A 57671-nucleotide genomic window follows, 5' to 3' on the forward strand; every position below is an offset into this window, starting at 1 on the left:
ACCAGTTCTTAATTATTTTTGGTGACAGATTGAAGGTATAAGTTCTACGATTATTTTACCTCGATTTTAACTTACACACTTTTCGGGATACTCCCGAATTATATGTCAATACAGCTTCATTTCACCTTTCTATATTTTCACAAATTCCACTCTTCTGTTTTTGGCTTTTCCTTCTGCCGAATTGTTTGACGTTATAGGATTGCTTTCCCCTTTTCCTCCTGTTTGTATACGTAAGCCGCTAATAGTATAATTTTCGGTGATGTATAATTTCACCGCCTTTGCCCGCTTTTGCGAAAGTGTCAGGTTATCGCCCTCACTGCCATCACTGTCCGTATGACCTATAATTTTTATTATTAATGATGGATTCGTCACCATCGCTTCTCCAATTTGTTGGATTACAGGGTATGATGAGGGTTTTATTACATCACTATTTACATCAAATAAAATAGCATTGGTACTGGCTTTGCCTTTTTCCATGAGATCTTTTACCAACAAGCTGCGCGCATCTACATCTGCAGCCGCAATACGTATATTGCTTACATACATCGGTATTTCCGAAGCCGGCACTACGTAATTATTATTCAAGAAAAAATTATGGTACATATCGCTGGTAATCGCCCTCGGCAAATCAATGAGCTTGCTTCCATCCAAATAAAGCCGGATACGGGTTTTGTTGAGTGCTATTGCCACATGCAATACTTTGTTGGCATAACGGGTTAAAGGGAAATCGCTTTTATTGCCGATTATATCATTTTTCAGGCCATACTCTAATGTCTGCCCATCGCTTTCTGCATACCTGTTTAGGTTGATGAAAAAACGGTTGCTATAAAATAAATCTTGTTTCAATATGTCCTTTACCGGTGTTATTCCAAACTGAATAAATGGTGTGGATTGCTGTCCGTTAGCTTTTAAAAACAGGTCAAATTCGATAGTAAGGTTTTCGGGCAATGCCTTTTTCATCACTGGATTTACTATCGAATTATGCACTACACCCAGCCATTTTCCTTCTAAGCCTTTAATAGTTACCACCTCGCCACTTCCGTTGGTGTTCCATTGTACCGGAAAGTCACCCAAAGCATCTTGCGAAAAGTCATCAGCAAAAATGACGGAATTGCCGGGTACAAAATCTGATTTCGAATTTACTTTTCCTGGTGTTTGTGAAGCCTCTTTTTTTGTATTGTCATCGCTTTTATTTTTTTTCTTTTTAAAAAGACCATCAATACCTTCCTCTATCTTATCCAAACCCTTGTCAATACCCTGGTCTACCCGATTATTTACCCGGTTTTCGGCTGCTTGTCTGGTCCTTTTTGCAGGGTCAATCACTTGTGCGTTGGATATAATGGCCACAGTTGCCATCATAATTAGTAATACGAATTTTCGGTTCATTTTATAATAGTTTTACTTTTTATAGAAAGTTTGTCAATCTTACGGCTTACTTAACAATGTATTCGTATGTGTGGGTTTCAGGATCACTCCCAGGTCTATTGTATGTAGCCTTGATAGGATAACCTTCTTCGTTATATACATAAGTGAAACTACTTGTGCTCCCTAAATCTTCATCCTTAATGGACAAAATATTATTTTCATGAGGTGTAATCGCATGCAACTCGTCAAACCCAATAGGGCCAAGAAACCCCGTTGGATAAAAAGTGTATATTGCCTTTTTTGTGTCGTATGCCAATGTATGACGTACAACCACTTGCCAGCTTTCATCCGTATTGTTAAATGTATAGTACTTTAGCTCCTTGGTGTTTTTGGTTCCGGGTATAAAAGAATATTCTATTTTGGAAGTATTAGCTCCGGCTCCATTCTTCATAATCAAGCTCATTCCCGACGTAGTGTGCAAATAGGAAGCAGAAAAAAGTAGTTCTCCGCTTTCGGCAGTTTGGTTCATTTTGTTTATTGTGCCATCCGCATTATAGGAAACCACGAATTTATAGCCTGGGTTTGACGGGTCGGCGTAATCTTGTTCGTAGGAACTTAACTGGCCTTGCGTATTGTAGTGGAACAGAAAGCTAAGGTACAGGCCGGCAAAGTTATAGGTGGATTGCCTGGCCATACGCCCTTGCGCATCGTACTCAAATGTGGTGTAAGATTCTTCGCTTGTAATTATTTTAGAGAGGTATACTTTCTTTTGAGGTAAGTCAGGTGTTCGGTCTTTCTTGCGGCAAGAAGTAACGCTAACAATTAAAACAAGCAAAATGGCTGATGCTAATATCCTTTTCATAGTGATTTTTTTTGAAGGTGAATAGTATTTTTGTTGATTAAGTCGTGCATGTAAATTCGAATAGCTACCTATCGATTAAAATTAATTTTAGCAGATGAAAAGCTATATGGCTCACAACTGCAATCGCAGTTCCGTTTTTCAAAACTGAGTGTAGTCCTATTTTCCATTTTTACGAGTATAGAGATATCGGTCGTGCTGCCACCCAGAATATTCTTGGGTTCGTAGCAATAAGTTTGCCCATCGGGTGTAACGGTAGCAAAAGTTCTATTGACAAGTCCGGTAGCAAAGCCGCCATCGTTGACATCGGCAGTACCGACGCCATACACGCCACTTGCCAGACCTGGTACTGCGTTTCCAATAGAGATGCGCAATTTATTTGGCTGTATATTGTCCTTTACAAAAGCAATATGTTGATCTTCTAGATCTCTGGCTGCGCCTTGTTTGTACCAATTGCCCTGTAGTGTACCGGCAATATCTAAATTATATGCTCCGCAAACAGGGGCTTCGGTTCTTCTGATATTTCCGTTTACGTTACCCGTTTTGGCTTCCATAGTGTTTTTTGCGGAAGCAGCAAAAAAGTCGAGTGGACAAACAGGGGTGCTGTTTACCGATGCCCCCATATCTATATTATAACTTTGGGCAGTTGCGCCTGCCGTGGCTATTATATCGCCTGCCTCAACTTCTATGGAAACAGGTTTTCTGCAATATTCTATCGTGCTTCCTCCGGTAGAATACGTTTCGCAGACAGCATCGTTAAAATCATTTGCTTTTTCCATAATGGAGCTATGCAGGGTTGATAAATGTCCAAGAAATAAAACAGTGCCCGAAGGATTTCCAAATTCGATACGGTAGTCGCTAAAGCCTGTTGTTGTATTTCTAAACCGGGCAATTTGAAAAATATGTATGGCACCGGGTGCATATACATTTAGTTCTGTACCAGGATGGGCAAAATAAATATAGGTGTGTCTGGTAGGAAATGTATGCCCCGGAGGATTTAGATTTCCCAAGGGCACCAACCCCGACACTTTTTCAAAATCAACCGGTGCAAGGGTCAGGCTGTTTTCGGCAATGTTTGTGTTTACAGTGTCTTTTTTATTTTCCTTTTTGCAGGATGCAATAATTAACAACAAACCAAAAAGGAATACAGCAATTAATGTATTTTTTAAAAAAAATATTCCTGTTTTCATCGTACTGAGTTTTTGGGCGCCAAGGTTTACTTTTTAGTCGCAGTCGTATTCTCTAGCTGCTTTTTGATATGCTGTTAGTACTTTCCTTTTTTCTAGTAGTGCCTTTGATTTATCATTGGGGTATCGTCTTGTTATGGCCATCATTTCTCTTTTTGCCTTTTGTATTTCTATTTTAGTTTTATTGGCGCATTCAATAGCTTTTGACTGCCTTTGCGCCTCATTTTCTGTGGTTATTTTGCTGTTTTCCGAATTGCAAATCTTAATATCTGCTTCTATTTCTGCGCCTTTCAAACTGTATTCAGGGTCCTGAAAATCTATTAATGCGCCCAAACCAGAATTATTTATATCGTTAATCAAATTTCCCTGATTCATCCTTGCCAAAGCCTGCTTTTGTCTTTCCTGTTCTTGCTTACTCCATTCTTTCTTTGCCTGGTACAAGTATGCACAGGGTCCGGAATACGTTTCGGCGTCCAGCTCGGCTATTTTTTCATCGATACCAGTAACGGCTTTTTCGCTGATCCTGTTTTCGACAGCTATAAAGGGTGTTTTGTCTAACTGCAGGTCTATATCCTCCCATTTGGTAGCTTTAAAACTTCCGCCATCAGATGACATTTCTACAATCATCATAATGCCGTTATCGGTTTTTACATAGCCAATACCGGCGTAGCCCAGGAATCGTTTCAAATGAAATTGCCGGGGAGTAGAGCCGCCGCATAAATATATTGTGGGGGCCGATGTAACGGAGCCTTTGTAAGGTGCAGCCTGGAGGTTTTGAGGTAAAACATTTTTGCTGCTTCCAGATCGGCTTACAGAGGTTTTTTCAAAACCCCGGTTCGAACTATATGCAATGATGTCAGTATTCATTGTGACCTCATAATGCTCCAATTCCCCTTTCTTTTCCTGGTTGTAGTAGGTATAGTATAGGCCTGCAGGAGTATAATAAGAGAGTCTGAATTTTTTATCGTTTGTATTGAACGATCCATCGCCTAATGTGCCTGATCTACCGGTACGGGTGGCAATACTTCCATTTTGCGTATTGATATATAAATAAGTTTCGCTTTCACTTCCAGAACTGGTATTTAGAATCTCGATGCGCTTATCGAATCGTAATACGGTACTCGACACGTGGGCACTTGTTGGTGCTGACTCAGGTACTAGATACGGTACATTGATTAATGCTGCTAAATCAGGGGGAATGCGGGCGGGTGGTTGGGCCTGCACTACCATTGCCCAAAGCATACAAATGGATAGTATTGAAACAAATTGTTTCATCTTTTTATTTTTTTATATACTCATAGGTGAAAATAAGGCCGGTATTTGTAGTGCGTTTGGTGGGGTAACCATCACTGTTGTATTCGTAAGTATATGTATGTATTGATGGAGTACTCCCTGGATTTGTAACCGTAACTTTTTGATAATTATTTACCGATCTGACATAAGCAGTTTTGGGAAGCGATTCAGAGGCCACATGTTTATCATCAAAATCAGCATTTTCGGTTGTTGCCTGTAATTCCCCTTCGGTAGAATAGGAAAGCTGCCGGATGATATTACCTTTTGCATTTAAATAAAATTCAGTAACCAATTTCCGCTCACCACCACTTGGCGTACGGTAGGAGCTTACTTTACCCGGCGTACTATAGTCTGCTTCCGTTTTCGACTCCATTGTTGCTATACCATCGCCTACCCGGTAGGTTTCTATTTTTGTGAGCTGCCCGTTGCTGTTATAAAAATAGCTGTCCTTAAAATCACTTGTAGTTCCCGAATTATCAAAATATACATCTGCCAACTGCCCCGAGCTATTATAGGTATAAGTAGCCGTATAATCTGCTGAAGGGTCACCGTGGTTAACAGTATATCGGGTTGCCCTGTTATTTTCATCATAAGAATAAGTAGTAACGGAGGTTGCCGTTATGAATTTTGACAGTAATGTTTTTGGGCTTGGTGGTTGCGTTTTGTCTTTCTTGCAACCAGTCATTAAAACAGCAGCAATAGCTACTAATGTGAGGAATATGGTTTTTGCTTTCATGATTATTTCATTTGATCGCCTGATAATATTCTATCCATTTCCGGGAGTTTTATCAAAAGATCCGGTAAAAACGTCTTCACCGATTGTGAATTGTACAGCCAGCTCAGTAGCTGTTACAGTATTGATGGTGTAAATCATAGTACTTGCTCCCAGGGCTAATGACATCTCGGTATCTGAAATGAGCATCCATGTTCCCGAACGGGTAACATTTACTGCACATGTACCTCCGGTATCACTGTACTCTTCCAGGATAAAGTTTCCGTTAGCAAAAAGCCGTAGACTACCATGTTTTTCACATTCTGTGTAAGTGGCAAAAGATGAATGCTCCTGATACCAACGCCCATCGCCTGCAGTAAGACGTTCCATAGCGGTTGGTGGGGTGGTATCATCCTTGTCCTTTTTGCAGTTGGCTAAGCATAAAACAACAAATAGCAAGGCTGTAATTTTTAATATTTTCATATAGAAGAAATTTGATTCATACAAATTTCCTTCTTCTTATGCTTGCAAACAATTACACAATCGGGTAGTATGCTTACTCTACTTTTACTATTTTATGTATCAGGGCTTTGGCTACTGCTTCGGTAGCACAGTTAACGTGCAGTTTATGGTAAATATTCTGGAGGTGTTTTTTCACCGTGTCAATGGTTACGCCACACTCACCCGCTATCATTTTGTAAGAATGACCTTTTACCAACCATTCTAATATTTGCTGCTCCCTGCCGGTTAAATGGTATTCGGTTTTGCCTTTATCATTTTTCCTAAAAAAAGTAAAAACTTTTTTGGCAATAAACGGGCTCATTGCTGCGCCGCCTTCTGCCATTTCCTGTAACGACTGAATGAGTTTTAACGGATGGGTGTTTTTTAGCAAATAGCCATCTGCACCGGCACAAATGCTGTCAAAAATTCTTTGATCATCATCAAAAACAGTATGCATGACTACACTGCATGCGGGCGAAAAGGTCTTTGCCCTTTCCACGCCTTTAATACCACCAATACCGGGCATATCAATATCCATAATAATGATGTCGGGCAGATAATCTGCCAAGTCCTGCTCTACCCGATCGCAGTTTTGAAAACTGGCTTTTACTGCAAACTCAGGCACACTATCCAGCAATAAGGTAAGCGATTGGCATAGCTTTATATTGTCATCATAAATAAGTAAGGAATAAGCCATTGTTCAAAATTAATTATTCATGCTGCTAAAATCAATTACCCATTCAGGTAATGGGAAACCGTAACAAGACCTCCGTGCCTTTGCCTATATCGGATTGAATGGATAAAATACCAAGCAAAGCATTCGCTCTTTTGTGCATATTAATCAGCCCGTTCCCCCGATTTACTTTTTCTAAATCAAAACCTTTCCCGTTATCTTTTATTCGCAACACTAAATCTTGTTGCTGGCAAAATAAATGAATATTGGCTAATGTAGCTTGCGAATGCTTTACCAGGTTGTTGATGGTTTCTTTACAGAACAAATAAAAATTTCTCTTTTTATCTATGTCTAATTGCAAGCCACTTATCTGTTCCTCAAAATTGATTTCAAAATTGATATTCCTGCCATCAAACATATCGGCTGCATATCGCTTTACTCTTATTAAAAGTTGTGCCAAATCATCGTATTTCGGATTAACACTCCAGACAATATCGCTGATATTTTCGCTTACCTGTTGTATATCTTCAATAGATTTTTCCAGGTAGCTGTCGGCTATAGCAGGCGTTGTAATGTGATTCCTTGCCAGTTGATTCAGAATATTGATATTGCTTAACGAAGCGCCAATATCATCGTGCAGGTTCTCGCTAATGTGGTTGCGCATAGAAAGGATGGATGCCTGTTGCTCCAATTTCCTTTTTAGCTTATACCGGTTAAATCCTAATACAGCAAGTAATATCAGCAGTGCGGTAAGCCCTAACAACAGGTTGCGTATTAAGGTTTGGGTTTTGATTTGCTTATCCTGAATTGTTTTTTCCTGCTCGGCAATCAGCAGCTTTTGTTGATTATTGGTCACCATCAGTTTTTGCCTTTCCAATTCTTCTTCTTTCCGGAGCAGGGTTTCGGTTTGTAGTTCTTTCGTTTTGGAAAGCAGATCTATTTCTTTTTGTTTTCTTTCTGCCTCCGCTACATTTTGGGTTAAAAGCGCCTTTTGCTTTTCAATTTCCAACTGTTTTATTTTTTGCTGAATTTGTAATTGGTTTATTTCAAATTCTTTTTTCTCAAAATCAAAAGTGGATTGCAGCATAGCAATTTTAGTATCGGTTTCGCTATTGCTAATACTATCCCGAAGGGAAATATATTTTTTGTAGGCGATTAAGGCTTTTTCGTGATTTTTATGTGCACTATAAAAATTGGACAAGTATTGATACCCATTGCGCATTACCGTCTTGTTTTGAAGCGATGATGCCATATCGATTGCATTTGTAAAATAGCGGTCGGCACTGGCAGAATCGCCCAACATATTGCTATAAAATGCAGCCGCAATATACCTGTTGGAAGCGATGCCCAGGTTGTTGAGCTTTTTATAAATTGCAATAGCTTTCAGCTCCATATCCAACGCTTCTACTATTTTCTTCTCTTTGTTCAGCAACAGAGATTTTGTAATATAAACCTGCGCCAACCTTTCCTCATCGCCGCTTTTTTGCGCGGCGTCCATTCCCATGTTAATATACTTATTGGCTAAGTCATCCCTCCCTGTCTGCACATACATATTGGCCAGATTGCCATACGAAAGTGCCATATCGGCTGGGTCTCCTTGTTTTTCCCTTATTGCCAATGTTTTCAGTGCATAGTCAAAAGCTTCTTCATCTTTTTCTAAATTAAAATATGCAGTGGATAAATTGCTCATGGATTGCCCCAGTCCTTTCGCTTCGTTGCGTTGTTCGTAAATTCTGATCGCCTGCAAATAACAATCTATCTGCTTGTCCAATGCACCGGTTTCACCATAAGAAAATCCCAGGTCGTTATAAACCTGTGCCGTTGTAAGATTATTCTTTTTTTTATAAAAAACCTGCAATGCTTTTTGATAAAACTGATTTGCTTCTTTAAAGTTCTGCACCGCTGCCAGATATTTCGCATGGAGAAAATAAGCCCTACCCGAGTACTCTGGATTGTTGATTTCATCTGCAAAATTCAGCGCCAGGGAATCATAGTACCGCATCCCCTCCAATGCATTTAAATTGTACAAAGAGTCTGCCTTACTGATTATTGATGCTGCATCCGTCTCTAATTTCCCGCTCAACTGTGAAAAGGAAATGTTTTGAACGAAAATCAAAAAGACAGTAAACAAAGTTTTTGCATTGTGTTCTATGAATAAATAAATCAAAGTAGGCAATTGGGCATAAATTTAAAAAAAGAATCTCTGATTTTTTGTACAACTAATCGATTATTTTTCAGCCATTGGCATAAAAGACTGAATTATTCAACGATACCGATAGTTCCGTTTTAAAAGCATAGTCAGATAAACCAACCTGCTTTTGCTGTTGTTTCTTGGTGTCTTCAAAAAGAGAATCAACCCAAGGCTTTGTTCTAACATAATTCAACATTTTAAAGGTTTACAAATGTAGAAACAAAGTGCTTTTGAATCAAGTCGTTAAGGATGTTTACAGGTTGATATTTAAGTATTTATGTTATATTTCGTGGCACATTTTTTTGAATGCCTGATGTGCCACGATTCTGCCACAACTTTTTCGAGTGTTTTTGAAAATTTTGAATGTTTTTCCAAAAACGAAAAACCTGCAATCCTTTAGGGTTGCAGGTTTTATCAGCTTTTATCAGCTTTTGAAAGTTTTGCTTTGCTGTTAGCAAAGTTGGTCCGCGGAGAGAGAGGGATTCGAACCCCCGGACCTGTTACAGTCAACGGTTTTCAAGACCGCCGCATTCGACCGCTCTGCCATCTCTCCGCGGCAAAAGTAAGGGTTGGCAAATTGATGGCAAAAAAATGTGATTGATTTTTTTAGGCAACGCAGTTTATCTTCCCGGGCAGTGATGTTTATCTTAGAATCCGGATCCCTTTTGGCGCCCGTACCGTGGTGATCACCTTGCCTGTTTTATCTTTTACGTGCTTTACCCTTATTACGCCCAGCTTTGTCGGAAGCGTTCCTTCAGCAAAAGAAAGATCACCCAGGTGCGGTTCTAAACGAAATACATTCCCTCCGGGTTCCACTACTTTTAATCCCAAAACGTACTCCGATAGCCATACGGTGGGGCCTGATGCCCATCCATGGCAAAAACTATGACGATGGCCTACATAGCAGTAATCGCCATAGGTGGCATGGACATCTACTTTCCCTGCGGGTACCAGCTCATCAATCCGGGCGGCATTTTTCATCCAGTCAATATTAAAATCTTCCCAAAAGGTTGTAGCGCCTAAGTCCAGCATACCGCCCCAATATTCTTTAATAATATTCATTGCCTCCCTGTACTTTCCGGCTTTGGCCATCGCCTCCAGCATATAATACCCATAGAATGTAGAAAAGTTCTTTGCGCCTCCAACCGACAAAACGTCTGAATAGGCTTTACCCGGGTCCATCATTCCCACCAATGAAAGTAAGGCGGCGGCCTGCTTGCTGTTATTATGCGGCGGAACAACTTTCCGCATTTCTGCTGCTGTTTCGCGACACTGCTTTTCGGTTGCAGCATCCCCCAGGATGGCACAGAGATCTGCACCGCTCTCAAGGCTCCATATAGTCATGGCCTGCAAACCGGCATGAACGGCAACGGAATCCTTACTGGAAGGCCAGTCGAGAAACCGGTTTCCATCCATTTGCTCCCTTCCATCAACTACTTTACCGGCAATCTGTTTCAGTAAGCCCTGTAAATAGTCTTTTTGTTGCTTCAGGTAGCCAAGATCGCCATAATGCATATACCAATCGCGCTGGATGATAATCCACCACATGGAATAAGTGCTGATGCCGCTCATCCACCCCGGCAGGGGCGTGGTATTGCGCGCCAGGTCAAGGCTCCTGGGCACCACTTCGTTAAACCCAAAAACCGTATTCACGGTAGATACCTCCGGGTGGAGATCGCCTACCCATACCAACCGATCGCGCTTAATTCCGTCCCACAAGTAGTCCTGCATATTCTGATGCACGGTATAGGCGCCAACCTGCCAGATCTTATTGAGCCGCTCACTGCTACTTTTAAATGAACCCAGGTACGGAATATCCCGGTAGGTGGCGATTACGCGCACTTCTTTCAAATGTACTTCGGCATTTACATCCTGCAGATCGATTCTTACAAAGCGGAAGCCCGATTCCCCGGTTTGCACTTTTCCAAGCCAGGGTATCAATAAATTAAAGTCGCGTATAGCGTGATCATTGGTAGATCCGTGTGCACCCAGTTCGGCCATCGCTTCGCTCACCGACTCACCAAAACGGATATGTACCTGTCTTGGACTGTTGGAGCCGGGCCACATGCCCGTTATGATCTCCAACGCGCCATTCATTTCCCTTCCAAAATCCAGTAAAATACTGGCCGTACCTTTTTCAGCAGCTTTTAATATGACCACGTTGGAATTATTCAAACTGGCCTGCCCAATGCCTTCCTTCAATAACTGCTCTGCGCCACTAACCTGGCCTTGCTGCCAAACGATCCGCCTGGGGTATATATATTCTCTTGTAAGCGGGCTTTTCAATTTCTTTTCTGCCGGGTTTCCCTGCGCCACGGCCTTACCGGCCAGCCAATACCCTGCACAGAAACCAACAACGAGGAGCAATACTATTTTTTTCATTCTTTTATCTTTTAACAGTGCCTGCGCTTTTACCAAATCCGGATGTTTTTTTATTAATATACTTCAAGTGTTACCGGCCCCGTTAACCCCGCTTTGTGCAAGGGGCTATGGCCGTTATAAGGATTCACAATCGTCCATGTTTTTCTCTTTTCTTCCGGCAACCGCATGTCTCCGATCAGCCGGTTAACCCAGGTGTTTACTACTTTAACCTGCAACGTATTTTCACCATTGGTCAGGAAACCGGAGATATCCAGTTTATAAGGCGGCGTCCATACATTGCCCACCTCTTTGCCGTTAACCGAAACGGTTGCAACAGCCACCAGGGCACCCAGGTTCAGCATCACCTTCTGATTTTTGGCCGGGGTCAGCTTCGGAAGCAAAATTTTATACGTGGCGGCACCGGAAAAATACCTGATGGCGGAATCCCTGTGCCGGGACCAATCGATCAATGTATCCATTTTAGCAGTAAAGCGGCCGGTAACCGGGCTTTCGAAGGCCAGATCCCAGGTTCCGGACACGGGCATCATTTTTACCGGCCCCGGAAAATTGCGTTTTTCGTTGTGCTCCATTGGCTTTGATTTACGAAAAACGATAAAGGCGCTTTCAAATTGATCCAGCTCCAGCGGCACGGTGATCTGCCTGCCATTATCCGTAAACTCAGGCAACACCCGCATTGTTCCTTTTACACCATCCCACAACTCCGGCACCTGCCCGGAGGTCCTGAATTTGGGCATCGCGCTGATTTTCCGGTCAGACTGATTGGCTACAAAGTACAGCTCCCCATCTTTCAACCTGCGGTGGAGGTACACAACGGGGTCCTCTTTTTTCAACTGAACATCGGGGATCATTGAAAGGCGATCCATAACCGCTTCGAGTGTTAAGCCATAAAACACGAATCCTTTCCCATATTTATTTTCCGTTTTGACCTTCCCATCAACACCGTTCCATAGCTCAGCCCCCATTTGCTGCACTTCCCGGTCGGCCTCCGCATAATTTGCCAGGCTTGGCGAGCACTTGGGCTGGGGCCCAAAAATCACACCGCCGGCCTTCACCAGTGCTTCTACTTTACGCAACACTTCAGGCCTCATGGTTTCCAGCTTTGGCAGCACCAGTACCTTGTATGAAAGTCCATCCGGAAGGGTAAAGCGCCCATTTTTAAGGGCCACCCTGTTTAAAAGCACTTCGGCATTTATGTAATCAAAGGCATACCCTTTGGGGATTGCCGGGTCCTGCACACCCGTCATTTTGGGAGCATCCTCACCAATAAAATAGGCCACATCGGCCACATAACGCCCCTGCTGTAACAGGTAGTTGCATCTTTTGAGGTAACGCATAAAACCACCCATATCATAAAACCAGGTGTTAAACCGGTTAAATTCATTGCCAAACCAGGCATTTACCCCAGGCAGTTTTCCCTCATAGGGCTGGTGAATATATACATGCAGCAACGTGTTATTAATTCCTTCAGCAAAGAAACGATCGCCCCGTTCCTTAAACATAGCCGGGTACCGGCCAAACGTATTGCCCGCAGCAGTAAACGATTCGGCCGACACTTTTGTTTTTCCGTAAATATGCGCCGCAGATGAAGCCGCCCGGTTTTCTATATTTCCCAGCTCACCCTCGCTCCAGAACTCGCCTCCGATTTCATCCGACTGGCCGCCATACTGCAGAAACTCCCCCGGAAACCCCCAGTGTCCATAGTTTTCCAGCCAGATCGTTAACCCATGTTTATGACTGATATCGCGCAGGCCGCCTACATACTCATACGCTACCATATCCGCAACAAGCCGGCGTACATCCCACAAAAAACGATCCGACTGCTCCTGGCTGCCAACGATGAATCCCTGGAACACCGGCGAAAAAGGCACCGGATCATAGCCGTAAGCTTTTTTAAATTTTGCAGCAAAGGCATCGGTCCAGTTTTGGCCACCGGTCTCATAACTGTCCTGTACGGCCACTTTAAATGACTTGCGGTCCTGCTCCGGTATACGCCGTAAAATCTCCCCCAGGAAGGCATCAAAATGCGCCAGCACATGCTCCCGGTTCATTTTATCCACTTCAAGCCCTACGCCCTCCGGGCTGGCGGGGCCATTTGTTACCCCGGTAGGCATCATTCCTGAATTTAAGATGATCCATTCCCCCGCCGGAACGTCCCACGCAAGCCCCCCCTCCTGATTAACAAGGGCTGTAAGATTCAGCACATCCTGCGGTTTTATTATATAGGCGGGATCCTGTACCACGGCCTGCGAAGCCCACTGGTAATCGTGCCAGTAAGGAAGCGGTGTTGGATGCATGCGCACCAGCGTTTTCTCCTTAAAGCGCTCTACACGCGGAGCTGCGGCAAGCTCTACTTCAGCGATACCTCCATCGCCCTGCACATTTTTGATCAGCATTTTATATTCCCCTGCTTCCACCGCATCGAAAGAAACCGTTACCGGGGCAAACTGTTCAAATCCCACATTGAGATTGTTATTGCTCCGGTCTAACCGGAACGATCGTACTTCTTTAAATCCATTTCCCTTTTTTGCCTCCAGCACTATATCAAAGCTCATATTACGCTTACCCGGATACACCGTCAGGCTTCTTGCAGTAAAAGCCTCTTTGGCCGTAATGAGGAATTCATTCTCCTTACCTTTTGCTAAAAACACCTCGGTGCTCGTGTCTCTGTCAAATATATTTTGCAGTTTTTGACCATTCAGATTGGATTGCAGCCGGGGATTCAGCGCGGCAATGGTGCGACCATAATCCTTTGGCGCACGAAAAGCTAAAACCTGTACCGGCTGAAAATCCCTGCCCGGAAAAGGCAATTTAGCTTCGAAACGACGCCCCCCGGTTACCAGTGTATCGCTCGTTGCCAGGTAACGCATAGCCTGGCGGGGTTTTACCCAGGGGCCGCCGGACTGACTCCATCCCGGGCTATTAAAAATACCGATATCAATGTTGAGTTCGGTGGCCGTTTTTAATGCAGTATGTAAAATATCCCACCACTCATCGGTAAAAATTTTTACTTTACCATAGGCATTTCCCGGCAGATCACTTAAACCAATATTACCAATGAAGGCCCGGTTAATACCAACCGCTTTCATAGCCCGGAGGTCCTTAACAACCCCCTCCTTTGACAGGTTATCGGATATCCAGTACCAGTACACACTGGTTTGGATGGAATCAGGAGCTGCTGCAAACACATGCTCCATGTTTTTCCAGTCGCTGCTGTTCTTTTTAGCAGTGCCGCACGCTGCGATCCATAAAAAACACAACCCCACCAGGTATCGATGGCAAACTCTCATAATAAATATTTCTACGGTTCTTACAAAAAATCAAATTTAAGACGGACTACCGTCCTGTTTTCGCCTGTATGAAGGCACCACAACGGTTATTTAAGGCGCAGCAGCAGATTCATGCGCCCTCCCGGCGCCGCATCTCCGTTGATATACCAGTCCAGGGGGTCCGCTTTCTGCATATTATCCGACCATTTCAACTCTAAGAAATCCTGCCCACCGGCAATCGCCAGCATGGAATATGGAATTGTTATCATCAGCTGGTTCCCCTGCATCGTGAAGACTACCGTAGCAATCGTTTTCCATGCCTGGTTCACATACTGCTGCAATTGATTGCCGCAAACCACCCGGTAGTCATACCCCAGCCAGCCGGAGGCATAGGATTGGTCGGTGTTGAGCCAAAGCGTCATCCAGTTGTCGCCTGCAACAGCCGTTAACGCATCAACGGTGCTTATATAAAAATACAGCTGTTTTCTTCCGGCAACCACCTTCATAGTTTTCAGGTCATTCCTCCCGGTAGTATTAGAATAAACGACCGCAGGTTCTGTTTGGGCTCCCGAGTGTGAGCGATGTGCTGCATCACCGGTATAATCTTCATATACCGCCGGCACGTTTTTCCAGCTGCTCCAGCTTCCTGTAAATCTTTTTTTAACCACCGGTAAAATTGCGGTGGTTCCTTTGTACCGGCGTATATTGCCGGCAAGCTGCATATAGTAGCTATCACGCAATCCTGCGGTTAAGGAAGGCTCTATATCCCTGCTGTACTCCGGACTGGCCTGATCTACAAATAGCGCATGGTTTTTATTCCCCGATTGCCGCCGCCATTTACCCGCAATCCATTCATTCCATCCTGTAACAAAAACAAAGGGAACATCCTGGCTAATGGCAAAATCCCACTGCTCCTGTATATTGTACCCATAGTGCAGGTCTTTTTGCGGGTTGCCGGGCACTCCGTTCCGGAAACTGCGCCCCCAGTTTCCGGAACGGCCATAAAATGCGGACCCCCCCATTGAGGCATCCAGGTTGGGATGTTGCGCAGTAGAAACGTTAACGATCTCCTTTTGTCCTTTTTTGTTAAAATATACCTGCTGCGGACGCCGGAATTCGATCCAGGGCCAGCCGTTTTCTTTCTTTGCTTCATTGGGCCATTGCGACTCTCTGAATGTAAAGAAATGTTCATAATCCGTACCCTTTGCTTCGGCAGACAATCCGATTACCAGGGGTTTCCCGTCGAGATAAAACCAGCAATGCGGGTAACGATGCGGCGCACCCTCCCGGTAATACGCATCAAAGAGGCCCTGCATGGTTTTGCCGGAAGCAGTATTTGTATAATATACCACTTTGGGCGGCGTTTTCCCCTGCGCCCTAACGGCCTCTATCGCTTTAAAAAGAGCATCCGATTGTGTTGGATAAATCAGCCCATTGGTAGCATCAATCACCAGGAAATCAACACCGGCATCCGCCAGTAACTGTACATTTCTCAAATGTACCCAATAGTCATCGCCCCGGTAATATCCGTATACGGGCATTCCCCAAAAATAATACCTGCCGGCAATACCCGCGCCTCCCCCCCAGCCGGGATCATTAAAATCCTGGAAAACATCGGGTGTTTTGCTGTATATTTCACTAAGATCCCAAACGCGTTCCGCTGTTTTTGAGTGCACATCTCCCTGCCACAGGAAATAAAACATGCCTACCTGCTTACCATGTTTTACATTACCAACCACATTGTATTGCGGCAAAACCCTTCCCAGGTCATCCACGCCACCAAGCGCCTGGCCCCGGGCAAAAAATCCCAGGCTGCATAAAACAGCAAAGCAGATCAACAATCGTATCATCCGTTATTCATTTTTTCAATGGCAAATCCAGTATACTTCCTGCAGGATACAGCGATGCACGAATAAATAACATTTATGCCATATAACCATCCTGTACCTACCTGAGAATAACTTATTTACCACTAAAAAGAGGCTGTATCAAAAGTCGCTGTTTTGTCATGCCGTCCCGATGGCGATCGCATGCGCGTCAGGTTAAGGGAATGTAAGCATGCCGGCAAATCTGCGCTATTAAAGGCTTTGAGGGGCATAGCCCCGGATAGATTTTAGAACGTCGTGCTTCAGCGCGATGTTAGCAGCGAAAAGGCAGATGTGAGTGTCATAGGCACGACAGATGTTTCGGCTAACGGCTCTCAACCCTTCGTCTGGATGGCGATACGGGTTAAAACCCGCTCTTACAATATTCATCTGCCGCTATGCGGCGGGTACAGTTTGCATGCTAACTTGACGCGCATACGATGGCGATCGGGATTGTTTCGGCATCTAAAGATGATTGTTAGTCAATAGATGCTGAAACAAGAATAGATCCCGGGTCAAGCCCGGGATGACATCTTCAGAACGACATCATGCTGCAAAGCGACTTTTGAGACAGCCCCTTAATGTTAGGGAGTGCTATTCTCCAACTACCCACTCAGGGTGTGGTAAAACCGTATTTCTTATAGATAGCTTTTGCAGATGCGCTTTTTAAAAAGCGCATAAAATCTTTGGCGGCCTGCGGATGTGGCGCAGCCTTTAGCTGGCCTGCCATATAGGTTGCCCGGATGTTTTCATCGTCCGGTATGGACACCAGCTCCACGGGATGACCGATCATTGCCTGGTAATATGCCTCTGAATACCAAACGGGGCCTGCGTCCGTTTTTCCATAGAGCACCCACATCGGTGTTTGCCGGTGATGAATTTGGGTAAGCAGCGTTGTGCTGTCTTTTACTTTTGCATCCATGATCCGGCTTTTAAGCTGTTCGCCACCAGCTTTAACATAGGCAGCTTCTATTCTTTTGCCAATTCCTTCAAATTCCGGGTTGGGCATGGCCACCAATACGTCTTTTTTCCCCAGATCTTTTAATCCTCTGATCCCTTTGGGATTTCCCTCCTGTACCATTATGGCCAGTTTATTGTAGGCATAAGCTGCGGTGTCCGCAAACAGGCGCGCCATTGCATCTATCCGGGTTTTACCGGCGGTATAAACATCCGGCTTTAGGGTAATACGCAGGTTACCCATAGTTAAAGACCCGCCTTCTATTTGTTTTGCGAGGACCCCCGGAGGTAATGTTTCTGCAAATATTCGGGTGTAACGCGGGTACGATTTTTTAAATGCGGCCAGCAGCTCATCAATGCACATAAACTGGTTTCCCGCAAAAAACACCACCAGTTGGGGATCATTAATGTCGCCGTAAAGGTCGGGCACATTATCTACGCCCGGTACGGTAAACATCACATTACTTTGCGGAGGCGTGTTCCAGGGCGGGTCAAAACGGTGCTCCTGTGCCGCTATGAAACCGGCACATACCTGGCAAAGGGCCAGGATCATAAACTTCCTTTTCATTTCTGATTATTTTGCTTCTTATCGATACTGCTCTTAAGGCATTGCAGCAGTTCCCGGGCCGGGCACTTATATACCTCCCGGCCGTGGTTTCTTCACAGAGCCTGTTTTTAACTATCAGGGTTTGATCACCGACCATCCTTCTGCCTGGCGAAGGATTAGTTCTCCATTGCCGCTTGGCGCCAGGCCAATAAAGTCATAGATCCGCTCCCGGTCGATCTTCCGTTCTTTCAGGGTATTGGCGCATTGTACCAGGATCACACCTTTATTTACGAGCTGCTTTAATGCATCCTCGTACTTACTCCCCTTTAAAAAGGCATCTGTACCTCCACTGAATGCCACCAGCTCCGCCTTCAATTTCCCTTTTAGTCTTGGGTCATCTAATGCATTATTGAGGTTGCGCAGCACTTTTTCAATAATCTTCGGGTCCCCGTTATCCATTTGATAGATGACCCTGTATTGTTTTAGCCGGGCCACAGCACCCGAAAAATTCCGGTTCTTTTCCTCCTGCTTTGTCAGTTGCTGGGCAGATGCCACCCAACTCAACATCACGCATCCGATAGCCAGTAAGATCTGTTTCATTGTCTTTTTTTTATGTGAAAACAAAATTATGTCCCTGTGAGGCCGTTTATACCAGGCGGGGAGTAAAAAATAATTGATCCCATCAGTTAATGTTCACAAATTGATCCCTGCCGAAGTATACTATTAATTCGCTTGTCCTTTTAGTATAGCCTGGGCCATTTCAATCGGTCGATAAGGGCCATATTTGTGCTGCTGCTCAGAAAAGCTGTCTACATAAGGCCCATACGGTGCGTCCAATGGCTTTTTTGCCAGCAATTGCCAATCTTCATGCTGATCAAAAGCGGGGCGCGGATGGCTATTGATATAGGCCGCCACATCCCAGCATTCCTCATCCGTAAGCTGGGGATTCTTGTAAGTAGTGCCCAGGGGCATATTATTTTTTATAAAGCCGGCCATACCCCGCAAACGGAATAACCCCGCACCATCATTAAAACTTTCGGCACCCCATAAGGGAGGATATAAATGGCCGGAGCCTTCCGTATTGGGCTGGCCGGCGCCATCGGCTCCGTGGCAGGTGGCGCACCGTGCCTCGTAGGTGCTCCTACCCTTTTCCGGATCAGCCGCCCGGGCAAGGAATGGGAGCTGCCTGATTGAAGTTCCCGGTAATGCTTTGCCCTTTGGCACGCCATCGCCCAGCCAGCGAATATATGCATAAATGGCCTGCATTTCCCTGGAGGCAGTGTCCAGTTTCTGCCCGTTGAGGCTCCGTAGAAAACAATCGTTGATCCGCTCATAAATATCCTGGATGCCATTGTTGCGCGCACGGTACCGGGGATAGGTGGCAAACACTTTTCCAAAATTATTTCCAAATGGTACCGTACCTCCCTTAAGATGACAGTTCTGGCAGTTCATCCCATTGCTAAGCGCGGCCACTTTTCCCTTAGGTCCCAGGTAGTAGGATGTATTTGCGATCAACTCGTAACCGTAACGGGCCAGCCGGCCGGCTTCTGTATAATCGGGAATCTGGTAATGGTTCCAGCCGGTCCACACCGGTTCCGCGGCTTCTGTACCTGCATTTTCCTTTTGAGAAGAATCATGCTCGTTACCTCCGCATCCGTTTTCAGCAAGCATGAGCAGGATCATTGCCAAAAATATAAGGGCCGGTATCAAAAAAGCTTTCATGTGCGCTGTACTTTTATGCCACAAAACTAAGCCCGCCCGCAGAAATACGTAAATGACTAAAGCCAATAGGCCATAACTTAAAGTTATACTTAATTAGTCTACTATTCAAATAGAATATACCACGCTTAGGATTTCTCCTGCTCCAGTTGCTGTTGGTACTGCCGTATATGCTCCTGTATTGCTTTTTCAGGTTTGGGATATGCAATATCCTTATAGGTCTCCAGCCGGCTCAGCAGGATGGATGCAACAAGGTAGCGGCAGATATCCTTATCATCTGCAGGGATCACATGCCAGGGCGCCCTGGGTGGGCTTGTATGCCGGATAGCATCTTCGTAGCAGTCCATATACCGCTCCCATAGTTTTCGTTCCGCCAGATCGCCCGGCGAAAATTTCCATTGGTGTTTTTCTTTTTCCAGGCGTCGCAGTAAACGTGCTTTTTGCTCTTTCTTGCTCAGGTTAAGGAAGAACTTAAATAGCAGGGTTCCGTTTTCTGCCAGCTGTTCTTCAAAATGATTTATTTGCCCGAACCTTTTTTCCCAAAAATCCCGGGGCAGGTCTTTTACGTTTTCAATTCCCGGTATCTTTTCGTTCAGCAGGTATTCCGGGTGCACCCGGGTTACCAGTACATTTTCATAATGTGTGCGGTTAAATACCCCGAATTTTCCTTTCTCCGGCAAGGCAATGGCATGCCGCCACAGATAATCATGCTGCAGCTCAAGCGCGGAAGGAGTTTTAAAGCTATTGACCACAACGCCCCTTACATTAAATTCTTCAAACACTTCGCGGATGAGACTATCCTTGCCTGAGGTGTCCATTCCCTGCAGACAAACCAGCACGCTGTAACGGTTGTGTGCATACAATTTCTCCTGGAAGGCAGCGAGGTCCTTCCGGATTTTTTTCAACGCTTCTTTTGCTTCAGCTGGTTTTACCCGGGAGGAAATATCGGTTGGGGCGTCCTTTAACTTAAAATTTTTCCCAACTTTATATTGCGTTCCTAATTCAGATTTCATATATTGTTCTTTAGATGCGTATTGAAGATACTAAATTCTCTATACTGCCCGCTCGTTACTATGCAAAATGTGCAACGAAGGGAACTCCCGCGTCCGACTTCGGAGGACAAGATCCAAATCCCAAGTACTATACCCCAAATTCCGAAACCGAACCATCAACATTTTCAATTTTCATCACATTTTACTTCTCACCATTAACAAGTAGAAAGTGAATAGTGAAAAGCAGGCTTTGAACATGAAACCTTTTAAACCGTTTTCTTATTGTTCCGCTTTAAGATTACTGCATGCAGCACAAGGGTGAGGCAGATAATGGAAAAACCAAGATAAAAGCCATTATTAAGCGATTTATTCTCTTTAAGAATAATAAAAGCCATCAGGATGCCGTATAGGGGTTCCAGGTTGTAAGATAAGCTTACAGTAAACGCCGAAAGCTTTTTGAGGGCGTTCATTGAAAACTGGAAGGCCACCACAGAACAAAGCCAGGCAAGCACCAGCAGCCACAAAAAATCGCTCAGGGAGGGCAGCAGTGTCGTCACCGGAAATACCCTGAGGTAAAAGGGCATAACCAGCGACAGGGTGATAAACCCTCCCGTCATTTGCCAGGTAAGCACCGTTTGCATATTGATCCGCTTCATCGAAAACTTGAGCAGGATGGGAAACAACGCAGCAAAAAAGGAAGAAACAAACCCCAACAGGATACCCAGCTTGTATTGTGCGTCAAAATGAAAGATCAGGTAAATCCCCAATACCGAGCAAAGCCCCAGGATCAGCTCTGTTTTATTAATGCGTACCCGGTTGAGCAGGGGCTCCAGGATGGCCGAAAAGAAGCCCACCGCCGAAAGACAGACCAGCCCAATGGATACATTACCATATTTGATAGAGGCATAAAAAAACACCCAATGCAGTGCCGACAAAAAACCGATGCCGGAAATTTTCAAGGCCTCTTTTACCGGCAGCTTCTGTAATTTCCCGGTTATGCGCATCAGTATCCAAAGTGTTACCGCGGCAATCATTAGCCGGTACCAGACTAATAGCCCTTCATTCAGCGTGATCAGTTCTCCCAAAATCCCTGTAAATCCCGCCAGCAATACTGCGATATGTAATTGTAAAAACGCTTTTTTCATCCATACTTCTTTTATCTGCAGTTTAGCAGCGGCCTTGGGCCGTCTCCGGAGGCGGGAAAAACTGCGCATGCAAGCTAATTAAATTGCAGAACTTTGACCACAAACATTCATTCCCTTATTTTTGTTAATAACAGATGTTAGCTGTTAATAACTTGATATGGAAATAAACGTAACCTCGGAAATTGGTTTGTTAAAAAAACTGCTGGTACACAGCCCGGATAGCGGCATCGGTAAGGTGATCCCTTCAAAAGCGCAGGATTGGCTTTTTGAGGACATTGTACACCTGGATACCATCCGCAGGAAGGAATACGATTATTATACAAAGCTGCTTTTGTACTTCCTGGACCCCGCGGCAATCAAAGGGCGCCTGGCAGCTATCGATGATCCCAAAAATGATTACCAGTTTTTTAAACCGGGACGTCCGGGTTTTCATCATTCAAAAAACGTTATTGAAATACAGGTGCTGCTGGCCGATATCCTCCAGAAATCCGCTATTAAACAAAAGCTGGTGGCCTCTGTTTGCGCCATCGAAAACTGTTCTTACCAGATCCAGGAATTGTTGCTTACACAAAAGCCGGAGGAGCTTGCCAGGATCTTTATCAGCGGTACCGGCAATAACCTCGAAATGCTGTTTCCCCCGGTGCCCAACTTCATTTTTACCCGCGATATCGGTATTGTCATAAAAGACCATATCCTGCTCAACAAGCCCGCCAAAAAAGCAAGACTGCGGGAGGCATTGCTGATGAAATATATCTTTTTTAACCACCCGCTGTTTAAGGATTACCGGAACAATATCATTGAGCTTTCGGACAGTCCCTATCATTTCCTGCTCCCGGTGGATGCCGATCAATACAATGTGACCCTCGAAGGCGGCGATGTAATGGTAGTAAGCAGTAACCACGTAGTGATCGGGATCAGCGAACGCACCAGCAAGGCAGCGGCCCACCAGGTAGCCACCACCCTTTTTAAAAAAAATATCGTTGGCAAGGTAACCCTGGTGCAGATCCCTCAAAAAAGGGAGTACATGCACATCGACACGATCTTTACACAGGTAAAAAAAGACACCTGGGTGATGCTCGGCGCTTTTTCAAGCAGGCGCGCAAAAAAAGAAATGAGCGATGTAATCCTGAGAGCCATTGAAGACCAGCAGCCGGAAATGGCCGTTTCCATTATTCAATTCCGGAAAAACAATCCCTCCCGGCCGGTTCGCTTTGAAAGCCTGGAAGACCTGCTGACCGACATCAGCAAAAAGGACCTGAAAGTAAAAGGCCCTGTAACCATTCTCCATTCGGGCAATGATGAATTCCCCTTCGACCTTCGGGAGCAGTGGACCGACAGCTGCAACCTGCTGGCGTTGAGAGACGGCGTGGTTGTGGGTTACGACCGGAACGACAAAACCCTGGAGGCCTTTCGCCTGGCGGGTTTCCGGATCATCGATATTAAAGAGCTGCTGCCACAGCTGGAAAGCGGTGCAGTGGATCCTGAAAAACTGAGTAATATTTTTATCACCATCCCATCGGCAGAACTTTCAAGGGCCCGGGGCGGCTTTCATTGTATGAGCATGCCCCTGCTGCGCGATACCATTTAAAATTCCTGCGCGCCATCTGCCCGCGCGCATCATGATCAATTTTTTTTATGCAAACGACCTCTCACCTATTGATGATCCGGCCCATTGCTTTTGGTTTTAATACAGAAACAGCAGTAAACAATGCATTTCAAAAAAAGAAGGATGACTGGAACGTGAACGAAAAGGCCCAGCAGGAGTTTGACCAGCTGGTGGCGCTTTTAAAACAGCACCAGGTTGATGTTTGCGTAATCCAGGACCTGCCGCAGCCATATACACCGGACTCGGTTTTCCCCAATAACTGGATTTCCATGCATGAAGACGGACAGATTGTGCTTTACCCGATGTTTGCTTCCAACCGGAGAGCCGAACGGGCCAAGGGCGTCCTTGACCAGCTAAAAGAAAAGTTTATCATTTACTCCAATGTGGACCTTACCGGCTACGAAAAAGAAGAGCTCTTCCTGGAGGGAACCGGTAGCATGGTGCTGGACCGGGTGCATCAAAAAGCCTACGCCTGCCTCTCGCCCCGCACGGATGAGCGGGTGCTGCTGGACTTTTGCGAAATGCTTGATTTTACCCCGGTACTTTTTCATGCAGCCGATGGCAATGGCACCCCGGTATATCATACCAATGTAATGATGAGCGTAGCCGAGGATTATGCGCTCATTGCCACCGACAGTATTACCGACAAAGGAGAACGCGAAGCAGTATTGCAATCACTTACAGGTAGCGGCAAGGCCATCATCCCCATTAGCCTTAATCAAATGGAGCAGTTTGCCGGCAATGCCCTGCAGGTAAAAAATACAGAAGGGCAACGGTTCCTCGTTATGTCTTCCGCCGCCTTTGGGTCGCTGACGCAGCAACAACGGCTGCAACTGGAAACCTACAACCCCATTTTACATACGTCCCTAACCACTATTGAGCAAAACGGCGGGGGTAGTGCACGGTGCATGATTGCCGAAATCTTTCTCCCCCTGCATCAACCGCATCATTCCCGCTAATACATTCAATATAAAACAACCAATAAGAGGTAAAAAAATAAACAGATGAAACAAACTATCCTTTGCACTCTTGTAATGCTGTGGGCTACCTTGCTACAAGCCCAGCCCCCCTACAAAGACAGCCTCAATCAGTTTATAGCCGCCTACGTAAAGAATCACCAGGTGGTAACAGGAGCCCATAAGAAACAGTTTCGCTTTTTCCCGGTTGACCAGCACTACCAGGTAACGGCTCATTTCAAAAAGGTAAACGACAGTCCATGGGTTACAATCCCAACCTCCAACGGCAAACCCAAACAATACCGCATTTACGGATGGCTGAGGTTTAAGTTAAACGGGCACAATCAAAAACTGGCAGTCTACCAATCCCAGTTCCTGTTACAGCACAACGAATATTTTGACTACCTGTTTCTCCCCTTTAAAGATGCCACCAATGGCAAGGAAAGTTACGAAACCGGGAGGTACATGGATCTGAAGATATCGGATATCCGGGACGGGCGTATTGTTTTGGACTTTAACAAGGCCTACAATCCTTATTGCGCTTATGTAACGGGAAAATACAGCTGCCCGCTGCCGCCCAAAGAAAACCATCTGAAGATCGCCATCAATGCCGGTGAAAAACAATTTGCCAAAGAATAGCAGACGCTAATTTCCCAGAGTTTTTGCCAGACCTTCACTGAAAGACAGGGGTGCATAGCCCAATACCTCTTTTGCTCTGGATATATCCAACCCGCTTTTTAATGGACGCCGGGCCAGCGCTTTTAAGGAAGCTGTTGCAACGGGCTCCAGCAGGGGCGCTTCCATTCCCAAATACGCTGCCGCCTTCATAGCCATGCCATAGGGCGACAGAACATCTGCGCCACAGAGATGAAAAATGCCCGTTACCTTTTTTTCAATGATGGCCGCAATACCCTTTGCCAGGTCGCCGGCGTAGGTCGGTGTTCGTTCCTGGTCGTTCACAACTTTATAAGGCTCCTGGTTCCGGAGTTTTTTTGCAATCATCGTAACAAAACAATCGCGGCCATACAAGGGCTTTCCATATACAAAAACAGTTCGTACAATGGCCCATGGATACCCGTATTCCTGCACCGCTTCTTCCGCCTCCAATTTGGTACGGCCATAATAACTGATAGGATCTGCGGGATCGCTTTCTTTATGCATCCCTTCCTTCCCATTAAAAACAAAGTCCGTTGATAAAAAAATAAAGAAGCTCTCACAGGCCGCAGCGTTCAGCAGCAACTGCACCGTTCCCACGGTATTGATCTTATACGCTTCCTGCTGGTCTGTTTCACAATCATCCGGTTTGCTCATGGCACCGCTATGCACCACCACATCAGGTTGTATGGCTTCAAATGCTGCGTCCAGCGCATACGGATCTGTAAAGTCCATTTGCACAAACCGGTAACGGGGGTTTTTAAATGCGGAGCGATCATCGGTACGTGAAGTGGCAAATACCTGGTGTCCCTCCTCCAGCAATTGCTGCACTACATAACTCCCAACCAGCCCGTTTGATCCTGTTACTAAAATTTTCATAGTACAATAATAGCAAGATAGAACGGGAAATGTGGAAATTTGAAAATGGAGATCCGTTAAAGCTCCATATTCTTTACCCGGGAACTTTAAACAGGGGAACACGGCACCTGCGCCTGAAACTTCAGAAGGATTAGAAACGGGCGCATTCCACATTGCCGCTGTCATGCTGAATTTACTTCAGCATCTATGCATATTGTCGTTCAATAGACCCTGAAACAGGAATAGATCCCGGGGCAAGCCCGGGATGACATCTTCAGGGTAACATTGTATTTATAGAGTGCAGCAATTGGAATGCACCTTCGAGACTTGAGATCTGAGATTTACCCACACACATTTGAGCATGAAAACGATTCCAACCTGAAACTTTAAACCTCAAATATGAAACAAAAAAAAGCCCCGGAATATTCCGGAGCCGTGAATGTTATAATATCTGAGAAAACATTATCCCAGGTAGGATTTCAGGGCACTGCTATAACGTGCCTTTTGCAGTCTTTTGATCGCTCTTTCCTTGATCTGGCGGATACGTTCCTTGGTGAGGTCGTATTTCTGGCCGATTTGCTCGATAGTAACCCCGTTTTCACCGTCCAGGCCAAAATAAGCATTTACGATTTCAGCTTCCCGTGGAGAAAGCGATTTTAATACCCGGCGGATCTCGTTGCGCAACGAATCTTTCATTACATCATCATCCGTATCGGAGCCGCCTTCGAGCAGGTCGCCCATGGCTACATCCTCCGCTTCGTGTACGGGTGCATCCAGTGAAGTATGGCGGGTATTGCTCTGGAAAATATTGTTAATCTCTGTTTCACTCATTTCGAGCAGTTCCGACAATTCTTCTGTAGAAGGTTCCCGTTCGTGCTCCTGTTCAAAAGCCATATACGCTTTATTGGCTTTGTTGTAAGTACCAATTTTATTCTGCGGCAGCCGCACCAGCCTTCCCTGTTCGGCCAAAGCCTGTAGAATAGACTGACGGATCCACCAAACGGCGTAAGAAATAAACTTAAATCCCTTTGTCTCATCAAAACGCTGCGCCGCCTTGATCAGGCCGAGGTTGCCCTCGTTAATCAGGTCGCTTAACGAAAGCCCCTGGTGCTGGTATTGTTTGGCTACAGAAACCACGAAACGAAGGTTTGCCTGAACCAGTTTATCCAATGCACGCTGATCGCCCATTTTAATTTTCTGGGCCAGTGTTGTTTCTTCTTCGGGCGTAATCATAGAGATCTTGGAAATCTCCTGCAGATATTTTTCGACCGCCTGAGAGTCACGGTTAGTAATTTGTGTAGCAATTTTTAGCTGGCGCATAATAAAATTTAATTATAATAGCCGTCCGAACAAGGGTCCGGATTCCTATAGAACAATATTAACAGTTTTTTTAAAACATCCAAAGGTACAATAGATTTTGCGAAAAACCATCGGACCAAAGGAACTTATCTGTAATATAACAGTTTTTTTAAAAGATCGTTCTTATACTTATTATGACGTTTTTAATGAAGAATTCCTCCCGGTATCGTTTCTTTTCAACAGGACCATCATCGCGATGCCTCCGATGATCATCAGGAAGGAGATCAATTCTGCCTGGGTGATTTGCATCCCCAGGAAATCCATCTTCACATTTACCCGGATCTTTTCAATAAAGAAACGTTCTACTCCATTCAATACCAGGTAAATACCAAAAAGCATACCGGGCGTTTTGAAGCGCTTCCGGATCGCCCACAGCAATCCAAAAAGGAGCAGTCCCATAATAATTTCGTAAAGGGAGGTAGGAAATACCGGAACGGGCAGGTGGTTGCAGTATTTGCCCACGCAGCCTGAGAGGGCCACACCGGTTTCATTTACATTGTGGGGAAAATCATAAGCAAAAAGCCAGTCTGGCAGAAAGCTCAGGAAGCCGGGCTTGGGGAAAAAGGCGTGATGCGTGGAATTGCGAGCAAAAAAATCAGCATGCTGCGTCACCGCCGCCTGAAAATCATTGACGGAAGCCGGAGCAATACCTCCTGCTGCGGTGGTTTTGAAAGCGGCATTATAAATACCCCAATCGCCATCGCCCGAAACCTGGCAGCCAATGCGTCCAAGGCCGTAAGCCAGCATCATTACCGGGGCCATCACATCCAGAAAATGCCGGAAATTGATCTGGTGCTTGCGGGTATACCACCACAGCGCAATACCGGCGCAGATAAGCCCCCCGTAAAAAGTAAGTCCCGACATGGAGAAAATGGAGGCCGGATCTTTAATAAACGAATCCCAGTTTTCAAAAGTATCAAACAATTTAGCTCCCAGTAATCCAAAAATGATCGCGATCATCGTGATCTCACCCACACGGTCGTGCGGCCATACCCTGATGGTGCGTGTTTCGGGCTGCGCCAGTTTTTGCTTGTTTTTTTCGCGCCACTTAACAAATACAAACAATAAGCCGAGCGCAATACCCGCCAGCCAGTTTCCCTGGGATGAGAAAATATATTCCTGGGGATTAACAGCATTGCCATTGGCAAAAAACAAGCCGATGATCTTATATCCAAGCACAAATCCGAGGATAAAATTAACAACCAGTTCTCCCGGTGTGGCAGGTTTTCCTACTTCCACTTTTTCCTCTACCGGCCCCAGCAGTCCTTCTTTTCCCTTTCTGCGAAGCTCCCGGGCCAGCACAACAGAACAGATGATAAAGGCCAGGGCTACAAAAAATCCAAAGGAATTTACAAAATGCAGAAAGTTCCACTCAATCCCGAAAAAATCTTTAAATACGTAATACAGGTTTGGATACATGCGTTAAAGTTGAGCACAATATTACAAATATAATGCTGGTTTAAGGTTTAAACATTTAAAAGTTTTGCCTTGCCGGGCCAACAAAAAAAAGGCCTTCCATGCTTCCATGCAAGACCTTCCGTTTCTTAACAGTACCGGTCATTAATTGCAATACTCGTCAAAAGCAGCAACCAGGTTCTGGGCGATCATTTGTGCTGAACGGCCTTCAATCTGATGGCGCTCAATAAAATGCACCAGCTCCCCATCTTTAAATAACGCAATGGAAGGAGAAGAAGGCGGGTAAGGTAACAGGTGCTCCCGCACTTTGTTTACCGCATCCAGGTCAAAACCGGCAAAACTGGTAGTAAGATGGTCGGGTTTTTTTTCTGTATTGGCTACCGCCAGCAGCACCCCGGGGCGCGCAGTACCAGCGGAACATCCGCATACTGAATTGATTACCAAAAGATTGGTTCCTTTTTTTGCTAATGAAGCTTCTACCGCTTCGGGAGTAGACAGGTTTTCAAAACCATTGTCTGTCAATTCCTCCATCATCGGGATCACTATTTCCTGTGGATACATATTTATATAGATTTAAAACGATAACACAAAAATATAGAAAAAGTTGGAGCAATAGCCCCGATCTTACCTAAACAGCAACCCGTATTGTGCGGTGAAGTTTTGAAGACGGCAACTTAAAACTCATCAATCCGGCCCTGCCCTCCTTTAGCCAGGCATTAATGAGCCCATTTACCTGACAGCCCGGGGATACACTTAATAAAAACAAGACATTTTGTCAACAAAAATAAAAAATATATGTCATTTTTTCCGATATTTTCATTTGGCTCCCGATTTGATCCCAGCTATACAAATCAAAATCTTAAAAAATAAAACAAATAGCAATGACAAACGTAAAATTTAACGGAACCCCTTTTGAAAGAACCTTAACCAGCCTGGTAGATGATTTTATGACTGAAATTCCCACACTTTTCAAAACCGATGTCAAAAATCCGAACATAAAAGGTTTTGTTCCAGTGAACATTACTGAAAAGGAAAATGAATACCAGGTAGAGGTAGTAGCTCCCGGGTTGGAAAAAAGCGATTTTAAGATCAATCTGGATCAGCAGGTATTGACCATTGCGGCCGATCAAAAGGACAATACAGCCGCAGCAACGGACAAAACCATTCGCAAAGAGTTCAGACCCCGCGGTTTTAAAAGAACATTTACCGTTGACGACAAAGTAGATACAGATAAGATAGAAGCCAAATATGTTAATGGTATCCTAATTGTAACGATTCAGAAAAAGGAAACTATTAAAACAGCGTCAAAAGATATAGAAGTTCTTTAATGAAATAAACGCATATAAATTTTTCTCATAAGCAGTTAGTTTTGGTTTAGAGCCTGTTGTTTCTACAATGGGCTTTTTTTTATTTCAGGTGCTGAAATAAACCTTATTCCTCCGGAGTTCGTCATAATCCAGTAAATTCGCAAATCATTTTAACCGCCCATTATGATCATGCTCAAAAAAATTGTAATTTTTACAGCCTTTGTGCTATCCGTTTGCGGCACCCTCAATGCACAGGTTATAAATGACACCGTAAACCTTCCCACAGTTTCCAACACCGTTCGCCACGCTGATACAGCGTTGCGGATCATTAACCTCTACCCCTATTTTTCCCTGCATGTGGACTCCAACCTGTCCTACAGACTGCAGATCAACAAGCCTCAAAAAAACTATTACTGGTTTCTAAAAGATGCCCCGTCGGGCCTGCGGATCGATAAGGATGAAGGAACACTTTCCTTTAAGTCCAATAAATCGCTTTTCATGTCGGGGAGGCTGAAATATGATACCAAATACCCGGTGCAGATCGGTGTGCAAAGTCTGTCGGACCCTCATGACCGGGTAGACACTTCTTTTACGATCTCGTTTTACAGTACCGATATCATTTTTCCCCGGATAAAGCCCTCCGTGGTAAGCCCGGTATATGTAGAGGAGGGCAATAAACTCTCCTTCAACGTGCTTTGCGACAACGGAAATTTTGCCATCGAACGGATCCTCGTTACCAGCAATATTTCCATTGGCGGTTTTAAGCTGCCCAAAGCCTGCGACGATACATTTGAGTGGACCCCCGGCTATGATTTCGTGGGCGACAAAGATTCGGCCCAGGTAAAGATCGTAAACCTGATGTTCATTGGCACTACGCAGTTTAATTTTACGGACACGGCCAAGGTAAGAGTGGTGATACGCAATGCGCTCAATTTTGACATTGCTACACGAGAGTACAATGACGCCCTGGAAAATATGAACCGCTGGCTCCTGCGTTATAAATACACTTTTCTTCAGCTGGATAAAAAACTGAAATCGACTAAAACCTGGAGATCAGGTTTTGATATTACTACAGCCACCACCACCACTACCGGAACCGTAATATCCACAACCGTGAACAACAACAAAGTGGCAACTCCAAAAGTGCTGGCCGGAGCCGGTGCCCTGGCCATACCGATAAGGGAAGCCGCGGTTCCTTCAAAAACGGTAGAGCAAAACCAGGCGGGGCAGCTCCGGGCAAATATCAAGCGCCTCGAATATGTTGTTTTTGACTGTAAGCTATCCAGCGACCGGGATCCGAACATCGCTTCCAAAACGGAAACCTTAAAAAAGGAGCTTCGCCAAAGTCAGGCCCAACTGGGGGAAGTACCTACAGAAATGGCGGAAAATATGTCGGAAGAACAGATCAACAAGTACTTTAATAGTTCGAGAGTACAACGGAAATACCGGTTAAAATAGAATTCTCCCTGCAGACCATCACAAAACCAATGCTCATATTTCAGCTTAAAGTGCCGGCATACAGGTTAGCGGGACACAATGCTGTATACAAAAATGTGAGGCCCCGTTTTGCAATAGCTTCTAAAACTCAAATAGTTTATTTTCACTGATCACATAACAAGTGTGGCCTGCAGACGCCCGTGTATACAGGCCGGTAAACTGGCTGAAGGCCGGCAGTACCAGGTGATGGCTGCCTTTTATAAAACAGGGCAAACATAGCAACTGTTTTGCTTTACCGGAGATCATATACCCCGGGTGCAGGTGTCCCGAAATGGTAAGCCGGCCGGGATCAGCCTCCTGCATTTCATGTACAAAACCAATAACACCACACTCATATTTTTCCGGGGTAAGCGTTATATTCAGATCTGCGTAGCCAATATCCAAATGCCGGTCGTGGTTGCCGGGTACCAGCAGGAAGGAAAGCTCCTTGTAAGATTGCCGCCAGTCTTTAAATAAATGTACATCATTATTGAACCGGTGATGAAACATATCGCCCGCCACCAGTACCTGTTCGGGCTTAAACAGCTCTATCAGCGCTGCCAGGCGTTTCAGGTCGTCCTGCATTACCCCGGTTGAAACGGGTATGCCATGCAACCGGAAATAGCCCGTTTTTCCAAGGTGCAGATCCGAGAGGATCAGCATTTTCTCCGCCGGCCAGTAAACGGCGCGCGCCGCGGATAAAACCAGGGACGCATCCTTGTAAAAAATGGTTATTTTATCGGTTCCCGGCATTGTTATCTTTCGATTTTTTTTGAGCAGCTTCCTGCATCCGCCGGATTTTTGTTTCCAGCTCCTCACTGCTAAGATTCTGGCGAAGACCATCAACTTTTATCGGAAAGCTCAATGGTGTAAATGCAGTAGCCCTAATAATGATGATTTTACTTCTTAATATGCGTTGCAGTGCAGCCATCAGGCGCGGTTCTTCCAGCTGCTGGTAAAACACTTCGTCAAATGCCTGTCTTAATAAAAGATTTTGCGGATCATATTGTTCAAAGATCCTGAAGAGCAACCCGGAAGACGACTGAAGATTTTTATTGTTCTTTAACTGCCCGGCATAATTGCGCAACACCAAACCGGATATCACGGAAATATCGCGGAATTTACGGCCGGCCATCTCTGCCGCGTTGATGCTTTTGCTGATATCGGCGGTGAGGTTTTCGGTTGAAAAAACCGTATTCAGCTGCTCCCGTGTAAATTCCAATGGCTGATCGCTCAGCAGCTCAAAGCCATAATCGTTCATCGCCATGGAAAAGGTGATGGGTTGAATTTTACTGAAGCGGTAAGCCACCAGCGCTGCCATCACTTCATGCACCAGCCGCCCTTCAAACGGGTACATATAGATATGATGGCCATCCTTTGTTTCGATCCGTTCAACCAGGAATTCATCTTCCCGCGGAATATGCGACACCTGCTGCTGCTGCACAAATAAAGGATACAACGCTTTCAGCTCCTTATCGCGGGCAGCAGGGTTTAATGCATCAGTATACTTATGCCGCAAGAGTGCGCTGAGGTTGGAAGAAAGTGGTAGCCGCCCGCCCATCCAACTTGGGGTAATGGCCCGCTTTGCCTTGCTGTGCCGTACCAGCACCGTCATCTCTTTAATCATCACGAATTCCACCACTTTGCCCGCCAGGCCAAAGGTATCGCCCGGCAGCAAACGGGCTACAAAGTATTCCTCTACCATGCCGATGTAACCGCCCGACAAATATTTTACCTTCAGCATGGGATCGCTCACAATGACACCCAGGTTCATCCGGTGCATCCTAGCAATCTTACGGCTCTTTACGGTATAAAGCCCCTCCTCCACCACCACTTTCTGAAACTCATCGTAGGCATGCAGGACTTCTCCCCCCCGGGTTACAAACTGCAGCAGCCATTGCCATTCTTCCGGCTCCAGCCCCCTGAAGCAGTATGTTTGTTTTACTTCTTCAAACAACGCTTTTTCCCTGAAGCCTTCCCCAACGGCCAGTGTTACCAGGTATTGTACCAATACATCAAACGTAAGCGCCAGCGGTACCCTGTCCTCAATGATCTTTTCTTTTGCGGCTTCCTTGAGGGCCGCTGCTTCTACCAGTTCCAGCGAATGAGTAGGCAAAAAAAAGATTTTTGACGTCTCAAAGGGAGAATGTCCGCTACGCCCCGCCCGTTGCAAAAACCGCGCTACCCCCTTGGGCGATCCGATCTGTATTACGGTATCCACCGGCTTAAAATCAACCCCCAGATCCAGTGATGATGTACAGATCACCACTTTCAGCTGGCCGGTGTGCAGCCGGTCTTCGATCCAGGCACGCAGTTCCGCATCCACCGATCCGTGATGCAATGCCAGCTGTCCTGCCAGGTCCGGCGCGGCGCTCAGCAGCACCTGGTACCACAGTTCGGATTGTCCGCGGGTATTGGTAAAGATGAGCGTGGTTTTACTTGCTGCTATTACGGGCAACAACCGTGGGGCCAGCCGCGTACCCAGGTGCCCGGCCCAGGGCAGCTCTTCAATATGATCCGGTATAATAGACAGGATGGAGGTTTTCTTTTGTTCTTTTGCCTGTATTTTTACCCGGAAGCGGGATGTACCCGGCAACAGCACTTCCAAGGCCTCTTCCACATTCCCGATGGTTGCCGAAATCCCCCAGACCCTTAGCGCGGGTACTATCCCTTTTAAGCGGGCAATAGCCAGTTCGGTAAGTACCCCTCGTTTGCTCCCCAGCAACTCATGCCATTCATCTACCGCAATACATTGCAGTGATGTAAAAAGAGCCGTATTATTTTTCTGGGCAAAAAGCAGATGCAGGCTTTCGGGGGTAATGATCATCACTTCGGGCATCTTCTTTTTCTGACGCTGGCGTTCCGCCACCGGTGTATCCCCGTTGCGTACTCCCACTTCCCAGTCGAGCCCTATTTCTTCCAGCGCTGTTTTCATAGCCCTTCCCAGGTCTTTTGCCAGCGACCGCAAGGGCGTTACCCACAATAATTTCAATCCCGGACCATAGGTACCAGGGTGGTTTAGATAGTGGATCACCAATGCCAGAAATACTGAAAACGTTTTTCCAAAGCCTGTTGGAGCAATGACCAAACCTGAGCTCCCGTTCTCAAACTGCTTCCAGGTTTCCTTTTGAAAATGGAAAGGGCGCCTGGATACACGCTGCATCCACTCATTAATAATCCGGTATCCCGCAGACCCTTCAAAACGCGCCACGTTGCGATGTTTTTTTGCAAATACCTCCCCAAGTGTTTTCTACTTTCTAAATTGAGGACGAAACAGGTAAAATTAACTATAAAAATGCGTTTAAGAACATTAGAATCGTTCTGGCGGGTAAAGAACGGGCTGCTTTACAGTTATCCTTCCTGCAAGAGGATCTGGTATCGGAGCTCATAGTTATCGGTGGAGGTCTCACCGGCGCCCTCATCAAAAAACTACATCAATTTATGCCCACTGTCCGGTTTGTTGATGATTTTTCCTGGGCCGGCTGTTTTGGGTCTACAAAAGACAGGCTTCCTTGTATCGGCAAACACGGCAATTATCCGAGTGCTTTTTTGTGATGGGATTCGGAGGAAATGGCATTACTTTTCCATCCGGGGTATAGAACTGATCCTGAAACTCCTCCAAAATGAAGCCGACCCTCTTTTATATCTTTACCGCTTTAACCGGTAATATCACCGGGCGATGACCGTATTGCGTCCCATGCTTTCATAATGAAAACCCAGTTCCTTCATCTTTTCGAGCGCATATACATTCCGGCCATCGAAGATAACCGGCGCATCCAGCAGTGTTTTTATTTTTTCAAAGTCGGGGTTGCGGAACTCACTCCACTCGGTCAGAATCAGCAATGCCTCCGCATCCTTCAATGCTTCATATTGGTTAGCTGAATAATGCAGCCGGTTGCCAAACCGTTTGCGTATATTTTCCATCGCCACCGGATCGTATACATTAATGGTTGCCCCTTCTTCAAGCAGCGCTTCCATAATATCAATCGAGGGCGCATCCCGGATATCATCGGTTTCCGGTTTAAACGCCAGTCCCCAGATTGCCAACCGTTTTCCCTTAAGGTTATTGTTGAAATAAGCGCGGAGCTTCTGAACGATCCTCCCCTTCTGAAGCCGGTTTACTTCCAGTACGGATTGCAGTAATTTAAAATCATAGGCATGCTCCTTGGCTGTAAGGTTTAGTGCCAGCACATCTTTAGGGAAGCAGCTTCCGCCATAACCAATACCGGGAAAGAGAAAGCGCTTTCCAATCCGTTGGTCGCTCCCGATCCCGATACGAACCCAATCCACATTGGCGCCCGTCTGTTCACAAAGATTAGCGATCTCATTCATAAAGGAAATTTTCATGGCCAGGAAGGAATTGGCGGCATATTTGGTCATTTCCGCGCTCCGGGTGTCCATAAAGTAAACGGGGTTTCCCTGCCGTACAAACGGGCTGTATAGCTCTCCCATAATTTTATGGGCCCGGTCGGAACCGGTACCTACCACCACGCGCTCGGGTTTCAGGAAATCATCAACAGCTACTCCTTCTCTCAAAAACTCGGGATTGGACACTACATCAAACAATTCGGGCGACAGCTGCTCCAACAGGATTCCGGTAACCTTCTCTGCCGTTCCCACCGGCACGGTGCTTTTATTAACGATTACCCGGTAAGTGTCAATCAGCTTCCCCAGCTGTCCGGCAACTTCTAATACGTATTTAAGATCTGCCGCTCCATCATCACCGGAGGGCGTAGGCAAGGCCAGAAAAATCACCAGGGCCTCCTGTACGGCTTTTGCAAGGTCTGTAGTAAAGCTGATGCGTTCTTCCCGGATATTCCGGGCCAGCAGCACTTCCAGTCCCGGCTCATAAATGGGCGTTTCGCCCCTTCTTAGGGCCGCTATTTTTTCTTCATTAATATCCACACAGATCACCTCGTTGCCCGTTTCGGCAAAACAGGTTCCCGTTACCAGGCCCACATAGCCGGTTCCAATAACTGCAATCTTCATACTCTATTATTAAAGTTTCAATGAACGCTTCCGGGGACCGGAACTCAGGATTTTAGTGTACAAACAAATAACTCGGGGTTCTGCCTTTCGGCATCTTCGATGGTTGCGTAGTTGGAGAGCACATCGGCCTTGCCCGGCCGTATGCATACATCATGTTCGAAATGCACCGAGGGGCTGCCGTCTTTTGTGCGCACCGTCCAGCCATCGCTTTCTGTAAAGACTTCTTTTTTGCCCAGGTTAATCATCGGTTCAATCGCCAGCACCATCCCGCTTTGAAGCTTCATGCCCGTTCCTCGTTTTCCATAGTTGGGTACCTGCGGATCTTCGTGCATCTTTTGTCCCAGCCCGTGGCCAACCAGTTCCCGTACTACACCGTAGCCCCGCTCTTTTTCCGTATACTGCTGAATGGCAAATGCGATATCGCCGATGCGATGCCCGGTTGTTGCCTTTTCAATTCCCTTGTACAACGATTCTTTGGTAGCGGCAACCAGCTGCTGCACTTCCGGGGCAGGCTCGCCAATAGCGAAAGTATACGCATGATCGCCGTGCCATTTGTCGAGGACCACCCCTACATCAATTGAAACAATATCTCCCGGCTTCAATTCGTCCTTGCCCGGAAACCCGTGCACCACTACATCATTTACGGAAATACAGGAGTTGAAGGGGTACCCGTTATAATTCAAAAAAGAAGGAATGGCTTTATGATCACCGATAAATTCAGCAATGGTTTTATCAAGACTTATGGTTGTAATTCCGGGTTTCAGAATCTTTGCAATCTCCGTTAGTGTTTTACTTACGAGCAATGCACTTCTGCGCATGAATTCTACTTGTTCTTCTGACTTAATTTTTACCATATCATTTATTAAAAAAGTCCCGCAACTTGCGCTGCGGGACTGCAAAGTTATTAAATTTCTTACAACGAATTAAATCTGAATGGCAGAAGAGCTCTGACGTCCCTGTATACGGCCGCTTTTCATCAGGCCATCGTACTGGCGCATCATTAGCTGGGTTTCGATTTGCTGCAATGTATCCAGCACCACCCCTACCATGATCAATAATGACGTACCGCCAAAGAACATCGAAAAGCCCATAGTCATACCAAAAAGTTTCTGAATAAGGCCGGGCAGGATCCCTACAAAAGCCAGCAGCACAGATCCCGGGAAGGTGATCCGGTCCATAATGGTACCAATATAGTCGGTGGTTGGCTGGCCGGGCTTAACACCCGGGATAAAACCATTATTCTGTTTCAGGTTATCCGATATCTGTTTGGGATTAAAGATTAATGCGGTATACAGGAAAGTAAATCCGATTACCACCACTGCATAAATCAGCATATACCAGCCATTGGTATGATCCGTAAACATCCGTCCCAGGTCTGCGTTTTTGCTACCCATGGTAAACAGGGTAGGAACAAACATGATTGCCTGGGCAAAGATGATGGGCATTACACCGGCGGCGTTTACCTTTAAGGGTAAGAACTGCCTTGCTCCTCCAAACTGCCGGTTGCCTACAATCTGTTTGGCATAATTTACCGGCACTTTTCTTACACCCTGAACCAGCATAATTGAACCCAGGATGATAGCAACAAAAAGAGCAATTTCAATAATAAAGATCAAAATATCCCCTGTCCTTGTGGAGCGGAACGTAAGTTCCTGTGCCAATGACTGCGGCAGACGTCCAAGGATGCCCACCATAATGATAAGAGAAACCCCGTTACCGAGTCCTTTATCGGTGATTTTTTCACCCAACCACATTACAAACAATGTACCGGTGGTCAGCAGGATAACGGTGGTTAGGGAGAAATAAAAGCCTCCGTATCCGGCCATGATAGCGGGTCCGGAAGTCTGCTGTAAATAAGCCAGGTAAGCAAATGCCTGAACAAAAGTTACCACAACGGTCAGATATCTTGTGATCTGGTTAATCTTTTTACGCCCGCTTTCGCCCTCTTTCTGCATTTTTTGGAAGGAAGGCACTAATACGGTCATCAGCTGCATAAAGATGGAGGCTGTAATGTAAGGCATTACCCCCAGGGCAAAAATAGAAGCCTGTTCAAAAGCGCCTCCGGCAAAAGTATTAATCAGATCCAGGATCCCGTTTTGCGCATTGTTCTTCTGAAGCGCCTCAAGGGTAACCGGGTTGATACCAGGCAGCGGAATGTATTTTCCGATCCGGTAGATAAAGATCAGCAATAAAGTGAAAAGAATTTTACTCCTTAGCTCTTCGATGCTCCATATATTCTTAAGTGTAGTAATTAGTTTTTTCACCTGATTCTTCTTAAATTGTCAATTCTCCAAAATTAAAAGACGCACTACGTGCGTCCAAATCTATTTTTGAGAAATTAGTTCAAAATCTCAACGGCTCCTCCGGCAGCTTCAATGGCAGTTTTTGCCTTTTCGCTGATGGCATGAACCTTAAATGTGAATTTGCCTTTAATTTCTCCGTTACCTAAAACCTTCACTTTATCTGTTTTACCAATAAAGCCCATATTGTAAAGATTTTCAGCAGAAAAATCAGAAATGTTATGTGTTTCAGCCCACTGATCTACCTGACCAATATTAATGATCTTATAGACAATTTTATCGGGGTTTTTAAATCCTCTTTTCGGTGTACGGCGCTGGATCGGCATCTGGCCACCCTCGTGCCCTATTTTACGCTTATAACCGGCGCGGCTTTGTCCTCCTTTATTACCTTTTGTAGAAGTTCCGCCAAAACCACTTCCTTCACCACGACCAATTCTTTTTTCTTTGTGTACTGCGCCTTTTGCGGGCTTTAATTCATGTAATTTCATTGCTTTATTTTTTTACTTACGCTCCAAAAGCGGGAGCTCGCTTGTTTAATAATATCCCTGCCGGGCAGGAAAACGGATGCAAATATAGGGGCTGAATCCGAATTTTACAATTCTTCCACCTTCAACATATGCTCCACTTTGCGGATCATACCAAGGATCTGCGGGGTGGCTTCTACTTCTTTGCTGCTGTTGGTTTTATTCAATCCCAATGCTTTTAATGTAAGCTTTTGCCGCTCCGGGCGATCGATCGGGCTTTTTACTAACGTAACTTTTACTTTTTTCATTGCCTTAATTCTGTTTAAGGTTTAAGGTTCAGGGTTCAAGGTTTAAGGTCTTTTATCAACTTTAAACTTTAAACTTTGAACTTTAAACTTATTTATCCGTTAAATACTTTCTTTAAACCTAATGAGCGGGTTTTTGCAACATGTACCGGCTCACGCATCATCGCCAATGCTTTAAAAGTTGCTTTCACCACGTTGTGCGGGTTTGCTGAACCCAGGTTCTTAGCCAACACATCTGTAAGACCTGCCGCCTCTAATACAGCGCGCATAGAGCCTCCGGCAATTACACCGGTACCTGCAGAAGCCGGCTTCACCATTACCTTTGCAGCGCCTTCTTTAGCCCACTGATCATGAGGAATGGTTCCTTTCATGATCGGAACTTTAATAAGGTTTTTCTTAGCGTCCTCTATTCCTTTTGTAATAGCTTCCTGAACTTCTTTTGCCTTTCCCAGGCCATGTCCTACAACTCCGTTACCATCCCCTACAACAACCAGTGCAGAAAAGCTGAATGCACGACCGCCCTTGGTTGTTTTTACTACACGATTAATAGCTACCACCTTGTCTTTTAATTCAAGATCGCCTGCCTTAACATTGTTGAAATTAACTGTTGACATTATTTCGTTTTAGATTGAATAACTTTTTAAAATTGCAAACCACCTTCTCTTGCTCCCTCAGCCACTGCCTTAACACGTCCGTGGTACAGGTAACCGCCTCTGTCAAAAACCACCGCTTTTACATTCAGGTCTGCTGCTTTACGGGCAATTGCCGCGCCAACCAACTTACCTTTTTCAGATTTAGTACCCGACTGCGCCATGATATCTTTGTCTTTTGTAGAGGCCGCAGCAATGGTTACTCCCTGGTTATCGTCGATCAACTGCGCATAAATATCCGTATTGCTACGAAATACCGCCAGTCTCGGCTTTTCTGAAGTACCGCTGATTTTCTGACGAATAGAGCGGCGGATGCTGGTTCTTCTTTTAACTTTTACGTTTGACATTGTCTTTTATTTATTTCCCTGATGCTGCCAGGGCTTTTATGTTTCTAGTTTCAAGTTCAATGTTTCAGATTTTGAGTTCTAACATGAAACTCAAAACCTGAAACATGAAACTTTAATTATTTACCTGCAGACTTACCTGCTTTCTTACGTACCACTTCACCTACAAAGCGCACCCCTTTTCCTTTGTAAGGCTCGGGCTTGCGCAGGCCGCGGATCTTTGCACACACGGCACCTACCAGTTGCTTATCGCTGCCGCTGATGGTAATGGTGGGGTTTTGCCCTTTAACCGTTTCTGTAGCTACGGTCAGCTCTTTGGGAATATCAAAAATAATGTTATGAGAGTATCCTAAAGAAAGATCCAGCTGATTGCCCTGGTTGGTAGCTTTATAACCTACACCCACCAGTTCCATTTTCTTTTCAAATCCGTTGGTAACCCCTTCTACAAGGTTGGCCACCAGGGCGCGGGTTAAACCATGGAGCGCACGGTGATGGATCTGATCAGAAGGACGGGTAACAGCGATCTGGCCGTCTTTTACTTCTACCTTAATATCAGCGTTCACCGCTTCTTTTAATTCTCCTTTTTTACCTTTAACAGTAACCACGTTATCGTTTCCTACTGTTACAGTAACGCCTTCCGGAATGGAGATTAGTTGTTTACCTATACGAGACATAATCTTAATTTGAAACTTTGAAAATTATTTAATTTGAAAATGTGGATCTGAATGTTTTCAGTTATCGTATAAAAAACTTAAGATTCCCATTCATTCTTATTGCTGCTATTTGAAAACCATTTTCAAATTTTCAAATCGTCACATTGTCACATTAATAAATGTGGCAAAGAACTTCGCCGCCCACATTCTGAGAGCGGGCATCCTTATCGGTCATAACCCCTTTGGAGGTAGACAGGATAGCGATACCTAAACCGTTCTTTACACGACGGATTTCTGCAGGTTTGGCATATTGACGCAAACCCGGGCGGCTTACCCTTTCCAGGCTGTGAATAGCCGGCTGCTTGGTGGTAGCATCGTATTTTAATGCGATCTTAATTACCCCTTGCTTATTATCTTCTTCAAATTTATACTTCAGGATATATCCCTGGTTGTATAAGATCTCGGTCATGCGCTTTTTCAGGTTCGATGCAGGAATGTCCACAATACGGTGGCCCGCCATTTGAGCATTACGTATTCTTGTTAAAAAATCTGCAATTGGATCTGTTACCATTTTATATGAGTTAAATCAGTTCAAAATTTAGTGGGTGGTTTATTTTAAAAGCCCATACCCTGTCTTACGGCTTTGCGCAGCTGTTACTACCAGCTTGCTTTTTTCAATCCTGGAATTTTACCATTCAATGCCATGTCCCGCAGGGCAACCCTGGAAATACCGAAGTAACGTACATATCCTTTCGGACGGCCCGTTAACTGGCAACGGTTTTTCAAACGCACTTTAGAAGAGTTTTTTGGAAGCTTATCCAAAGCGGCGTAGTCGCCGGCTTTTTTCAGCTCTTCTCTTTTAGCGGCGTATTGCTCCACCAATTTTTCTCTTTTTACCTGACGGGCTTTAATTGAAGTTTTTGCCATGTTTGATTCAATTCTGAATTCCGGTTTCCAACGTGATGGCGATGCGGAATTTGTTATTTATAAAATTACTTTTTTGCGTTTTTGAAAGGCATTCCCAGTTCTTTCAACAGTTCGTATGCCTCTTCGTCCGTTTGGGCAGTAGTCACAAACGTGATGTCCATACCGGTGATCTTATTCACTTTGTCGATGTCGATTTCCGGAAAAATGATCTGTTCTGTAACTCCCATGGTATAGTTTCCGCGTCCGTCAAAGGATTTTTCATTGATCCCTTTAAAGTCGCGTACCCGGGGCAGTGCTACAGCAATCAGGCGATCCAGGAACTCGTACATTTTTTCACCACGCAGGGTTACGCGGGCGCCAATCGGCATATTCTTGCGCAACTTGAAGTTGGAGATATCTTTTTTAGAATTGGTCACCACCGCTTTCTGTCCGGTGATTGTTGTCAGTTCCTCAACCGCAACATCAACCAGTTTTTTATCGGTTACGGCACCATTTACACCACGGTTGATGCAGATTTTTTCCAGTTTAGGAGCCTGCATTACCGACTTGTAAGCAAACTTCTTCACTAATGCCGGGGCCACTTCCGTTTTATATTTTGTAGCCAGCCTGGGGATATATGTTTTAGTACTCATGGTCTATTACTTTATTTGCGATACACAAAAGATTAGATTTTCTCTCCTGATTTTTTAAAGATGCGCAATGTCTTACCAGCCTCACGCACACGCTTCACCTTAGAAGGCGCTTTAGCTTTTGCATCCCATAACATCACATTGCTGATATGAATCGGAGCTTCTACTTTTACAATACCGCCCTTTGTATTCTGAGCGGAGGGTTTGGTATGTTTGGTTTTAATGTTAACCCCTTCTACCAGCACTTTTCCATCGTCCACCAGAACCTCTTTAACCAACCGGGGTTTATACTCAAACTTACCGTTATCGTCTTTGCGGGGTTTTGCGGCACCGCTGATAACAATAACCAGATCTCCTTTTTTAATATTGTACTTGGGTTTAAATCTTTTGCTCATTTTTTTATGCTTTCTTTATGCTTAATGCGCAAGGCTCAATGCTTAACGCTATTTGTTATGGATGGAATGCCTTCAGCATTTTGCATTAGGCACTTAGCTTCTTATAATACTTCGGGCGCCAATGAAACAATCCTCATGTATCCTTTATCACGAAGCTCCCGGGCTACCGGCCCAAAAATACGGGTTCCTCTTGGCTCATCAGCTGCGTTCAGGATCACCACGGCATTGTCGTCAAAACGGATGTAAGAACCGTCTTTACGACGCAGTTTGTTGGTAGTGCGTACGATCACGGCCTTAGCTACAGTTCCTTTCTTTATACCCCCCGCCGGAGTAGCGTCTTTAACTGTTACAACGATCTTATCGCCAATTTTTGCATAGCGCTGGCCGCTGTTGCCCAGTACACGGATACAAAGCACTTCTTTTGCACCGCTGTTATCGGCAACGTTTAATCGGCTTTCTTGCTGTATCATCTTATTAAAGATTTGAGATTTGAGTACTGAGTGTTGAGATGCTCATTCCCCAAAATCCATTTTAAAAAATATTATCTGTTTTCTAAATGCTGAACACTGATCCCGGTAGCCACCGGAACAATATCCAATGCTTATTTTACTTTTTCAATCACCTCAACCAGTCTCCAGCGCTTCAGTTTGCTCAAGGGGCGGGTTTCCATAATTTTTACCGTATCACCAATGCTGCATTCGTTCTTCTCGTCATGCGCATGGAACCGGGTCGTCTTTTTCAGGAACTTCCCGTAAATAGGGTGCTTTACTTTTCTCTCCACGGCAACAGTGATGGTTTTAGTCATCTTGTTGCTGGTAACCACTCCTATCCTTGTTTTTCTTAAATTTCTTTCAGACATTTTATTTACCTTTTGGCTTGTACAAAATTGCTGTTACGCTTTTGCTGCTTCGCTGTTTTTATTCTGTTTTAAAAACGTTTCAATGCGGGCGATATCTTTGCGCAGCGCGCGGATCGACATCGGATTCTCGAGCGGAGAGATCGCATGTGCGAATTCCAGCTTTTTCAGGCGTTGCCTGGATTGCTCCAGCTGCACTTTTAAATCCTCGGTGCCTAACCCCTTTACGCTGTCGATAAATTCTTTTTTCTTTGACATCTTTACTTAATTTGAAAATTTGTGAATTTGAAAATTTGAAAATTTAGCTGACTAAACGAGCCATATTTTCAAATTGGCTCATTTTCAAATCTTCAAATTAATGGGTAACTAAATCCCTCCGCATGGTAAACTTGGTCTTGATCGGCAATTTACCAGACGCCAGCTCCAACGCTCTGCGTGCTACTTCCTCGCTTACGCCATCTACCTCAAAAATGATACGGCCGGGCTGTACAACAGCTGCCCAATATTCGAGGTTACCTTTACCTTTACCCATACGCACCTCGGCAGGCTTTTTCGTGATAGGCTTATCGGGGAAAATCCGGATCCATACGTTTCCTTCCCTTTTCATACTACGGGTAAGCGCCTGGCGTGCCGCTTCAATCTGACGATCCGTAATCCAGTGAGAATCCTGGGCCTTTAAAGCATAAGAGCCAAACGAAATGGTAGTACCTCTTTTCGCGTCGCCCTTCATGCGACCTTTCTGCATCTTCCTGTGCTTTGTTCTCTTCGGTTGTAACATCTTTCTTAATTTGAAAATTTGAAAATGTGAGAATGTGAAAATGAACCCTCACAACCAAACAACTATTTTATAAGATGGATAACAGGAATCACAAATTTTCACATTTCCTGATTTCCACATCTACACATTAATTAATTTCTTTTGTCTCTTCCACCACCGCGGCGATCCCTGTCACCTCTGCGGTCATCCCTGCGATGCTCTCTTCTTTCGCCACCGCCTACACTCTTATCGTTACCAGAAATGAAATTCGGGTTCAGGTCACGCTTTGCCAGCACTTCTCCTTTACAGATCCATACTTTAATACCGATTTTTCCATAAACCGTTTGAGCAAATACGTTTGCATAATCAATATCCATCCGGAAGGTATGCAGGGGCACACGTCCTTGTTTGAACTCCTCGCTGCGTGCAATTTCAGCACCACCCAAACGGCCGCTTAATTTCACTTTAATACCCTCGGCGCCCATGCGCAGTGCAGAGGCGATGGCCATTTTAGTAGCACGTTTAAAGTTGATACGGTTTTCGATCTGACGGGCAATGGTATCACCCACGATCATGGCATCTGTTTCCGGGCGACGGATCTCCAGGATATTGATCTGCACATCATCATTCTGAGTCAGTTTCTTCAATTCTTCCTTGATGCGATCCACTTCTCCACCGCCTTTACCAATAATGATTCCGGGCTTGGAAGTATGAATGGTGATGATTAATTTACCTAAAGTTCTTTCGATAACAATTTTGGAAATACCACCCTTATTAATACGGGCATTCAGGTATGTTCTGATTTTATTGTCTTCGATTAACTTAGAAGCAAAATCTTTTTTGCTTCCATACCAGTTAGATTCCCATCCGCGGATGATGCCTAACCTGTTACCAATTGGATTTGCTTTTTGACCCATATTTATTGGTTATGCTTTTTTAGATTCTTTAGTTGACTTTTTTGCAGCAGGCTTTTTCTTAGCAGGAGCTTTTGCAGCGGCTTCTGCTACTACTTCAGCAGCGGCAGCCTTTACCTTCTTAGCGGCCTTTTTATCTTCGCCAGCCACATCTACCACCAGGGTTACATGATTGCTGCGTTTACGAACGCGATAGCCACGACCTTGAGGAGCAGGACGCATGCGTTTGAGTGTACGGCCACCATCTACATAAATAGTCTTCACCACTAAGCCGGCCTCATCTTCTCCTTCATTGGCCTGTTTCCAGTTTACAATGGCGCTCAATACCAGCTTCCGCAAAGGTACTGCAGGATGTTTGGGGTTGTGCTCCAGTTCGGCCAACACCAGGTCCACTTTCTGGCCGCGAATCAAATCAGCCAACAACCTCATTTTACGAGGTGAAGTTGGATAATTTCTAAGTTTTGCTACTGCTTCCATTATTTTAGTTTGAAGTTTGAGGTTTCAGGTTCCACGTTTGTCAGATCTTCTGAATGCTCCTCAAACAATCTTTTATAAATAAAATCTTTTTACCGAGACGATTACTTTTTATCGCCCGCATGTCCTTTAAAGTTGCGGGTGGGTGCAAATTCACCCAGTTTGTGTCCTACCATAAACTCTGTAACATATACAGGAATGAACTTATTTCCGTTATGCACAGCAAAAGTGTGGCCTACAAAATCAGGTGTAATTGTAGAGCGGCGGCTCCAGGTTTTAATTACAGCCTTTTTTCCTTTTCCTTCATTAATAGCCAGCACCTTTTTTTCGAGGTGGGTTGCTACATAAGGACCTTTTTTTATCGAACGAGCCATATTTTTTTATTTCTGATTTCTAATTACTGATTTCTGATTACTATTTAGCCAGTTTTTTACCGTTTTTACGCTGAATGATGAGTTTATCACTTGACTTACCCACTGTTCTTGTTTTTTCACCTTTCGCGTATTTACCGGTACGGCTGCGCGGATGACCACCAGAAGCACGGCCTTCACCACCACCCATCGGGTGATCTACAGGGTTCATAGCCACACCGCGGTTTCTCGGGCGGATACCTCTCCAACGGTTTCTACCAGCCTTACCCATGCTTTGCAGGCTATGGTCGCTATTGCTTACCACCCCTACTGTAGCAAAACAGTTGATCAGCACTTTTCTCAGTTCACCGGAAGGCATTTTCAATACTGCATATTTTTCTTCCTTGTTGGTCAGCTGTGCAGATGCACCGGCACTGCGGGAAATCTTTCCTCCCTGACCCGGGTTCAGCTCAATATTATGCACATTGGTACCCAGTGGCATGTTTTTCAGCTGCAGCGCATTACCGATCTCAGGAGCAACGGCGTTACCGCTGATCACTTCCGCACCTACAACCAGCCCCTGCGGAGCGATGATATAGCGCTTTTCACCATCAGTATATTCCAGCAACGCGATGAATGCCGTACGGTTCGGATCGTACTCGATGCTTACTACTTTTGCAGCCACATCATGCTTATCCCTCTTAAAATCAACGATACGATATTTCTTTTTATGACCACCACCCCTGTAACGCATGGTCAAATGCCCCGAAGAGTTCCGTCCAGCTGTGCTCTTCTTGGATTCTAACAGGCTTTTTTCAGGCTTGTTGGTAGTCACCTCGGAATAAGAATTTCCGATTCTCCAACGCGTACCGGCTGTTACCGGCTTAAACTTTCTTACTGACATCTTTTTAATTTCTGATTTCTGATTTTGGATTTCTGATTTTAGCAATCTACCCAAAACGTTTATTTTATTCAACACTTCGCGGCGGTTGATTGCCTTTCTACTCTGGTTTATGGTTCATAGTTAATAGTTCATGGTTTACTATGAACTATAGGCCATCTGCTATGAACTTAAATATTGGCATACAGGTCGATCTCCTCGCCTTCTGCAACGGTTACATATGCTTTTTTGTAACCGGATTTGCGTCCCTGGATAAATCCTGCTTTTGTATAGCGGGTTTTATTCTTTGCAGGGGCAACAACTGTATTTACGCTGGTAACGGTAACGCCATAAAAAGTTTCAATTGCCTTTTTAATTTCCAGCTTGTTTGATTTTTTTGCTACCTTAAAAGCATAGCGGCGCAGTTTCTCCTGCTGGGCGTTTGCTTTTTCGGTTAAAATCGGTTTGATTAGTATTTCGGACGGTCTCATCTTTAAATAATTTGAAAGTTTGAAAATGTGGAAATGTGAAAATTAAAAACCACGCTCTTTTTTTGTACTGATTTATTCTCTCATTTTCATCCCGCCCCAGCGGGACACATTATCCCATTTATTAAGCTTCTGCAGCCGCTTCTAAATCTTCAGAAAATATTTTTGCAGCACCTTCAGAAAGCACCAGCACCTCTGAGTTCACAATATCATAAGTATTGATATCGCTCAGCGGCAAGGCCAGTACGGAAGGTACATTACGCAATGACAACTCAACATTTGCGTTGGGTTCTGCCAGGATAAACATGGATTTTTTATCGCCTACGCTCCATTTGCTTAAAGCAGTGGTCAGCGTTTTTGTTTTAGGAGCATCCAGGTTAATATCCTCTACTACCAGAATGGCATTGGCTTTCGCTTTATAAGACAGTGCAGAAATCTTTGCCAGATCTTTTACTTTTTTGTTCAACTTAAAGCTATAGTCGCGGGGTTTAGGGCCAAAGATCGTTCCACCACCTTTATATAAAGGGTTGCGGATATTACCTTTACGGCTACCACCGGTTCCTTTTTGCTTGTGCAGCTTACGGCTTGCACCCTGTACTTCCGCACGTGTTTTTACTTTGTGGGTTCCCTGACGCTGTGCTGCCAAAAACTGTTTTACAGCCAGGTAGATTACGTGGTCATTAGGCTCCGCTCCAAAAATATCATCAGGCAGTTCAACAGAACGACCGGTGCTTTTACCTTCTATATTTAAAACTTCAATTTGCATTTTCTTTCTTTTTAAATGTTACAGGAAACCGGTATTTATTTTTGAACAAAAACAATGGAACCGATATGACCCGGTACAGAACCGCTTACCAGGATGTAATTTTTTTCAGCGAAGATCTTTACCACTTTCAAACCTTTCAGTTTTACGCGGTCGCCGCCCATACGGCCGGCCATGCGCATACCCTTCATTACACGGCTGGCATCAGAAGAGTTACCCAAAGAACCGGGAGCGCGCTGACGATCGTGCTGACCGTGTGACTGCTCACCTACCCCGTGGAAACCATGACGTTTTACAACGCCCTGAAACCCTTTACCTTTTGTTGTACCTACAACATCAACTTTTTCACCTTCTTCGAAGATGTCTACAGTAATGGTATCACCAAGATTTTTTTCTAAGGAATAATCTCTGAACTCTTTGGAGAATTTTTTTGCGGAAGTGTTAGCTTTAGCGAAGTGGTTTTTCTCTGGTTGTGTGGTACGGCTTTCTTTTTTATCACCGAAGGAGATTTGCAAGGCATTGTAACCGTCTGATTCTGTTGTCTTTACCTGCGTTACAACACAAGGACCCGCCTCAATGATCGTGCAGGCTGTTTGTTTACCTGAGGGATCATAGATGCTGGTCATTCCCAATTTTTTCCCAATAATACCTTTCATTGTTATGTAGTTTTACGCCTTGCAGGATTATTGGGACTTTCACGCAAATAGCGTGACTCGATCCCCGTTTGCTACCGACCTTTTCCGTTGTTTCGCGCCAACCGGCGGATTAGGAAGTACCGATAGTAAACAAACCCTGAATGGCTTGTTTTTATGTTTTACTTCGTTTGATACTCTAAGAAGCTGAATTTCAGAGCTCTTTTCTTTCTGCCGTGCAGGAATTGAGAGATGAAAATATTTTAAAAAGAACTAACGCCACAGGCTTTATTATCCCGACCAGGCCGGGACAGGACTTAGGCTTTGATCTCAACTTCCACACCACTGGGCAGATCCAGCTTCGACAATGCATCTACTGTGCGGGAAGAAGAAGTATAAATATCCAATAATCTTTTATGAGTAGCTAACTGGAACTGCTCACGGCTCTTTTTATTTACGTGCGGAGAACGCAGTACCGTAAAGATTTTACGGTGAGTGGGCAAAGGAATGGGCCCTGTAACAACTGCACCAGTGCTGCGCACTGTTTTTACGATTTTTTCGGCTGATTTATCAACCAGATTGTGATCGTAAGACTGTAATTTAATTCTGATTCTCTGTGACATTGGATAAACCCAATTTTATTTGGGAGTGCAAATGTACAGGGTCATTTTGAAATAAACTAATTTTTAGGCAGATATTTCGTCTTTAACGGTAAAAATTTTAACCGGAACCGAAGCGTATCGTTCCTGTTTTAAAAAAAAGCATATCATTGGAAATCAAATATCCCGAAACCGCTCCAAACAAAAAGCCCCGGGAATATCCCCAACCCCACATTACTTACTAATAATCAACGTAATACGACTTTATCGTCCAGATAAAAACTAATTTGCAATACACCTAACCCGGCTGCAACAAAAATTTTATCACTATCTTATGACCTTTTCATACATAAACAGGAAGGCAGACCGGCAGTCCTTTTCTATACGTCCGGTATTGCTGATTGCGGTAGACAAAGCCGAACAAGGCATATTGAGCTAAACGAGCATTAAAACCGGTGCGCGCCCAGATATTGGCTTAGTTCCGCAATTTTATCGGTGTTAATATAGTCTACGCCCCACCGCTGCAATGTTCTCCAGGCATTTTCGGCATCGGGGGCGCCCCAAAAACGGACCGGTTTTCCCCGTTTATGCGCAGACTGTATTTGCCGCTGCAGTGCGTTTTCCGAAGCAGTATCCGGGGTGCCGGCCCCGTTCCACGCGGCATAATTCTTAAAATTGGCGCTGAAAAGGGCCACCCGGGCGAGGTTCTCCCTGGAGTATTTAAGCGTAAACTCCCCGTCAAACCAGATAAAAGGAGGATAATGGGTCAATGAATCGGCATGTGGCCGGTTTCCGGTAATTACGATCCGGATGGTTTTGTTATTAATAATAGCAGGATAGGTATTCAGCTCTTTTATGATCTCGTTCAGGGTAGTGATGCCCTCCGTTTTGCAATCGATCAGCAGCAGGAGCCGTTTTTTCTTATCCGGATAGGCCGTTCCCCGGTTCTTTTTAATACACCGGGCAAGAGGATCCAGGTACATGGTTTTGAGATCATTGCCCGGTTGGATATCTTTAGCGTTGTGTGCCACGGGCAGGTTACCGTTTACCAGGAACACATCGGCTTCAATAGAACCAAAGCCGGCCTCATAAGCCGCCCAAAACGGCCGATGCTGCTCGTAATCGTTGTGCGAATGCGCATTCCCCACCGAATAGCTGCGGGGCTGGGCATTGGCGCCCAAGGTCAAAAGCACAAAGAGAGAGATAGCATAGAAGCGCATAAGCTGAAATTAAAGAGGAGCCGGAGCCGGTGTTACTGGAACGACATCTTGTAATCTACCCGGATCTTCCCGCTGGATATATCATTGAGCTTGCCCTTGATGAGCTTTTTTCTTAAAGGAGGCAGGTAATCTATAAACAGTTTGCCCTCAATATGATCATATTCGTGCAAAATAACCCGGGCGGTAATCCCGCTGAAGGTGCGGGTATGCTGCTTAAAGTTTTCATCCTGATAGGTGATGGTCACCGTTTCATTGCGTTTTACATCTTCCCGCACTTTCGGAATGCTCAAACAACCTTCATTATAGCTCCACAATGCCCCTTCCAGTGTTTTGATATGAGCGTTGATAAATACCTGCGTAATGCCTTCGTCACCGGGGTACTGGTCTTTTTCATCATCTTCAAGGTTCTCAATGATCTGTTTACTGTCTACTACAAAGAGCCGGATCGCTTTATTGATCTGCGGAGCGGCCAACCCCACCCCGTTACTAGCATACATAGTTTCCCACATAGAATCGATCAACGCTTCCAGCCCCGGGTACTGCTGATCAATTTCTTCTGCTACTTTTCTTAAAACAGGATTGCCATAGGCAACAATTGGTAATATCATTGTGCAAAGTTACCAAAAATAAGATTGAGATTGGAGTTATTAGCCATCAGTTATCGGCGGCATCATCCCTCCCCCCCGCCATTGGTCAGTGAAAAATGAAATGCATTGCCCTAAGCTTGAAAATCCAACCTCTCATTTCCAAACTCTCATTTCGCACCTCTCACTGCCCAACCTTTCACTTCTCACTTCCCACTTCCCAACCTCTCACTTTACCCCTCCTTCACTCCGTAACCTATAAGAAGTGAAACACGGATCTAACATCAATCCGGAACAAACACTAGCGACCGGTCATTAACAGCAGAATAAGCATTCTTAACAAATTTTCTGTAGGTTTGAATCCACTAAATGTTCATTATGGCAAAAGCAAATACGAAAGAAAAAGGGAAAAAAGCAAAAGCTTCCAAACCCGTGTTAACCGGTCCGGCACTTGATTTTTTAAAAAACTATATTAATAATGCCTCCCCCGTTGGCTTTGAATCCTGGGGGCAGAAATTGTGGCTCAACTACCTGGCCCCTTATATTGACGAGCAGTTTGTAGACCCTTACGGCACTGCCGTGGGGATCATTAATCCCGGTCAGCCCTTTAAAGTGGTGATTGAGGCCCATGCTGATGAAATTGGCTGGTTTGTCAATTATATTACGGACAAAGGCCTGATTTACGTAAAAAGGAACGGTGGTGCCGATCACCAGATAGCACCGGCGCAACGTGTGTTCATCCACGGCAAAAAAGGTCCGGTAAAAGCTGTTTTTGGCTGGCCGGCCATCCATACCCGCATCGGTAAGGAAAACGAAACACAGCCCAAAACAGAAAATATATGGCTCGATTGCGGTGCCCGCAGCAAAAAGGAAATAGAGGCCCTGGGCATTCATGTAGGCGCCGTGGTAACTTACCAGGATGGGTTTGATGAGTTGGCCGGGGATCATTTTGTAGGGCGTGCTTTTGATAACCGGATCGGCGGTTTTATGATTGCCGAAGTAGCCCGCCTGCTGAAAGAAAATAAAAAGACCCTGCCTTATAGCTTATATGTGGTTAATGCGGTGCAGGAAGAGATCGGGTTACGGGGGGCGGAAATGATCGCCCGCAGGATCAAACCGGATATTGCGATTGTAACCGATGTTACCCACGACACCAATACGCCCATGATCAACAAAAACATTGAAGGCGATGTACTGTGTGGCAATGGCCCTTCATTGGCTTACGCACCTGCCGTGCACAATAAACTATTGGGCTTTGTTGAAAACATTGCCGAAAAAAATAAGATCGCCGTACAATGGCGGGCGCTGAGCCGCAGCACCGGCACCGATACCGATTCGTTTGCCTATGCCAACGATGGATGTCCCTCTGTATTGATCTCCATGCCGCTGCGCTACATGCATACCACGGTAGAAATGATTCATAAAAAAGACGTTGAAAATACCATCCGCCTGATGTATGAAACTTTGCTGGCGTTAACGCCAAAAACGGATCTGAGTTATTTGTAAGCTTTCATTAAATAGCACAGGGGTTGTCTCAAAAGTCTTTCATTTGTCATGCCGTCCCGATCGGGATTGTTTCGGTATCTAAAGATGATTGTTCGTCAATAGATGCTGAAACAAGTTCAGAATGACAACACACTATTAAGTGACTTTTGAGACAACCCTTATACTTAAAAAACGGAATGGCCTGTATTAGTACCCATTGGGTTTGATATAGTCCGGGTTGGCATCGATCGCCTTCTGCGGAATGGGAAATACCGTCTTATCCTTTGCATCTGCAGGCTTATCCCACCATGAGCTGCCAAAACGGTTCCACCGTATCAAATCCGGTCTTCTGTGCCGCTCACCAATAAATTCGCGTCCCAGTTCATCCACAAATTCATCATCGGTCAGTTTCCCGGGATTGGCCACATAACTTTGTGCCGGCCAGTTAGCCGTTGAAAAATTACGTTTTTTGACCGCATCAATTAAAGCAGCGGCCCCGGCTTTATCGCCCGCCCGGTACTTACATTCAGCCAGGGAATAGTATATTTCTGCCAGACGGATTTCGGGTGCCGAATTGGCCATAAAAAGTCCTTTGGACTTTTGCAGCCAGGGAAACTTTAATAGCCGCACCCCGGAGTTTTCTTCACCTGTGGCCACATGCGAACCTTCGGCCCAGCGCCCTCCGGGCTTTTCAGAAAAACGGCCTACCTGGTCTACAAACTTCAAAGGTTTTCCATTGTATTCCTCTGAACCATTGACCATTTTTGTACTATCATATCCATAACCTCTTGCCGTGTTGTACTCGTAAAGCTGGCCAATCATAAAGAACCCTTCATAATCCCCGCTGCCGGAGATCGTACGAAATGTTTGTTTCCGCTTATCGGTGGCCGCAAACTTCTCATACGGCTTACCCAGCTTGTCTGTATATATATTGCCATTCAAATCTCTTGAAGGCGTTAAATGAATACCGTTCCACCCTCCCCAATCATTATCAAATGCATACCGCATGGCATAATGCTGCATAGCATTATACATCCAGCCAAAATTGTAAATATCCAATTTATGTGGAAACTCAAATATATTTTCGGGTGAGCGATAGCCCCCAACGCCAGACCGGAACGGCCCGCGATAATCCGCGTCCAGCGAATAGTCGCCGTACTTTCCATTGATAATATCCTGCGCCACCTGGGCACACTCAACGTACTTTGGTTTGCCGATCCATTTTTCTGCGTTCAGGTAAATCCTTACCAATAAGGCCGCTGCGCCGCCCTGATCCCAGCGACCAGGAACCGCACTGTTCTTAGGCAGATCAGGGATGGTTTCCTTCAGCTCTTTTTCAATATACGCAAACACTTCTTCCGGCTCCGATTGCGCCTTTAGTTCACCAGGCGCCTCAACGATGGGAACCTTTCTGAAAAAATCCAAAAGAAAAATATAAAACCAGGCCCTCAGCGTTCTCAATTCCGTCAAATGCCTCTTTTTATCGGCTTCGGTCATTCCAAATTTCGAATAATCCAGGTCTTTTATATCATTACTGATCTGGATGCATTGCATAATACCCTGGTAGGGACCCGTCCAGCCGCCATAAATTTGCCCCTGCCGTACATCCCAGTTGTGTCCATGCATCCGGATCCACTGGCCATCATCATAACCATGTTTCCCCTTCTGTGTCCATACAAACTGATCGGCCGACAACTCCTGCAGTATCCACCGGTCTCCATCCCATCCGCACCATTGGCCGTGCTCGTAAGGACGGGCTACGGCTGCCTGTATAGACAGTTTACTGTTGTAATATCCCTCTGCCGGTATTTCCGAAAACAATTCTTCATCAAGCTTTACGCATCCCTGTAGTGATGCAGCCAATATTGCGATACCTATTAAAACTTTACCCTTTTTCATGTTCATTTTCATTAGTTCTTAAAAATTCAGTTGCAAACCCAATGTGAAGGAGCGCGTTGCAGGATACACATCAAAATCGCCGATGCCTGGCTCCAGCCCGGTAACGTTTACAGCAGCGGGATCTAAGCCGGTGTATTGGGTTATCGTAAACAAATTCCGGACAGTGCCATATACCCGCAGGCTGTTAAATCCTACCGTATTTTCCTGCAATTGCTTTTTCCATCCCAATGTGAGATTGTCTAACCGGGTATAACTTCCGTCTTCAAGAAAGTAGTCGGTAATTACCTTACCCGATTTAATTTGTCCATTGCGGGAATAAGCGTCCTTTAAGAGGTTTACCGCAGGTTCTGCCTGCAGTCCATAGTACATCTGGTAAAGATTCATGATCTGGTAGCCGTACCTGCCCCGCAAGAAAAGAGACAGGTCAATGTTTTTATAGGTAAATGTATGCCCCCAGGCTGCTTCAAATTTTGGCATCCCGTTTCCAATAATAGTTTTATCTTCTTCGCCGGCATTGTTGGTGGCGTCAATCTTTTCGCTGCCCGGCACACCTCCTTTCCAGACAAGGATATTTCCCTTATCATCTACCCCGGCATATTTATAACCCCAGAAATTACCGATGGCAAAACCCTGGCGGAGCATAAATGCCGGTCCGGGGTTTCCGGGGGAGGGCAGGCTATGAAGCGTCCGTTGGTCGGTTTTAAATATACCTTCAGAAAACTTATCCATCCTCGACCGGTTGTAAGAAAAGGTCAGGTTGGTATTGTATGAAAAGTCTTCGGTTTGGATGGCATTCCAGTTCAATGCCAGCTCTACCCCTTTGCTGCTTTGGGTACCTACGTTCACAAACATCTGATCATGCAGGTAAGGCGGCACCGGTACCGTATAATCGTTGATCAGATCGCTGCCCTTTTTATAATAAAAATCAAGGCTTCCGGAAAGTTTATTTTGCAAAATACCAAAATCCAGCCCCAGGTTATATGACACCTGCCGCTCCCATTTAAGATCAGGATTTTCATTATTGCCGGGTCCAAATACCCGGATCCATTGGTTATCATCACTCAAATACTGGCCATAAGGGCTGTATTTGGCAAGCGCCACATAGCGGTCAAAACCATTACGGCCGGTGACCCCGTAGGAGAAGCGGAGCTTTAAATCGTTAAACACCTCATTATCTTTTAAAAATTCCTCATTGGTCAATTTCCATCCCACAGAAACCCCCGGAAAAAATCCCCATTTATTTGAAGGCCCAAATTTCGAGTTCCCCTCATAACGGCCGGAGAGCGTTACAAAATACGTTTGCCGGTAATTATACATCGCCCGTCCCAGGAAGGAAATATCCTGTTCCTTGCTTCTCCAGGAGCTCATCACATCATTCATATTAATGGGCTGTCCATCGCCCCAGTTTCCCTGACCGATATTGTTGTACTGGAAATAATCACTGGGAAAGCGTTTATTCTTTAACCAGGAACCATAATTATTAAATTCCTGGTAGTTGTACCCGGCCACCGCCTGCAGATCATGTTCATTAAACCGTTTTGCATAGTTGGCCAGCCATTCAAAATTATAATCGGCCCATTTTTCATTTTGAATACGGGCTTCCCCAATATAGTTGCCTAAAACGGAGCCTGCGGATTTGGCGCCCCAATATTCCTGTTTCAGCATATTATGCCCCTGCCTGGTAAAATTGACTACGGTATTCAGGTCTTTTGTGAGATGCAATTTTGCGCTCAAATCGATCACCGTATATTCCTGCTCGGCGCCGGATATACGCGCCAAAAGGTCCTGAACCGGGTTGTAGGTGTCATATCCCTGCAATGTATTATACATCGCCGGATCATCGGGGTTCATTATAGGAATCGTCGGGTTCAGCCGGATAGCCTGTTTAAATGCTCCATAATTTGTGTAGGCCTCATTTGCGGTACGGTAGGAGAAATTACCGCCCAACTCCAATTTCCCATTCAGCGCTTTTTGCAAAAAATTTGCCCTTAGGCCATATTCTTTCCTGTTGGTGGCCACGTCAATGCCTTCCTTTGTACGATAATTTCCAGAGATCCGGAACTGGGTATTTTCGTTACCGCCGCTTGCAGACAGATAATGATTTTGCCCGATATTGTTTTTCCGGATCAATGCATCATACCAATTCGTAACCGAACCGAAGTCCTTGTCCCTTTTATGTTCTAAAAATTCCTGGGCCGAAAGGATCTCTGGTTTTTTAGCCACCACATCATGATCGATGTAACCATCATAGTTAAAGGTGACCCTGCCAGCTCTTCCTCTTTTTGTTTGTACCAGGATAACGCCGCCGGCCCCGCGGGCTCCATAAATAGCGGCGGCACCGGCATCTTTCAGCACCGTTATGGAAGCAATATCCTGCTGCGCCAGGTTCCTGAGATCTCCCCCCGGCATCCCGTCTATCACCACCAATGGGCCGTTTCCGGCTTTAAAGGAACTTGCACCACGTACCTGTAAACTTACCCCGGCATTAGGGTCTCCAACGGCTGTTTGCGAAACGGTAACACCGGCCACCTTACCATCTACCAATTGCATGGGGTTATTGACGGCGCCCTGTATGAAATCTTTGTTATTAACGGTAGCCACAGCAGTGGTTAAATCCTGCTTCCTGGCCGTACCATAGCCAATCACCACAACTTCGTCCAAAGCGGTTGCCTTGGAGGGCTGCAGGGCAATGGTTCCCATATCGGTTTTGCCATTGACCGGTTCCTCATGATTGGCGTAACCAATGGCACTAAACACCAGGGTTGCATTGCCATTTTCCAGACTTACTGAAAAAACCCCGGACTCGTCCGTTACTACTGCCGTCTTCG

The 57671-nt window shown here is 45.2% G+C and carries 56 protein-coding genes and 1 tRNA gene (1 of these 57 running past the window's edge); 6 read left to right on the forward strand and 51 right to left on the reverse strand.

Going from position 1 to position 57671, the window contains the following annotated elements; translation table 11 throughout:
* Positions 1–129: 129 nt before the first annotated feature.
* The 17 genes from GGU45_RS21130 to GGU45_RS21210 form a co-directional block, all read right to left on the reverse strand.
* Entirely contained in the window at positions 130–1386 is a 1257-nt protein-coding gene (locus GGU45_RS21130) for an OmpA family protein (protein WP_435228180.1), read from the reverse strand.
* A gap of 46 nt (positions 1387–1432) precedes the next feature.
* On the reverse strand, positions 1433–2227 hold the full coding sequence (locus tag GGU45_RS21135) for a hypothetical protein (RefSeq protein WP_435228181.1): 795 nt from the start codon (positions 2225–2227) through the stop codon (positions 1433–1435).
* Between the two features lie 68 nt (positions 2228–2295).
* Positions 2296–3414 carry a hypothetical protein gene (locus GGU45_RS21140; RefSeq protein ID WP_435228183.1) on the reverse strand — a complete coding sequence of 373 codons (1119 nt, stop codon included), beginning with the start codon at positions 3412–3414 and terminating at the stop codon, positions 2296–2298.
* 33 nt (positions 3415–3447) lie between these two features.
* Positions 3448–4686: a hypothetical protein gene (locus tag GGU45_RS21145; RefSeq protein ID WP_435228185.1), complete on the reverse strand. Its 1239-nt coding sequence runs from the start codon at positions 4684–4686 to the stop codon at positions 3448–3450.
* A gap of 4 nt (positions 4687–4690) precedes the next feature.
* Positions 4691–5440, reverse strand: a complete 750-nt coding sequence (locus GGU45_RS21150) for a hypothetical protein (RefSeq protein WP_435228186.1) — start codon at positions 5438–5440, stop codon at positions 4691–4693.
* Between the two features lie 30 nt (positions 5441–5470).
* A complete protein-coding gene (locus GGU45_RS21155) occupies positions 5471–5899 on the reverse strand; it encodes a hypothetical protein (RefSeq protein WP_435228188.1) in 429 nt (142 codons plus the stop codon).
* A 73-nt stretch (positions 5900–5972) separates the two neighbouring features.
* Entirely contained in the window at positions 5973–6614 is a 642-nt protein-coding gene (locus GGU45_RS21160; protein ID WP_435228190.1) for a response regulator, read from the reverse strand.
* Between the two features lie 43 nt (positions 6615–6657).
* Positions 6658–8673: a tetratricopeptide repeat-containing sensor histidine kinase gene (locus GGU45_RS21165; protein ID WP_435228191.1), complete on the reverse strand. Its 2016-nt coding sequence runs from the start codon at positions 8671–8673 to the stop codon at positions 6658–6660.
* A 576-nt stretch (positions 8674–9249) separates the two neighbouring features.
* Positions 9250–9334 (reverse strand) — tRNA-Ser (locus tag GGU45_RS21170).
* 89 nt (positions 9335–9423) lie between these two features.
* Positions 9424–11163, reverse strand: a complete 1740-nt coding sequence (locus GGU45_RS21175) for an alpha-L-rhamnosidase-related protein (protein WP_435228192.1) — start codon at positions 11161–11163, stop codon at positions 9424–9426.
* 53 nt (positions 11164–11216) lie between these two features.
* Positions 11217–14450, reverse strand: coding sequence for a glycosyl hydrolase (locus GGU45_RS21180; RefSeq protein ID WP_435228194.1), 3234 nt, complete (start codon positions 14448–14450; stop codon positions 11217–11219).
* Between the two features lie 86 nt (positions 14451–14536).
* Positions 14537–16279, reverse strand: coding sequence for a hypothetical protein (locus tag GGU45_RS21185; RefSeq protein WP_435228196.1), 1743 nt, complete (start codon positions 16277–16279; stop codon positions 14537–14539).
* Positions 16280–16907: 628 nt separating this feature from the next.
* On the reverse strand, positions 16908–17819 hold the full coding sequence (locus GGU45_RS21190; protein WP_435228197.1) for a molybdate ABC transporter substrate-binding protein: 912 nt from the start codon (positions 17817–17819) through the stop codon (positions 16908–16910).
* Between the two features lie 114 nt (positions 17820–17933).
* A complete protein-coding gene (locus GGU45_RS21195) occupies positions 17934–18398 on the reverse strand; it encodes a DsrE family protein (protein ID WP_435228198.1) in 465 nt (154 codons plus the stop codon).
* Positions 18399–18521: 123 nt separating this feature from the next.
* Positions 18522–19520, reverse strand: a complete 999-nt coding sequence (locus GGU45_RS21200; protein ID WP_435228200.1) for a c-type cytochrome — start codon at positions 19518–19520, stop codon at positions 18522–18524.
* 125 nt (positions 19521–19645) lie between these two features.
* A complete protein-coding gene (locus tag GGU45_RS21205; RefSeq protein ID WP_435228202.1) occupies positions 19646–20530 on the reverse strand; it encodes a PPK2 family polyphosphate kinase in 885 nt (294 codons plus the stop codon).
* Between the two features lie 245 nt (positions 20531–20775).
* The gene (locus tag GGU45_RS21210; RefSeq protein WP_435228204.1) at positions 20776–21723 is read right to left on the reverse strand and encodes a DMT family transporter; all 948 of its coding nucleotides are present in this window, start codon (positions 21721–21723) and stop codon (positions 20776–20778) included.
* Positions 21724–21811: 88 nt separating this feature from the next.
* Here GGU45_RS21210 and GGU45_RS21215 point away from each other — a divergent pair, with 88 nt between their 5' ends.
* Genes GGU45_RS21215 through GGU45_RS21225 form a run of 3 tightly spaced genes read left to right on the forward strand, consistent with a single transcriptional unit; the run spans position 21812 to position 24855 of the window.
* Entirely contained in the window at positions 21812–23242 is a 1431-nt protein-coding gene (locus GGU45_RS21215; protein WP_435228206.1) for an arginine deiminase family protein, read from the forward strand.
* A gap of 47 nt (positions 23243–23289) precedes the next feature.
* Positions 23290–24219: a citrulline utilization hydrolase CtlX gene (ctlX, locus tag GGU45_RS21220; RefSeq protein WP_435228208.1), complete on the forward strand. Its 930-nt coding sequence runs from the start codon at positions 23290–23292 to the stop codon at positions 24217–24219.
* A 45-nt stretch (positions 24220–24264) separates the two neighbouring features.
* Positions 24265–24855: a DUF1684 domain-containing protein gene (locus GGU45_RS21225; protein ID WP_435228210.1), complete on the forward strand. Its 591-nt coding sequence runs from the start codon at positions 24265–24267 to the stop codon at positions 24853–24855.
* Positions 24856–24861: 6 nt separating this feature from the next.
* Here the strand turns inward: GGU45_RS21225 and GGU45_RS21230 are convergent, their stop codons facing one another.
* From GGU45_RS21230 to GGU45_RS21245, 4 genes are all read right to left on the reverse strand, one after another.
* Positions 24862–25749, reverse strand: coding sequence for an SDR family oxidoreductase (locus GGU45_RS21230; RefSeq protein ID WP_435228212.1), 888 nt, complete (start codon positions 25747–25749; stop codon positions 24862–24864).
* Positions 25750–26190: 441 nt separating this feature from the next.
* Complete coding sequence (locus GGU45_RS21235) at positions 26191–27048, reverse strand: sigma-70 family RNA polymerase sigma factor (protein ID WP_008585204.1); 858 nt, start codon at positions 27046–27048, stop codon at positions 26191–26193.
* A 171-nt stretch (positions 27049–27219) separates the two neighbouring features.
* A complete protein-coding gene (locus GGU45_RS21240; protein ID WP_435228215.1) occupies positions 27220–28506 on the reverse strand; it encodes a prolipoprotein diacylglyceryl transferase in 1287 nt (428 codons plus the stop codon).
* A gap of 141 nt (positions 28507–28647) precedes the next feature.
* Positions 28648–29064 carry a BrxA/BrxB family bacilliredoxin gene (locus GGU45_RS21245; protein WP_435228217.1) on the reverse strand — a complete coding sequence of 139 codons (417 nt, stop codon included), beginning with the start codon at positions 29062–29064 and terminating at the stop codon, positions 28648–28650.
* A 320-nt stretch (positions 29065–29384) separates the two neighbouring features.
* On the opposite strand from GGU45_RS21245, the gene GGU45_RS21250 reads away from it, so the two are divergent.
* Positions 29385–29831, forward strand: coding sequence for an Hsp20/alpha crystallin family protein (locus GGU45_RS21250; RefSeq protein WP_435228219.1), 447 nt, complete (start codon positions 29385–29387; stop codon positions 29829–29831).
* Between the two features lie 162 nt (positions 29832–29993).
* On the forward strand, positions 29994–31268 hold the full coding sequence (locus GGU45_RS21255) for a hypothetical protein (RefSeq protein WP_435228220.1): 1275 nt from the start codon (positions 29994–29996) through the stop codon (positions 31266–31268).
* Positions 31269–31388: 120 nt separating this feature from the next.
* Here GGU45_RS21255 and pdeM read toward each other — a convergent pair whose 3' ends face one another.
* From pdeM to def, 28 genes are all read right to left on the reverse strand, one after another.
* Complete coding sequence (gene pdeM, locus GGU45_RS21260; RefSeq protein WP_435228222.1) at positions 31389–32039, reverse strand: ligase-associated DNA damage response endonuclease PdeM; 651 nt, start codon at positions 32037–32039, stop codon at positions 31389–31391.
* Positions 32023–34497 (reverse strand): ligase-associated DNA damage response DEXH box helicase, encoded by a 2475-nt coding sequence (locus GGU45_RS21265; protein WP_435228224.1) that lies wholly within the window; start codon positions 34495–34497, stop codon positions 32023–32025. The genes pdeM and GGU45_RS21265 overlap by 17 nt, the downstream gene beginning before the upstream one ends.
* Positions 34498–34955: 458 nt before the next feature.
* Complete coding sequence (locus GGU45_RS21270; RefSeq protein ID WP_435228226.1) at positions 34956–36275, reverse strand: UDP-glucose dehydrogenase family protein; 1320 nt, start codon at positions 36273–36275, stop codon at positions 34956–34958.
* A gap of 44 nt (positions 36276–36319) precedes the next feature.
* A complete protein-coding gene (gene map / locus GGU45_RS21275; RefSeq protein WP_435228228.1) occupies positions 36320–37129 on the reverse strand; it encodes a type I methionyl aminopeptidase in 810 nt (269 codons plus the stop codon).
* Between the two features lie 69 nt (positions 37130–37198).
* The gene (gene secY, locus GGU45_RS21280) at positions 37199–38539 is read right to left on the reverse strand and encodes a preprotein translocase subunit SecY (RefSeq protein ID WP_435228230.1); all 1341 of its coding nucleotides are present in this window, start codon (positions 38537–38539) and stop codon (positions 37199–37201) included.
* Between the two features lie 74 nt (positions 38540–38613).
* On the reverse strand, positions 38614–39063 hold the full coding sequence (rplO, locus tag GGU45_RS21285; protein ID WP_435228231.1) for a 50S ribosomal protein L15: 450 nt from the start codon (positions 39061–39063) through the stop codon (positions 38614–38616).
* Positions 39064–39167: 104 nt separating this feature from the next.
* A complete protein-coding gene (gene rpmD, locus GGU45_RS21290; protein WP_435228233.1) occupies positions 39168–39347 on the reverse strand; it encodes a 50S ribosomal protein L30 in 180 nt (59 codons plus the stop codon).
* A gap of 92 nt (positions 39348–39439) precedes the next feature.
* Positions 39440–39958, reverse strand: coding sequence for a 30S ribosomal protein S5 (gene rpsE / locus GGU45_RS21295; RefSeq protein ID WP_018630064.1), 519 nt, complete (start codon positions 39956–39958; stop codon positions 39440–39442).
* Between the two features lie 26 nt (positions 39959–39984).
* Positions 39985–40341: a 50S ribosomal protein L18 gene (gene rplR, locus GGU45_RS21300; RefSeq protein WP_435228234.1), complete on the reverse strand. Its 357-nt coding sequence runs from the start codon at positions 40339–40341 to the stop codon at positions 39985–39987.
* Positions 40342–40457: 116 nt separating this feature from the next.
* Positions 40458–41012 carry a 50S ribosomal protein L6 gene (gene rplF / locus GGU45_RS21305; RefSeq protein ID WP_435228236.1) on the reverse strand — a complete coding sequence of 185 codons (555 nt, stop codon included), beginning with the start codon at positions 41010–41012 and terminating at the stop codon, positions 40458–40460.
* Between the two features lie 151 nt (positions 41013–41163).
* Positions 41164–41562, reverse strand: a complete 399-nt coding sequence (gene rpsH / locus GGU45_RS21310; protein ID WP_090388157.1) for a 30S ribosomal protein S8 — start codon at positions 41560–41562, stop codon at positions 41164–41166.
* 86 nt (positions 41563–41648) lie between these two features.
* A complete protein-coding gene (gene rpsN / locus GGU45_RS21315) occupies positions 41649–41918 on the reverse strand; it encodes a 30S ribosomal protein S14 (protein WP_435228238.1) in 270 nt (89 codons plus the stop codon).
* A gap of 65 nt (positions 41919–41983) precedes the next feature.
* On the reverse strand, positions 41984–42550 hold the full coding sequence (gene rplE / locus GGU45_RS21320; protein WP_435228240.1) for a 50S ribosomal protein L5: 567 nt from the start codon (positions 42548–42550) through the stop codon (positions 41984–41986).
* Positions 42551–42582: 32 nt separating this feature from the next.
* A complete protein-coding gene (rplX, locus tag GGU45_RS21325; RefSeq protein ID WP_435228242.1) occupies positions 42583–42942 on the reverse strand; it encodes a 50S ribosomal protein L24 in 360 nt (119 codons plus the stop codon).
* A gap of 101 nt (positions 42943–43043) precedes the next feature.
* Entirely contained in the window at positions 43044–43412 is a 369-nt protein-coding gene (rplN, locus tag GGU45_RS21330) for a 50S ribosomal protein L14 (protein WP_018630057.1), read from the reverse strand.
* Positions 43413–43543: 131 nt separating this feature from the next.
* Entirely contained in the window at positions 43544–43801 is a 258-nt protein-coding gene (gene rpsQ / locus GGU45_RS21335) for a 30S ribosomal protein S17 (RefSeq protein ID WP_067752853.1), read from the reverse strand.
* Positions 43802–43834: 33 nt separating this feature from the next.
* Positions 43835–44056 carry a 50S ribosomal protein L29 gene (gene rpmC, locus GGU45_RS21340; RefSeq protein ID WP_435228244.1) on the reverse strand — a complete coding sequence of 74 codons (222 nt, stop codon included), beginning with the start codon at positions 44054–44056 and terminating at the stop codon, positions 43835–43837.
* A 97-nt stretch (positions 44057–44153) separates the two neighbouring features.
* Positions 44154–44576: a 50S ribosomal protein L16 gene (rplP, locus tag GGU45_RS21345; RefSeq protein ID WP_090388152.1), complete on the reverse strand. Its 423-nt coding sequence runs from the start codon at positions 44574–44576 to the stop codon at positions 44154–44156.
* Positions 44577–44707: 131 nt separating this feature from the next.
* On the reverse strand, positions 44708–45472 hold the full coding sequence (gene rpsC, locus GGU45_RS21350; protein WP_435228246.1) for a 30S ribosomal protein S3: 765 nt from the start codon (positions 45470–45472) through the stop codon (positions 44708–44710).
* A gap of 9 nt (positions 45473–45481) precedes the next feature.
* Positions 45482–45946: a 50S ribosomal protein L22 gene (rplV, locus tag GGU45_RS21355; RefSeq protein ID WP_435228248.1), complete on the reverse strand. Its 465-nt coding sequence runs from the start codon at positions 45944–45946 to the stop codon at positions 45482–45484.
* A gap of 101 nt (positions 45947–46047) precedes the next feature.
* A complete protein-coding gene (gene rpsS / locus GGU45_RS21360) occupies positions 46048–46317 on the reverse strand; it encodes a 30S ribosomal protein S19 (protein WP_018630051.1) in 270 nt (89 codons plus the stop codon).
* A gap of 40 nt (positions 46318–46357) precedes the next feature.
* A complete protein-coding gene (gene rplB / locus GGU45_RS21365; RefSeq protein ID WP_435228250.1) occupies positions 46358–47197 on the reverse strand; it encodes a 50S ribosomal protein L2 in 840 nt (279 codons plus the stop codon).
* A gap of 167 nt (positions 47198–47364) precedes the next feature.
* Entirely contained in the window at positions 47365–47664 is a 300-nt protein-coding gene (rplW, locus tag GGU45_RS21370) for a 50S ribosomal protein L23 (RefSeq protein ID WP_435228252.1), read from the reverse strand.
* Positions 47665–47785: 121 nt separating this feature from the next.
* The gene (gene rplD / locus GGU45_RS21375) at positions 47786–48427 is read right to left on the reverse strand and encodes a 50S ribosomal protein L4 (RefSeq protein ID WP_435228254.1); all 642 of its coding nucleotides are present in this window, start codon (positions 48425–48427) and stop codon (positions 47786–47788) included.
* A gap of 35 nt (positions 48428–48462) precedes the next feature.
* Positions 48463–49080 (reverse strand): 50S ribosomal protein L3, encoded by a 618-nt coding sequence (gene rplC / locus GGU45_RS21380; RefSeq protein ID WP_435228255.1) that lies wholly within the window; start codon positions 49078–49080, stop codon positions 48463–48465.
* Positions 49081–49373: 293 nt separating this feature from the next.
* Positions 49374–49679 carry a 30S ribosomal protein S10 gene (gene rpsJ / locus GGU45_RS21385; RefSeq protein WP_008584585.1) on the reverse strand — a complete coding sequence of 102 codons (306 nt, stop codon included), beginning with the start codon at positions 49677–49679 and terminating at the stop codon, positions 49374–49376.
* 422 nt (positions 49680–50101) lie between these two features.
* Entirely contained in the window at positions 50102–50875 is a 774-nt protein-coding gene (locus tag GGU45_RS21390; RefSeq protein WP_435228256.1) for a phosphatidylinositol-specific phospholipase C/glycerophosphodiester phosphodiesterase family protein, read from the reverse strand.
* A 32-nt stretch (positions 50876–50907) separates the two neighbouring features.
* Positions 50908–51483 (reverse strand): peptide deformylase, encoded by a 576-nt coding sequence (gene def / locus GGU45_RS21395; RefSeq protein WP_435228258.1) that lies wholly within the window; start codon positions 51481–51483, stop codon positions 50908–50910.
* A gap of 354 nt (positions 51484–51837) precedes the next feature.
* Here def and GGU45_RS21400 point away from each other — a divergent pair, with 354 nt between their 5' ends.
* Positions 51838–52965 (forward strand): M42 family metallopeptidase, encoded by a 1128-nt coding sequence (locus GGU45_RS21400; protein WP_435228259.1) that lies wholly within the window; start codon positions 51838–51840, stop codon positions 52963–52965.
* A 186-nt stretch (positions 52966–53151) separates the two neighbouring features.
* Here the strand turns inward: GGU45_RS21400 and GGU45_RS21405 are convergent, their stop codons facing one another.
* The gene (locus GGU45_RS21405) at positions 53152–54843 is read right to left on the reverse strand and encodes a RagB/SusD family nutrient uptake outer membrane protein (protein ID WP_435228261.1); all 1692 of its coding nucleotides are present in this window, start codon (positions 54841–54843) and stop codon (positions 53152–53154) included.
* Between the two features lie 18 nt (positions 54844–54861).
* A protein-coding gene (locus GGU45_RS21410; RefSeq protein ID WP_435228262.1) for a SusC/RagA family TonB-linked outer membrane protein crosses the window boundary here: on the reverse strand, positions 54862–57671 show its 3' portion. It continues 217 nt past the right edge of the window; the window shows 2810 of its 3027 coding nt (coding positions 218–3027); its start codon lies off the right edge, out of view; the stop codon is at positions 54862–54864.

Source organism: Niabella hirudinis, assembly GCF_051201075.1.
Taxonomy (GTDB): Bacteria; Bacteroidota; Bacteroidia; order Chitinophagales; family Chitinophagaceae; genus Niabella; species Niabella hirudinis.

What these genes read in the sequence shown, in the direction of transcription:
- rplN (WP_018630057.1), bottom strand. Translation starts at nt 43,412, where the DNA reads ATGATACAGCAAGAAAGCCGATTAAACGTTGCCGATAACAGCGGTGCA.
- rplV (WP_435228248.1), bottom strand. Translation starts at nt 45,946, where the DNA reads ATGGAAGCAGTAGCAAAACTTAGAAATTATCCAACTTCACCTCGTAAA.
- rpsJ (WP_008584585.1), bottom strand. Translation starts at nt 49,679, where the DNA reads ATGTCACAGAGAATCAGAATTAAATTACAGTCTTACGATCACAATCTG.
- rplR (WP_435228234.1), bottom strand. Translation starts at nt 40,341, where the DNA reads ATGTCAAACGTAAAAGTTAAAAGAAGAACCAGCATCCGCCGCTCTATT.
- GGU45_RS21240 (WP_435228215.1), bottom strand. Translation starts at nt 28,506, where the DNA reads ATGTATCCAAACCTGTATTACGTATTTAAAGATTTTTTCGGGATTGAG.
- GGU45_RS21405 (WP_435228261.1), bottom strand. Translation starts at nt 54,843, where the DNA reads ATGAAAAAGGGTAAAGTTTTAATAGGTATCGCAATATTGGCTGCATCA.
- rpsQ (WP_067752853.1), bottom strand. Translation starts at nt 43,801, where the DNA reads ATGTCTGAAAGAAATTTAAGAAAAACAAGGATAGGAGTGGTTACCAGC.
- rplE (WP_435228240.1), bottom strand. Translation starts at nt 42,550, where the DNA reads ATGAGTACTAAAACATATATCCCCAGGCTGGCTACAAAATATAAAACG.
- GGU45_RS21400 (WP_435228259.1), top strand. Translation starts at nt 51,838, where the DNA reads ATGGCAAAAGCAAATACGAAAGAAAAAGGGAAAAAAGCAAAAGCTTCC.
- GGU45_RS21160 (WP_435228190.1), bottom strand. Translation starts at nt 6,614, where the DNA reads ATGGCTTATTCCTTACTTATTTATGATGACAATATAAAGCTATGCCAA.
- GGU45_RS21210 (WP_435228204.1), bottom strand. Translation starts at nt 21,723, where the DNA reads ATGCGCAGTTTTTCCCGCCTCCGGAGACGGCCCAAGGCCGCTGCTAAA.
- rplF (WP_435228236.1), bottom strand. Translation starts at nt 41,012, where the DNA reads ATGTCTCGTATAGGTAAACAACTAATCTCCATTCCGGAAGGCGTTACT.
- GGU45_RS21250 (WP_435228219.1), top strand. Translation starts at nt 29,385, where the DNA reads ATGACAAACGTAAAATTTAACGGAACCCCTTTTGAAAGAACCTTAACC.
- rplW (WP_435228252.1), bottom strand. Translation starts at nt 47,664, where the DNA reads ATGAGACCGTCCGAAATACTAATCAAACCGATTTTAACCGAAAAAGCA.
- rplX (WP_435228242.1), bottom strand. Translation starts at nt 42,942, where the DNA reads ATGAGCAAAAGATTTAAACCCAAGTACAATATTAAAAAAGGAGATCTG.
- rplB (WP_435228250.1), bottom strand. Translation starts at nt 47,197, where the DNA reads ATGTCAGTAAGAAAGTTTAAGCCGGTAACAGCCGGTACGCGTTGGAGA.
- rplD (WP_435228254.1), bottom strand. Translation starts at nt 48,427, where the DNA reads ATGCAAATTGAAGTTTTAAATATAGAAGGTAAAAGCACCGGTCGTTCT.
- GGU45_RS21205 (WP_435228202.1), bottom strand. Translation starts at nt 20,530, where the DNA reads ATGAAATCTGAATTAGGAACGCAATATAAAGTTGGGAAAAATTTTAAG.
- rpmC (WP_435228244.1), bottom strand. Translation starts at nt 44,056, where the DNA reads ATGTCAAAGAAAAAAGAATTTATCGACAGCGTAAAGGGGTTAGGCACC.
- GGU45_RS21155 (WP_435228188.1), bottom strand. Translation starts at nt 5,899, where the DNA reads ATGAAAATATTAAAAATTACAGCCTTGCTATTTGTTGTTTTATGCTTA.
- GGU45_RS21230 (WP_435228212.1), bottom strand. Translation starts at nt 25,749, where the DNA reads ATGAAAATTTTAGTAACAGGATCAAACGGGCTGGTTGGGAGTTATGTA.
- def (WP_435228258.1), bottom strand. Translation starts at nt 51,483, where the DNA reads ATGATATTACCAATTGTTGCCTATGGCAATCCTGTTTTAAGAAAAGTA.
- rplO (WP_435228231.1), bottom strand. Translation starts at nt 39,063, where the DNA reads ATGAAATTACATGAATTAAAGCCCGCAAAAGGCGCAGTACACAAAGAA.
- GGU45_RS21150 (WP_435228186.1), bottom strand. Translation starts at nt 5,440, where the DNA reads ATGAAAGCAAAAACCATATTCCTCACATTAGTAGCTATTGCTGCTGTT.
- GGU45_RS21235 (WP_008585204.1), bottom strand. Translation starts at nt 27,048, where the DNA reads ATGCGCCAGCTAAAAATTGCTACACAAATTACTAACCGTGACTCTCAG.
- rplC (WP_435228255.1), bottom strand. Translation starts at nt 49,080, where the DNA reads ATGAAAGGTATTATTGGGAAAAAATTGGGAATGACCAGCATCTATGAT.
- GGU45_RS21130 (WP_435228180.1), bottom strand. Translation starts at nt 1,386, where the DNA reads ATGAACCGAAAATTCGTATTACTAATTATGATGGCAACTGTGGCCATT.
- GGU45_RS21195 (WP_435228198.1), bottom strand. Translation starts at nt 18,398, where the DNA reads ATGAAACAGATCTTACTGGCTATCGGATGCGTGATGTTGAGTTGGGTG.
- rpsN (WP_435228238.1), bottom strand. Translation starts at nt 41,918, where the DNA reads ATGGCAAAAACTTCAATTAAAGCCCGTCAGGTAAAAAGAGAAAAATTG.
- GGU45_RS21175 (WP_435228192.1), bottom strand. Translation starts at nt 11,163, where the DNA reads ATGAAAAAAATAGTATTGCTCCTCGTTGTTGGTTTCTGTGCAGGGTAT.
- ctlX (WP_435228208.1), top strand. Translation starts at nt 23,290, where the DNA reads ATGCAAACGACCTCTCACCTATTGATGATCCGGCCCATTGCTTTTGGT.
- GGU45_RS21135 (WP_435228181.1), bottom strand. Translation starts at nt 2,227, where the DNA reads ATGAAAAGGATATTAGCATCAGCCATTTTGCTTGTTTTAATTGTTAGC.
- GGU45_RS21390 (WP_435228256.1), bottom strand. Translation starts at nt 50,875, where the DNA reads ATGCGCTTCTATGCTATCTCTCTCTTTGTGCTTTTGACCTTGGGCGCC.
- GGU45_RS21190 (WP_435228197.1), bottom strand. Translation starts at nt 17,819, where the DNA reads ATGAAAAGGAAGTTTATGATCCTGGCCCTTTGCCAGGTATGTGCCGGT.
- GGU45_RS21140 (WP_435228183.1), bottom strand. Translation starts at nt 3,414, where the DNA reads ATGAAAACAGGAATATTTTTTTTAAAAAATACATTAATTGCTGTATTC.
- GGU45_RS21180 (WP_435228194.1), bottom strand. Translation starts at nt 14,450, where the DNA reads ATGAGAGTTTGCCATCGATACCTGGTGGGGTTGTGTTTTTTATGGATC.
- rpmD (WP_435228233.1), bottom strand. Translation starts at nt 39,347, where the DNA reads ATGAAAAAAGTAAAAGTTACGTTAGTAAAAAGCCCGATCGATCGCCCG.
- GGU45_RS21225 (WP_435228210.1), top strand. Translation starts at nt 24,265, where the DNA reads ATGAAACAAACTATCCTTTGCACTCTTGTAATGCTGTGGGCTACCTTG.
- GGU45_RS21215 (WP_435228206.1), top strand. Translation starts at nt 21,812, where the DNA reads ATGGAAATAAACGTAACCTCGGAAATTGGTTTGTTAAAAAAACTGCTG.
- rpsC (WP_435228246.1), bottom strand. Translation starts at nt 45,472, where the DNA reads ATGGGTCAAAAAGCAAATCCAATTGGTAACAGGTTAGGCATCATCCGC.
- GGU45_RS21145 (WP_435228185.1), bottom strand. Translation starts at nt 4,686, where the DNA reads ATGAAACAATTTGTTTCAATACTATCCATTTGTATGCTTTGGGCAATG.
- rpsE (WP_018630064.1), bottom strand. Translation starts at nt 39,958, where the DNA reads ATGTCAACAGTTAATTTCAACAATGTTAAGGCAGGCGATCTTGAATTA.
- rpsH (WP_090388157.1), bottom strand. Translation starts at nt 41,562, where the DNA reads ATGGTAACAGATCCAATTGCAGATTTTTTAACAAGAATACGTAATGCT.
- rpsS (WP_018630051.1), bottom strand. Translation starts at nt 46,317, where the DNA reads ATGGCTCGTTCGATAAAAAAAGGTCCTTATGTAGCAACCCACCTCGAA.
- map (WP_435228228.1), bottom strand. Translation starts at nt 37,129, where the DNA reads ATGGTAAAAATTAAGTCAGAAGAACAAGTAGAATTCATGCGCAGAAGT.
- GGU45_RS21200 (WP_435228200.1), bottom strand. Translation starts at nt 19,520, where the DNA reads ATGAAAGCTTTTTTGATACCGGCCCTTATATTTTTGGCAATGATCCTG.
- pdeM (WP_435228222.1), bottom strand. Translation starts at nt 32,039, where the DNA reads ATGCCGGGAACCGATAAAATAACCATTTTTTACAAGGATGCGTCCCTG.
- GGU45_RS21270 (WP_435228226.1), bottom strand. Translation starts at nt 36,275, where the DNA reads ATGAAGATTGCAGTTATTGGAACCGGCTATGTGGGCCTGGTAACGGGA.
- GGU45_RS21245 (WP_435228217.1), bottom strand. Translation starts at nt 29,064, where the DNA reads ATGTATCCACAGGAAATAGTGATCCCGATGATGGAGGAATTGACAGAC.
- GGU45_RS21185 (WP_435228196.1), bottom strand. Translation starts at nt 16,279, where the DNA reads ATGATACGATTGTTGATCTGCTTTGCTGTTTTATGCAGCCTGGGATTT.
- rplP (WP_090388152.1), bottom strand. Translation starts at nt 44,576, where the DNA reads ATGTTACAACCGAAGAGAACAAAGCACAGGAAGATGCAGAAAGGTCGC.
- GGU45_RS21255 (WP_435228220.1), top strand. Translation starts at nt 29,994, where the DNA reads ATGATCATGCTCAAAAAAATTGTAATTTTTACAGCCTTTGTGCTATCC.